Below are 57,671 nucleotides of genomic sequence, written 5' to 3'. Positions count from 1 at the left end.
TATGCAGTCTATCATTTCTCCCTCGATGTTCGATTGAAAATAGTCGATCTCCACGTCAACGTATCTTTTGCGAAGATCAGCCAAGTAATCTTCAAATGTAACGCTTCCGTAAATGGAAGGTTCACGCTTACCCAACAGATTAATATTCGGGCCATTAATAATTTGTATCTTCATCGCGCAATCCTGTTTTTTTATACCTTTGTATCTGAAAGAATGTGCAAAGGTAGAAAAAAGAAATGGAAATCAACGAAAAAAAGCATAAGAAGGAACAACAAGAGCTGATAATCAGGAAGTATCAGCAGTATCTCAAACTCGAAAAGTCCTTATCTCTTAATACGCTGGATGCCTATCTGACGGATCTGGACAAACTGATGAGCTTTCTGACATTGGAAGGGATTTACGTATTGGACGTATGCCTGTCCGATCTTCAACGTTTTGCGGCCGGATTACATGACATCGGCATTCATCCCCGTTCACAAGCCCGCATCTTATCAGGAATCAAATCATTTTTCCGTTTCCTCATCCTCGAAAACTATCTGGAAGCAGATCCCAGTGAACTATTAGAAGGCCCTAAAATAGGTTTCAAACTTCCCGAAGTACTGACTGTGGAGGAAATTGACCGGATTATCTCCGCCGTCGACCGCAGCAAAGCTGAAGGACAGCGAAACAGAGCTATTTTAGAAACACTATACAGCTGCGGACTTCGGGTATCAGAACTTATCACCCTTAAACTATCCGACCTCTATTTTGATGAAGGCTTTATCAAAGTAGAAGGAAAAGGAAGCAAACAACGACTCGTACCGATCTCCCCCCGGGCCATTAATGAAATAAAGCTTTACATCACAGACCGTAACCAGATTGAAGTGAAAAAAGGGCATGAGGATTTCGTTTTCGTCAGTCAGCGGAGAGGCAAAGGTCTTTCCCGAATTATGATCTTTCATATGATAAAAGAATTAGCACAAAAAGCGGGCATTACCAAAAACATCAGTCCGCACACTTTCCGGCACTCCTTTGCCACTCATTTACTGGAAGGTGGAGCCAATTTGAGAGCCATTCAATGTATGCTCGGACATGAATCCATTGCGACAACGGAAATCTATACCCACATCGACCGCAATATGCTTCGTAGTGAGATTATCGAGCATCACCCACGAAATATCAAGTATAGGAAAGAAAAAGAGGAGTTATTTCATTAAATTATGATAAAATCGCCCCCTTATCTATATAATTATATTAAGAATTAATATCTTTGCGTTACTTTTTCTGTGTGAGCAGAAGGAGGTTGGCAAATAGACGATATTTCAATTACAAACATTTAATTTATACCTAAAATGACTAAGAAGTTGTACTTGCCTTTACTCATGGCAATGGTTGTTGCATTATTCTCTTCTTGCAGCAAAAAAATGGGTGAATTGTCAGCTGATTACTTCACTGTTACTCCGCAAGTGCTGGAGGCAGTAGGTGGTAAAGTTCCTGCGACCATCAATGGTAAATTTCCTGAAAAGTATTTCAACAAAAAAGCGGTTGTAGAAGTTACTCCGGTTTTGAAATGGAATGGCGGCGAAGCTAAAGGCCAACCAGCTACTTTCCAAGGTGAAAAAGTGGAAGGTAACGACCAGACTATCTCTTACAAGATGGGCGGTAGCTACACGATGAAAACTTCTTTTGACTATGTTCCTGAAATGGCTAAGTCAGAATTGTATCTGGAATTCAAAGCTACTATCGGAAAGAAAGTGGTGACTATTCCTGCTGTGAAAATAGCTGATGGTGTAATCTCTACTTCTGAATTAGTAAACAATACATTAGGTAACGCTAACCCTGCATTGGGTGAAGACGCTTTCCAACGTATCATCAAAGAAAAACACGATGCCAACATCATGTTCTTGATCCAACAAGCTAACATTCGTTCCAGCGAATTGAAGACTGCTAAAGAATTCAACAAAGAAGTAGCTAACGTTAACGAAGCTGCTAACAAGAAGATCAGCAACATCGAAGTTTCTGCATACGCTTCTCCTGATGGTGGTGTAAGCTTGAATACTACTCTTGCTGAAAACCGTGAAGGCAACACAACTAAGATGTTGAGCAAAGACCTGAAGAAAGCAAAAATCGATGCTCCGATCGATGCTAAATATACTGCACAGGACTGGGAAGGTTTCCAAGAACTGGTTTCTAAATCTAACATCCAAGACAAAGAGTTGATTCTCCGCGTTATTGCAATGTACCAAGATCCTGCTCAAAGAGAAAGCGAAATCAAGAACATCTCTGCTGTATACAAAGAATTGGCTAACACAATTCTTCCTCAATTGCGTCGTTCTCGTTTGACTTTGAACTATGAAATCATCGGTAAGTCTGACGAAGAAATCGCTAAGTTGGCTTCTTCTAATCCTTCTGAACTGAACGTAGAAGAATTGCTGTATGCTGCTACACTGACTAGCGATCCTGCTAAGCAAGAAGTTATCTACACTCAAGCTACCAAACAGTTCCCGAACGATTACCGTGGTTACAACAACTTAGGTAAATTAGCTTACCAGGCTGGTTACATTGACAAAGCAGAATCTTACTTCAAGAAAGCTGCCAGCGTTAATGCTACTCCTGAAGTTAACATGAACTTAGGTTTGATCTCTTTGATGAAGGGTGATAAAACTGCTGCAGAAGCATACTTCGGTAAAGCTGCCGGCACAAAAGAACTTGGCGAATCTATGGGTAACCTGTACATCGCTCAAGGTCAATATGAAAGAGCAGTAAACTCATTCGGTGACTCTAAGACTAACAGTGCTGCTTTGGCTCAAATCCTTGCTAAGGACTACAACAAAGCTAAAAATACATTGGCTAACGTAGAAAGACCTGATGCTTACACTGACTACTTGATGGCAGTTTTAGGTGCTAGAACTAATAATTCTTCTATGGTAACAAGCAGCTTGAAGAGCGCAGTTGCTAAAGATTCTTCATTAGCTAAGAAAGCAGCTACTGACTTGGAATTTGCTAAATTCTTCACAAATGCAGATTTCATGAACATCGTTAAATAAGAAAATTACACTCTATTTTAAATATTAAGAATTGCCTGTCATTATAAATGACGGGCAATTCTTTTTTTTTATCTGTAAAAACCGTACTTTCGCAGAAAAGAAATCAAAGCAATGAAAAAGAGTAGCATTTTAATCCTCATAATCATTTGTCTATGCAGTTGTGGTAAATCTTCAAAGAAAGTTAGCATAACCGGGGAAATCAAAGGTCTGGGCACAGATACGCTTTATCTGTATGGAATGGACGAATCATTCGACCGGATAGATACCATTTTCGCGAAGAACGACAAATTCTCTTATACAGCTTCAATAGACACCATTACTTCTGCCTTTTTACTTATTGACAATCAGACAGAATATCCAATCTTCCTTGACAAAGGAAATCAGATCAAAATAAAAGGAGATATCAATCACCCGGAATATCTGGATATCAATGGTAATATATATAATGAAGAGTTTACAACCTTTCAGAAAGAACTAAATAGCCTGCCTACCGCATCCGAGAAAGATTTAGAGCAAAAAGCAGAAGAATTCATCATGAAGCATCATTCTTCTTTTGTCAGCCTCTACTTGTTGGATAAATACTTTGTTCAGAAAGATTCGCCCGATTTCAACAAAATAAAGAAGCTAATTGAAGTCATGACAGGAATATTGCAAGACAAGCTGTATATCGAACAACTCAATGAAGCCATCTCGCTGTCAGAGAAAACAGAGACAGGCAAATATGCCCCCTTCTTCAGTCTATCTAATATAAAAGGAGAGAAAATTACCCGGTCATCAGAAGATTTCAAGAAAAAGAACCTGTTAATCAACTTTTGGGCTTCATGGGGAGATAGCATTTCCAATCACCAAAGCAATACCGAGTTAAAAGAGATCTATCAGAAATATAAGAAGAACAAACATATAGCCATGCTCGGTATTTCCCTTGATATGGATAAACAAGAATGGCAGGATGCTATAAAACGTGATACGCTCAATTGGGAGCAAGTCTGTGATTTTGGCGGACTAAATTCCGAAGTAGCCAAACAATACGCCATCAAGCAAGTTCCCAGCAACATTCTTCTGTCGGCAGACGGTAAGATTCTCGCGAAAAACCTCAAAGGAGAACAATTGAAGAAGAAAATAGAGGAAGTAGTCACTGCTGCTGAAGAAAAGGAAAAACAAGACAATAAGAAGAAAAAATAACTAGTAATCAAACGTGTTAATTAAAGTATTCGGAGCGGCTGTTCAAGGGATTGATGCAACACTCATCACAATCGAAGTCAACAGCTCGCGCGGCTGTATGTTCTATCTCGTCGGCCTTCCGGATTCTGCGGTCAAAGAAAGCCATCAACGTATTATTTCCGCATTGCTGGTAAATGGCTATAAAATGCCCACTAGCAATATAGTAGTTAATATGGCACCAGCCGACATCCGAAAAGAGGGTTCAGCTTATGACTTGCCTCTTGCCATCGGATTGTTAGGAGCTAACGAAACAATCTCTTCCGAGAAGTTTTCCCGCTATTTGTTAATGGGCGAACTAAGTCTGGACGGAAGTATACAACCTATCAAAGGTGCGCTTCCCATTGCTATCAAAGCGCGCGAAGATGGTTTCGAAGGACTAATCATCCCCCAACAAAACGCACGGGAAGCTGCCGTTGTCAATCAATTAAAAGTATACGGGGTCAGTAATATCAAGGAGGTCATCGAATTCTTCAATAATGAACGCGAATTAGAGTCGACTGTTGTTAATACACGGGAAGAATTCTATCAACAACAGACGAACTGTGACTTGGATTTTGCAGATGTTAAAGGGCAAGAGAATGTAAAAAGGGCACTAGAAGTTGCAGCAGCCGGAGGGCATAACTTAATAATGGTAGGTGCTCCGGGTAGCGGTAAATCGATGATGGCCAAACGCCTTCCTTCCATTCTTCCTCCTCTTTCTCTGGGTGAAAGTTTGGAAACCACCAAGATACATTCAGTTGCCGGACAACTGAAACGCGGTTCATCATTGATTTCCCAACGCCCATTCCGCGACCCTCACCACACAATTTCCCAGGTGGCGATGGTTGGCGGAGGAAGTTTTCCACAACCCGGAGAAATCAGTCTGGCACATAATGGGGTACTTTTCTTAGATGAATTGCCGGAATTCAACCGAGGAGTGCTGGAAGTGTTGCGCCAACCATTGGAAGACCGCCAGATCACTATTTCACGCATCAAAAGTACTATCAGCTATCCGGCCAATCTGATGCTGATTGCATCCATGAACCCATGCCCCTGTGGATATTACAACCATCCGACAAAAGCATGCGTATGCAGCCCCGGACAGGTTCAAAAGTACTTGAATAAGATATCCGGTCCATTATTAGATCGCATCGACATTCAGATAGAGATTGTACCTGTACCCTTTGATAAGATTTCCGATCAAAGGCAGGGAGAATCGAGCAATCTCATCAGGCAACGAGTGATAAAAGCCCGTCAAATGCAGGAAAAACGATACACCGAATATACCGGAATCTATTGCAATGCACAAATGAACAGCAAACTGCTTGCAATGTATGCTCAACCGGATGCCAAAGGACTCGCATTACTGAAAAATGCAATGGAACGGCTCAATTTATCTGCCCGAGCCTACGACCGGATTTTAAAAGTTGCCCGTACAATCGCCGATTTGGAAGGAGCAGAACAAATACTCCCCAATCATTTGGCAGAGGCTATCAGTTATCGAAATCTCGACAGAGAGAACTGGGCTGGATAATAACAATGAATACAAACAGAAGAGAATTATTTCATCATCAGCACTATCTTTTTTCATATATTTGTTTTACATTTGTAACAAATAAATAAATTCTAATATGAGAAAATCGATAATAGCTATTTTAATGACATTTTGTTTGAGTATAATGACTTATGCTCAAACTCCCCGAGACAGAGCCACAGAATTAAAAGAACAAGCACAAAGTAGCCTCAACCAAAAAGATTACATCAAAGCACGTTACTTATTCAAAAAGGCATACGAAGCATTTGCAACCCGCGAAAACTATCCACAGGCAATAGAATGTGGTGTTCAGGCGAATGCTTTATACGTCAGAGAGAACTTTTACAAAGAAGGATTCGAACTTTGTCGTGATATGGACCAACTTATATGGGCCGGAGAGCAAAATCAGAAGAAAGTCTTTTATGACCTTCGCTTCCTCGTGAACAAGGAGCGGTTGCAGATGTACACGGCACTTAAAAATCCAGCTCAGGCAAAAACACAGCTGAATAAACTGGAAGAAACAGCTAACCTTGCCAAGAATGACTCACTGACAGAGGTTTTACTGTATACAAAAGCCAACTATTACTATACATTTAACCAAAACGCACAAGGTGATGCCTGTTTCCGCAAGCTGATTAATCAATATAAGGAAAAGAAAGACTATGCCAAAGTGAATGATTGTTATAAGAACCTTATCGGAATTGCCCGTAAAGCTAATAACGCGCGTTTGATGGAACACACCTATGAAAGTTACATCGTTTGGACAGATTCCGTGAAAGCGCTGACAGCTCAAGACGAATTGAATGTACTGAAAAGAAAATATGATGAAAGCCAACTGACCATACAAGAAAAAGACGACACGCTATCAGCCAAACAATACATCATTATAGGTCTGTGCATTCTTGTAGTCATCCTCGTAGCCGGACTGGTAATACTGGCCGCCATATTACTGAAATTTATCGCCGGCAATCGCAAATTAAAGAAAAGTGTGAAGATTGCCAATGAGCATAACGAACTAAAAACCAAATTCATACAGAACATATCTTCACAGATGGAGCCGACTTTGAATACATTGGCTACTTCTGCGAATGAACTTTTACAGAAAGCCCCTCAAGAAGCGAGCCAGATGCAGAGCCAAGTCGCTGCTCTGAAGAAATTCAGCGATGATATCCAGGAACTGTCTTCATTAGAGAATTCATTAACCGAACTCTATGAATTGGGTGAAATCAACGTAGGTACTTTCTGCGAAAATGTAATGGATAAGGTTAAGGAGCATATAAAAATAGATGTTACTCCTTCAGTTAATGCTCCCAAACTTCAGGTAAAGACAAACAAGGAGCAACTGGAACGTATCCTTCTCTATTTACTGAAAAATGCAGCCTTCTACACCGAACAAGGACGTATCAGCCTTGAGTTCAAGAAACGTGGTGCGCATACTCATCAGTTTATCGTGACGGATACGGGAATCGGTATTCCGGCAGAGCAACAAGAAAATATCTTCAAGCCTTTCACGGAAGTGAAAGACCTCACTACAGGAGATGGGCTAGGCTTACCGATCTGCTCACTAATTGCTGCCAAGATGAACGGAAGCCTGACACTAGATACCGGCTATACCAAAGGAACCCGTTTCATACTGGAACTTCACGTCTAAATTTTGCATAAAACGAATAACTTGTATCATTAGATTACTTTCTAATTTGTTTATTATAGTTACCTCTGACAGGCACTATTCCAAGCTTTTGTTTTGAAGTATACAAAAATATGGACAGGTTCATACATAAACGCATCTCATATTTATAATAAACTTTGGAGTAGTTTATTATAAACGGTATCCAAGTTTATTAAAAACTCCAAAAGCTGATTTCCGGCTTTTTATTTCTATTTTTTACAACAAGAAGGCTGCAAATTTTGTAAAATTTGCAGCCTTCTTGCTTATATCCAGCCCACCATTCTTAGTGTATGCTAGAAATATTCTCTATATTTGTTGTAATATTATATCATTTAAGTTACTAGTTTCATACTCTTTTATCTGCTATCTACAAGGTTTAGATTCTTTTTTCGACTATAAAGATACAACATTTAAAAGCATTTGTCAAGAGATACATCTTATAAAACACCTCCTCCAAGCATTTATAAAAAGTATTGCCCTTCTTCTTTTAATCTTTTACGTAACAAAACAGTATCAATTTTATGAACGTCATTCCTTGTCTGTTTGATGGCATGCACAGCAGCCATTCCAGCAGCTTCCCCCGTCACCAGACAAGGAGGCATTACCCGCAAACTTCCAAAAGCCTCTTCATCAGTAGAGATACAACGACCAGCCACCAATAGATTCTTTAATCCTTTGGGTGTCAGACAACGATAAGGGATTCCATGCGACTCTCCTTTTTTGTAACGTGTCTCCTTATGTCCTGGCTTATGGACATCAATATAGTAACAGTTACGCCCGATCTCATCTTCAAATGTTTTGCGTTCCAGCCAGTCTTGGAAAGTAAATGTATAATCCCCTTCAATCCGACGACTATCCCTGACTCCTAACAGAGAGGCAGTCTTCACCACAAAAGCACTACCAAAAGCTTTAGGCTGCACTTCTTTCAGCGCTTCCAAATATTGTTCTGCGATTTGCCTACCAGTAGCCATTGCTCGCGTAGTAGCCCATGGGTCGGTCGAATCGACATTATCAATATGTCCGGCATTGAACTGTACCACATCCGGACCGATCAAATTACTATTGAAATGTTTGCCTATCAATGGATATTTTCCGGACTTAATCACATCATAAATAGGACTATTCTTGTTACTCGTATGTAATGAAGGGCCTATGAGATTATAGTGATAGCTATCGACATTGGCAAACGAGAAACATAAAGTAGAACTTTGCACTACTCCATCCTCTCCTCCTTTTTTAAAGGAAGCACCTGCCCATGCAGCCACATCACCATCTCCTGTTGCATCAATAAAGACTTTCGCCTTGAATGCGACAAGTCCGGATTTATTTGCCACAATGATAGCGTCTATTGTATCATTTGCTGACATCTCAACGGCTGCAACCCTCGAAAAGAAAAGAACCTGAGCTCCCGAATCAGCGACCATTTGATCATAAACCTGCATCAGATATTCGGGATTTATGTTCACCCAGTTCAACTTCTGTTTTCTCTCATGAGGCACTCCTTTTTTTGATGCCTCGAATATCTTTTCCGCCAATCCCCTATAAATGATTTTCTCACCATCCGAAAACGGACACCATGCCGGAACCATCCCTGCAGTTCCCATACCACCAAGTTGCCCCATTGCCTCAATCAATAAAGTCTTAGCACCTTCCCTAGCTGCAGAAATTGCAGCGGTACATCCACCAGGTCCACCACCGATTACAATAACATCCCATCGATCGTCCACCGCAATCTTAGTATTCTTCAGACGTATTTTAGACTGTGGGGTATCGCCATTCACATTAAGGGCAGGAACTGCAAAAGCAGCACTAAGCAGCCCGGCTTTTTTAAGAAAATCTCTTCTAGACGTCATTACAAATTAATTTATTATAATTACTTTTTCATAAAAGTCTCTGCACGCCCTGGTGTAAACAGCTCCCACAAAGAAGCAACAGTCCATCCGGGCGCAAAAATATCATTATAGTATCCTTTACCATTCTTTCCATAATCCCAACTTGTATGTTGGACAACCTCCGGATAATAACCTACCTTTGCAATACCGCACATATGCCCTTCATAAGGTAATAATTGGCGCATAGAAGTTGAAATTACTTCTGCAAAATCTGAAAAGCGAGACTCGTTATACTCGTTCGACAGCCAACGAAGCACATCGGCAAATTCAAACACAAAGACATCGATATGATTATTTTCTACTGATACATTTCCCCAGCCACGTGTTTTCAAACCAATATCACCCAGCATCTGACCGGGAGCAAAAGGAACATCCCACAAATAATACCATGATAAGGCGAAATAAGCGGCTTGCTTTGTCAGGTCAGCATAATGTTTATGTTCCTCTCCCTTAGTAACCAATGAAAGATAATAAGTAGCAGTTGCAGCATAAAGTGATGCTTCTTTATCTTCACAATTCGCATCAAGGGTAGATGAGAAATAATCTGCTTTAGAAATCAATTCTTTCTCCAGATAACCTGCAGTCCGCTTAGCACTATCCAAATAACGTTTATCCTTGAAATACTTATATCCCATCACCAAAGGCAATGTAGCAGAAGGAGTGCTTCCCCCACTTTTATCTACAATAGTGAAATCGTCACGAAACTTACGTGGAAAACTGCCGTCAGCATTTTGCAATTGCAGAAACATATCCAGCATTTTCTTCAATCGTTGTTCCCATTCCGGATGTTTACGTCCTTTTTCTTTTTCATAAGCCAGGAAATGGAAGATTGCATAAAGCCCTTCTGACTGACGACGGATGCTATGAACAGGATCTTCAGAATTCTTATCAAAATTAACCGATTCCTTGAAAAAGCCTGCCTCTGTGAAACCATTCTTCAGGTAACTATCAAAGATTTTAGTACTATTAGCCTTCAAATCCTCCCGGTTACATTCCCAGCCATATTCCCAAGCATTGAATGCATTCAGAAGAACACGACCGATAAAACCGACCTCTGCCTGCCCATTACTTGTACATGCGTCTGTCCTAAGATGTATGCCCGAATTATACACCAACGGATATTTATCGACAAAACTACTTACAAAGAATTGGCTAAGAGTCTGCTTCATATACTCAATTGAGTAGGGAGTATCAACAGGCTTGGGAGAATATGTATCATAACAATATTCCCAGGTATGGCGCACAAAATCAGAATAGTCTTTGGCTTCACCTTCAACAATTTGCCAGGTCAACAAAATAGTTTCTCCTTTTTTCAGAAGCTGATAAGCAGTCACAGCCGGAGCTAATGTCAATTTACGAATATAACTTTTGGGAGCTTCCCGATAAGGAAAACCGAAAGAAAGAGTAGCAACACCACCTTTATTTTCAAATCCGGTATACCCCAAAGATGTCTTATCCGAAAGAATAATCTCACCTTCTCGATGCGTGGCCAAAGTGCTGTTTACAAACTTATCCAGTCTGTTGACAGTCATAAAACGTTGTGTCTTCTCACAGAAAATTCCCGTAAGAGGTGCACTTAACCTGTCTTCGCTTACAATCCAACTATCTGATGTATGGAATGAAGGAGCCTCTTTGGGTGAACGTAGATTACGTCGATACCAGAACCCCGGCATATAGAACAGGCAGTCATCATGACGGAAGCCGGTTGCCATCTGTTGATTGTAATTAAAATAGACATCTTCCAATGCAGTGATAGATACACTAATACGTAGCCCATCATTACCAGTAACTATATTTTGAGACACAGTCAACGGCATCTTTTCCGAATTCTCCAAATAATAAGTGCCATTATTATTCTGCGATTTCTGAAAAGTCAATGGATAGTGTTTCGCCCCATTTCCAGGTACTTTCAAAGAAATAGATGCAGAAATCGATTCCGGCACATTATTAAAAGCCTCAGCAATAGTGGCACATGCCACAAAAGCCATCCCACAAAGTAAATATTTCAAACTCATATAAAACATGATTGCGAATCAGCCTGTCTGATTCCGTTTGTACTAAATTGTTAAACCAAAGTTAAGGAACATCCTTCACATTGAATAAAAGAAATTGAGCTATAAATAAAAAAATTATCCAAATCAAAAGAAATATCTCCCAAAAGCCTCAATTACTACTCAATACCGGAACAATTACTTTTCCATTAGAGCGGCAGCACACCACAGATAAGGTCCTTGCCCATGATAATCACCCGTGCGGCGTGGACGGTCATAATAATACTGTTTACTGTTCTTCTTATTCGTACCCACGCAAATTTCTCTCACTTGATTTTTATCATTAAGATATGAGACTAAAGCTATCCACGCCTTACGAGCAGCAGGAGCATATTCTTCAGCATTCAACCATCCATTCTTAACTCCCTTGATAAAAGCAAAAGTGAACATAGCCGATCCTGATGTTTCAGTCCAACAGTCAGACTGGTCAATCAACTGATTCCACAAGCCCTCCGGATTCTGATATTTCTTCAGACTTTCCATCATTGTCCGATAGCCCTGCAAAATACGAGGACGGTCTTTGTGATTTTTAGGCAAACACTGAAGTAATTCCGTCATTCCGGCAGCCATCCAGCCATTTCCGCGCCCCCAATAATAAGGTACATCCGGTGCATGATAGAAAAGACCGTTCGGACGTTGCAACTCATCCAGATACATCACCATCTCTTTAGCTGCACGATCAATATATTTTTTATCCTTCGTCACTTTATAAGCACGAGTCTGCACAATTGTAATCATATACATATCATCAATCCACAAACGTGTTTGCCAGGAATATCCTTTTTCAGCCCATTCCTTTTCCTCCGGTTTCGCATTTGCAGGCACTTTCCATTGAGAATCGGCATAAGGCAATCCTAAATACCAATATTTCTTATCCTTCGTCACAAGATATAACTCAAGTGGCAAACTCCCAAACATATTCACATCAACATGATTCATAATAGGTTGCAACGCTTTCTCCTCGGTAAACAGAGGTTCAAACTTATCTTGCAAACGATTGAGAAGTTCTTTATCTTTTGCAAGATAAGCATACCGTAAAGCCCCGTTCCAATAGAAAGTCTCCGGATAACCAATCCATTTTCCGACATGAAGCGCATGTTTCTCTGTCAGAAAACGATAGGCCAATCGCTTACCTATTTCCTCCGGAGTAGAGCCCTCCGGGAAATCTTTCAACATACTCGTTTGAGCAAACAACAACTGAAAAGGAATAAAAAATAATAATATTAATACCTTCTTATACATAAATACCTAATCTTTATTTATTCAACAATATATCTTTCGATTCAACATTATATCCATCTACCCGCAAAAGCATCTTATCCACCCCTTCTTTACAATCCACCTGAAAACGGATTTCTTTAAATTCGCCGGGCATCAAATAAAAATATCCGTCATCAAAATAAGCAGGACGAATGGGCGCATCTGTTTTTGCATTCCTCAAAGTCAATGCTATTGCGGCTGCCAGATATTGTCCTGGATTTTTCACAATAAGTTTACCCTCATAATGATTTGCTTTTTTCGCAAAATTCTTCACAGATACATTCACCGAAGCAACCGGTAAATCAGTCAGAACCTTTCCATCCCATTCCTTTTGATTGAGCCAATAGACATTATCATCCAACAACTTTCCATCATTTGTTGTCAATACCAGCTTTACCCAACTGAAATCAGGAAGACCTTTTATATCCTCTAATTGTGCTACAGGAGTCAGTGCATTAGCTGTCACATGACTTACCTTCTGTTGTGAGGAACGTATCTTTTTTCCTACTTTATCGTAAACCACGACTTCCACTTTCAAATTCCGATATTCTTTCAGCGTAGTATTAATAATATCAACTTTATGTTGACTATTAAGACTCATCTGAATATGAAGAGGACGGCACGCCTTTTGAGTGCCATAATAGGCACCGGCAGTTTCGCCATTTGAACTGTAATTCTGCCAAACCATACTGGGCCATGCAGGATGGCTCATCCACAATAGCACCCCGGAAGCATCATTCCACATCTTACTATTCCATGCTTCAAAAATAGCCCGATGGCTTTCGTAATTAATCAATTGTGCTTTCTTGCAGAAATCATCCAAGTTATCAGAAGGTCCCAATTTACGATCCATCCCTTCCTTATAAAGCTCACTAAAAGTCTTACTACCATATCTATGATTATGCCAGTCATGATAATACCAAACATCACTAATGGGCCATGTATCCTCTTCCGCCATAAACTCACGAACTGTTTCAGCCGTAGGTAGCGAAGGAGTACCCACTTCGGATCGGAATCCTCCTGCTAAAGAACGGTAGTACCAGCCTGCATCAAACTGATAACGCCAAGGCCCGCTTCCTGAACTATTCAATGAACGGGAATTTCCTGTATAATGCCTGCTGCCATCCTCTTTAGCTAAAGTGGCGGCCAACATGTACTCAAGTTCATTAGTCGCAAATCCTTCATTACGTGCACACCATAAAGCAATAGAGGGATGATTGCGGAAACGACGTACTGTTTCGGTCACATTTCTAACGAACAGGCAGTTATCCAGCGGATTGAGGTTAAACCCATCTGTCGAAAGCCAAAAATCATTCATAACCAACATTCCGTACTCATCACAAAGCTCATAAAATACTTCTTCCGTACTCTCACCTGTCCAGTTACGAATCATGTTATAATTCATATTCTTATGCAACTTCAAGGCAGGTTCCAGTCGCTCCCGGGAAACTCGCTTCATACCATCATCCATTCCCCAGTTACCTCCTTTACAAAAAATCCGTTGTCCGTTCACCTTTATAACCATATATTCTTTCATCAGTGAATCTTTTATCAACTCTATTCCTTGTGAAGATATTGGTTTTAATAAATAAGGGACAAACTCTCCATCGTAATTCGTATAGCGAACTTTATTATCTGTTTTCTTACGTTTCACAGTATCAAAAGCGGGTTTTCCATCTTGCAAAGCAGCAGTCGGATTATAGTTCAAACGCACTATAGGAGAGTTATCCTCGTACGCAGACAATTCATACTCCAACTCACGGATACCGATACGCATCTTCTTTACGTCAAGCGTGTCCTTACCTGATGAAATCAGACTTAAAGATGCATCATATAAATACTGTTCTCCATACCCATTCGGCCACCAGAGACGTGGATTCTTCATTTGCAGTTCTTTACACTCATTAGAAGTCAGCTTAATCATCCTCTTTTCATTTGCATTCAAAGAGACCGGATAAACAGCTGACAATCCGCCAATATTAAAATGCAAATTAGCAGTACGAGTCGTTTTAGAAGAATTATAAATCTCCGCCTGAACGATAAAATTGACAGAAGTAGTGTCAGGCAAAGGCAAATCCGTAATCACATGTGTATCAACAATTTCCAATTCATTTCCAAATTTGACTCTGACATCCTGCCAAATACCCATGTTTCGGTCGCGTATGCCGGGAATCCAATCCCAGCCTTCTGAAGAGATAAAAGTAGGACCATCCAGGCACAATGCTCCACCATTGGGACCAATTCCTTCTTTCCTATTTGCCTCGTGAGGAATACCGGGATTGTTAGGCGGAAGAATACGAATGGCCAACAGATTCTTTTTATCATAATCCACCCAAGGAGTTATATCAAAAATACCTCTCTCAAAAGCACCGGTCATCGTTCCTAATAATTGCCTATTGAACCAGATCTCCGCTTTATAATTGATTCCATTCAGAATCAACTTCACTTTCTCTCCCTTTTTATTACGAGGAATATTAAAAGAATTGCGATACCACCAGTCCATCCGGCAAAGCGTATCGGGAATCAATAAATTATTAAGTCCCCAGTAAGGATCAGGGTACACACCCTGGTCCACCAATGTAGTTAATACTGTACCTGGAACTGTTGCCGAATACCATTCGCTTGTATCTAAATCTTGCGCAACTACTGATTTTTCGGCGGCTCTAACTTTATACCCTTCTATCATTTCCCATCCTTTGGATAGTTGATACTCCCAATCGGAAAGCGGACTCAATTCTCCGGGTTCTATCACCTTCTTTTTAAGTTTAGCTGTCTGAAACGAATATTTTGAATGAGGTATCACTTCGGAACTTTGCCTACGTGATAAACCAAAATTCCATTTCAATTTTTGCGAATAGATGCATTCTATAGAAGAACACAGAAAAATAGCAATACAAGCAATATATGTATTCAGCCTTATTCTCATTGTTTTATAATCTACTATTTTATCTTCAGCTTCTTTACATCATCACATACGGCGACTGCTACCCGAGAATCCGCACAACCGTAATAGAGGTATAATTTCCTTTTGTGATATACAAGTCCCTCAATAAATACTGTTCCATCTTTGTACTGTCCGCTCTTCTCAAAAGAAGCCTCGGGAGCAAAGAAAGGCTTATCCAAACGATCCAATACTTTATAAGGATCGTCACCATCCAATAACAGCTGTCCGGCACAATAAGCATTGGCTGGATAGTCAGCATCTCCAGTTTTACCACTATTCTTACCATTATACATAAGAACAATACCATGTTTGGTACGAACAGCCGGAGGACCACATTCTGTCAGCAAACTATCAAAATGCCCTTTACGAGGTTGTATAATTTTCATTAGTTCATTCTTCTCATCCAACACCGGATACCAGTCAATCAAGTTATCAGAAGTAGCAGCATATACCGCATACTCTCCCCAATACATCAAATACTTACCGTCAACTTTATCAATGACCAATTGATTTCCTTTCAATTTTGTTAGAATAGAACCTGACTTGCAGAAAAGATTATTAAATCGACCGTTATATGCCTTATCAAAGGCAAGTCCATGTTTTGTCCAATTCTTCAGATCTCGGGAAGTAGCTACAGCAAGACGCGCTTTTTTTCGATTCCATGCCGTATAAAGCATCACATACAATCCGTCTTCGGTCATAGCCACACGGGGATCTTCGCAGCCCCCCGGCCAATCTTGATCTTTAAAATTATCTTCGGCAGGAAAAAGAACAGGGCTAGCCATCCTCTTCATCTCAATCCCATCCTTACTTTCAGCATAACCAACACGTGAGGTTCTTTTACCTATGCCTTGAGCCGAATTATCTTCTGCGCGGTAAAGTACAACAATTTTTCCGTCTTTTGTAGTAGCAGCCGGATTAAAAGTATCACTTTCTTCCCACTTCACTTGCTGTTTCCGCATCGGACAATAAAATTCTGTCGGCTGCGGTGATATGACAGGATTAACTCCTTCCGGACGATGGAACGGACCAATCACCCAATTATTATCCTGTTCTTCCTGAGTAGTATCTAAAGAAGGTGCATTAGTAAATCCACATGCTGATAATATACCGACTACACCTATGATAAACTTAAGTTTCATCTCACTTCTTTTTTATGATTAAATGATTTCTCTATAATATCAATGATTGATTCTACAATCTACCGAAACAAAGAAAGCAGAATCAATTCATATTCTTACTTTTCTACTTCAATTTATATTCCTGCTTATTTATATTCCAGCCTTTCAGTGCCAACACAGCTCCATCTTTCAACTTTCCTTTTGCGGTTTCAATGGTTACCGTTTTCTTTTCACCCGGCATCAAGGAGAAGAAATTGTCTGTATAGAATGAAGGACGTATCGGACTCATCTTTGAATTCAGGAATTGCAACTGATTAAAGAAAGCAATCTGCCCGGAGGTATTTCTCAAAGTAATATCTACAAAGTAATTGTTATCATCTTCTCTTACTTTATAGGTAAGTTTCACTTTTGCCTGCTTCAGTTTACTCAAATCTTCAAAACCTGAAGCAGCCGGACCGGTCAAAGTCTTGCTTCCTTCATATTTGTCATTGGAGCGCCAATAGAAATTGGAAGAAACATCTTTTCCATTTTCATCTTTCAGAATCAGTTTAATAAAGTGAACTTGAGATATGTTTTCCGGGAAACGAATAGTCAACGCATCATTCACCACTCCATCCGAAGGCAGATTAACCACTGCTGATTCTTCAAATACTTTCTTGCTGTTAATATCGTAAACCTGTGCTATCACTTTATAATTCTTAAATTCACGATAATAATCATTCACTACAGACACTGTATTCTTAAGATAGTCAAACTGTGCATGTAATGGTTCTAAAGAGTTGGCAGTATGATAAAGGGATGCTGTCGGTTCCAGAGACCAGTCCCACATACGGGAAGCCACTTGAGGCATAGAGCAGTTATGATACCAGAACAAAAGTCCCGAACAGAAACGATCACCATAATCCAGCTTATTGTAGTTCCATACTTCCCAGATACTCTTCGAATTAATAGCTCCCAACAATTGTCCTTTCTGTGCAAACTCATCAATCGATGATGATTTTCCGTAGTTATTCACCAAGTCTGTATACATAGTACTCATCAGATGGAAACCATTTCCATCCAGATAATCCCATACTTCCTTATTAATAGGCCAAAGGTCTTTTTCATCCATCATTTCCCGGAGGATTTCCACAGTCGGAAGAGTAGGTGCACCGTATTCCGGATTAAATCCGTCTACACGGCTTCCTCTGGGAGAGGCCGTATTTTCATAATGCTGCATCGGATTTACCTGTTTGTAAGGACTGCCATCATGCACTCCTTCACATTCGGACTGCATCTGGAAGCCACGTGTACCATCCAGTTTATTCAGTAATTCAGGAGTACCGGTAACTTCTGTACTCTCATTAGAAGCAACATAATAAGCCAAAGATGGATGATTACGAATACGTTTTACGGTAGATTCCACGTTACTCATATAGAGAGCCTTATCATGCGGATGACGAGTATCACCGGTCATCCAGAACTCTTGCCATACCAACAGTCCCAATTCATCACACAATTGGAAGAAATAATCAGACTCTGCAATTCCGCCTCCCCACATTCTTAAAAGGTTGACACCGGACTGACGGGAGTAGCGCAATTCAGCATAAGTACGTTCATCTGAAGTTCTCAACATGGCTTCCGGTATCCAGTTGGTACCACGAATAAACAATCGTTTACCGTTCACATAAAAGACACGTGATTTATCCGGAGTTTTTCTATCCGAGACAATTTCACGAATACCGAATCTTGTCTTTACAGAATCACAATCTTTACCGTCAACTGATACTGTCAGTTTCAGATCATATAAGTTTTGTGGTCCTTTATTGACAGGCCACCACAATTTTGGAGAGTTAATAATCAGTTGCGGGAATTCTTCGGGGGAGAAGGTTGCTGTTTTTTCTTCTCCACGCATCAGTCGGAAGGTCTTTTCGAAAGTGATATTTTCACCTACAATTTCACCCTTTACCTTGCAACTGATTACCCGGTTACTGGTCGATGGATTGATAATTTCAACCGATACAGTCTCACGAGCCTGGTCATAATCAGGTTTTCGCAATTCAGATTTAACGAAAGGATGGCGTAATGCTACTCTGCCTGTAGCATAGAGGGAAATATTTTTCCATATACCTGTGTTACGGTCACGGATACCATCCATAAAGGTAAAGTCCCACCCTACCGTCATCAACATGGTAGTATTCAAACCAATGTTACCGTTTCCACCGTTATGGAATTCGCCGGCTGCTCCCCAGGATTTCGGCTTCGCACTTCCGGGAACATCTACCGGATAGACCTTTATAGCCAGTCCGTTTTTTCCTCCGATTTTCACAAAATCCGTAACATCAATATAGTCCTGAATAAACATACCGTTCATTGTGCTCAATAAGTTACCATTCACCCATACTTCTGCCCGGTAGTTGATACCATCCAACTGTAACCAGACAGTCTTTCCCTTGAATGACTGCGGTACTGTAAAATCTGTCCGAAACCAATAGGTGTAAAAGTCACGTCCGGTTTCAGAAATATCCGGTATCAATTTAGATTCAATCTTATTATTGATTCCATAATAAGGCTCCGGGTATTTTTGGTTATACACCAAAGAATTCAAAACTGTTCCGGGAACGATGGCCGGCATCCAATTTGTAGTTGCATAATTGGATAACGAAATCTTTTCTCCGGGATCTGTTGCATCTCCAGCTTTTATCATTTTCCACTGGTAGTCGCCCTGATGACCAATTTCAGAATCAAGCCAGATGCGTTGCGCATTTCCGACATTGTTCTTCCCATTCTGTGCTGTCACTACTGCAGCAAAAAGTAATAATAAAATCGGGAAAAAGGTTTTAGCAATGTTGTGCATATTCGTACGTTACAATTTATTGGTTTATATAATCTTAAAAGTCTAAAAACGGATGAGGACAAAAATAGTGTTTTCTACCTGTCCGGCATGCTAAAAACAAGTCAATAAATGAAATTTGAGTCCCAAACTGCCATATATTGCCTATTTGAAGGTTATCTAGCAACAGACAAAAAGACATTAGTTAATCATTGGTTTATCCATTACAAATAGTTGGCATGTTAGCTATTAATAGCTGAATTCTCGGATATTAATACCTTACACGACAGGTATTAATACCCGAGACCTCAATAATTAACAGTCTGGAGACTCACTAATTCCGGTGCACCGTTCCGTCATTTCGTAAAGACAAATTCTGTCCGTAATCCCCGGTGATCGAATACATTTTCAAACGGCCCCCAATTAGGAAGAACGATATCCGACGTTTCTGTCTTCTCTCCTATCACCTGACAACTTTTCACTTCCGTGTTGGGAGACAAGGTATAAAGAGTCAAATCTAATCGGTCTCTGGTGTCCTTCTCGCTCGGGCGCGGCGTCCATGTGAATCCCGGATGCGTCACAGGATCCGGATGTATCGTTCGGTAAGCATCACCTTTTATGCCGCCTTCCCACAAAGAACGGGTGGTAGGCCACTGAACAACGTAAGGAGCAAGTTCTGCTTTCAAGGCACCTTCCGTCCAGTCAAGCCATGACGGTTCATTGAAGTCACCCGAGAGACAAACAAAAGGAGTGGTAGACGAATTAAAATCCTCCAGCAGTTTGTCCACCATGCCTTGACGGGCTTCTTTATTGACTTTTACTACATAGTCAACATCGTCCGTACCTTCATATCCTTCATATGCGATACCATTCAACTGATAAGGACCGTAAGGATAGAAAGCACCGTGACAGTTCATCACCAGCACAACAATGCCATCACCCAAGTCGATATAAACACCATACTTGTTTGGTGTAATCCCCGAGAAAGGATAACGTGATATAATGCTGCATTTTCCCTGCCTATTGTTGGAGTGAGTATGAACGTAAAGCCCCTGTGCTTGTATATCAGATTCGGAGAGATTACTGCATTCCTGCGCACAAAGCACGTCCACATCAATTCTATTGAAGTAATCCAACACAACGGAAGTCGATTTACCCCATAAGTTTTGTGTAGCAAGTTTCAACGTTTTGGGTGCTACACGTGTTGCCCAAGTAGCAGCAACTTTTCCATTTGCATCAGCAGACATTTCAATATAGTAAGTCTTTCCACTGCCTACATTCAACGCAAGCCCCACTGGTACCGTTACCCGTACGTCCTGTTCTCCAGAAATCGGATGAGTGATATGCAGCGTAGCATTCACTCCAAAGGTTTCGGCGCACATATCCGGAAGCATATAACATACATCCTCTTGGGGTACACACTGATAGGTCTTTCGGGTTGCTACCGGAAGATTCTCATATTCACTGTAATGTTGAGGTTCGATATGAACATAAGGAACAGAAGAAGCGGCATCCGCAAAAGTCACGGAATTCACTGTAATATCCGAAGCTGTATCCGGATCCTTTTGCAAAACGATCTTAGATGCACGCGGAGCAAGAGTAACCTGCACCGATGCAGACGCAGCAGCTACACGAAGTGTACCATCTTTTTCATTGCCTCTACTGACAAGCATCGCCATCGGATCAGCTAACGGCAATTGAGGAGCATACGCTTCTAAATCCCAATAAGTCTTACCGGAAGCCAACTCTGGGAATTTATCAGCTGTGGTACACAAAAACAGGAATCGATAAACGACGCCTTTAATTACAGAAACCTTTATTTCATTTGCTGCATCCCCTATACTTCCTGTTTTGTCAAACAGATAATTATATTGATCGTCAAAACAGAATATTTTCCATTTCATTCCGTCCAAAGACACAGAAGCCCTGGTGGAGGACATCGTTAGCCCTCCCTCCATATTCAGACTGAAACGTATTTCTTTTGTGTCATCCTCCTTCTGCACATCACTTACATATCCTTCAGCACAAGCCGTGAATAAGCTGGAAATCATTAGAAGAATCACAAATAAAGTATTCTTTAGCATTGTCTTACAAATTTAATCATTGAATATATATCCTTTCGAGAATCCGTTCAGTTATTCCCAACCTGCTTTATCACGGATACATCTGTAGGGGATTCCGTAATCCTTCTTCACATCCCAATTATGATAATCGTAGAATGTCTTGTCATCTATAGAGAGAGTTTCCCCTTTATTGATATTCACCCAAGCCACACTTGGCCACGTACCATAACAAGCCAAGTCTTTCACATTGGGAGCAGTTTTATTGGAGTATCCCCCCAATATGCGCAGATTAGTTGCCTCGCCGTCTTTATCAAACCAACAGTAAGTATATACAGCCTCCATTACCCGTGACTTGAGATGCTCTCCTACCCACAAAATATAATCTTTTGCCTCTGCACTGTTCAGTGCCGTCCAGCCCTCGGGACAAAGATTCTTCGCCCCCTCATTACCCGACTTACCTTGCATAGGAGTATTAAACGTGTAGCCTTCAGTTCCACAAAAATAAGCCTTATCCACAGTGTTATGCACAAGATAGGTGGACTGACGACAGTGCACCGGCGAATAGAGCTTCTCTCCCCACGATAGACAGGGAAGCGGAGTGCCCGGATACGGATCGGCAAACCCGATTACCAACAAGTTCTCATCTGAAACGGCTCCGTTAAGATGTGTGATAGCAAACTGACTTGTTTTCGCCGGATGTGCAGTCACCGTGTAAACAATCTCATGACGATAAAGGCCACTACCTGCATCCTTAGTAGATGAAGAAATAGTAAGCCATGCAGGCAAACTTCCGTCATACGCAGCATCCAAGGCTGCTGAGCTATAATCTGTAACAACACGTTTTATAGTATATGGCATTGCAGCATCAGCTGCAATTTTTACATAAGTCCCTTTTATATCTGTACCAGCAATGATAGTAGCTTTGTTATCCATTACAGAGATTCCGTCTTCAATCGTTACCCAATCAATTGAAGTTCCGTCTTTCCATTCTTCTACTGAGATGTCGAAGCCTGTAGAACCGGCTATCTTTTTCGTATTAAGCTGATAGAGATAGTTGGCCTCCACATTGATATCAGCAGTAAGATTCAGATAAAGAGTCGGTCCTTCTGTATTGGTATTAGCAAGTTTAGTGGTAGCCCATACTACTGTTTTTTCATTCTGCTCAAGAGTTGAAGTCAACTGAGTCGGATAAAGATAGAAACTCTTTCCGTCATTAGCTAAATCAGCTGCCGGTATTTCCAGAACATCAGCAGATATATTGCCTGCATTACCACTTACGTCACCTATGAATCCTTGAGTATATCTATTCTTGATATATACCTTATCGATCACTAATCCCGATTCTGTTGGATCATTCAGCAAATCAAATCTGGCTACACGTCTTTTAAGTTTTACATCAACCTGATTGTTGGAAGATTCTACATCGGCAACTGTTACATACTCCTTACCATCTGTTTTAACATTAGACATAACAAATGGAGGATTCAACTTACCACTTTCGGCAACAGTTTTGCTATTTAGTAGTTCATCGATTGTATTTGTTGTACTCATATTAGGGAAGTTGTTCTCATCCTCACTCTCCACAATAATAAACCTCTTTTCTCCTCCAATCGAAGAAGTTAATTCTACGGTATATAACCTTGTATCACCATTTGCACCTACAGAAGCATCCGCATAATTTAAGACATACCTTTGTTCATACTTACCTTCTTTGCTAAATTGATAAAAGGCTATTTTGTCATTAGTGCCACCATTTTCGTTACCAACACCTACTGCCTTGGTAAGGAATGCACCCGGAGTATGCAAGTTAAATGTTATTTTACCTTTGCCAGAAGGCTGGGAATCATCAGGAATCGGGGTTTCATCACTTTTTGAACAACCGACTAAAACCGTTGAGAATAAAACCAAACAGATATAAATATTCTTTAGAATTTTGTAGTTTTTCATATGTAAACAAATTAATTACGCTCCTTATCCCAAAAGAGCTGACTAAACCATTAATAAATTGTTTTATAGTTCTAAAAAACGAGAGGCTGTACCCAATTCCAGATTTGAACACTGCCTCTCATTATTATATTCATCAATCAACAACCCATCAATTCCATTCGATTTGTTGGTCTTCGTCCGGAATCAACGTATTCAAGTCACGTTGCATACTTAATGTACCTTCTACTCTATACTTCATACGGTTACCCGGGCTAAGCGTATAGTCCTCAAATGAGTATCCCATAGACAAAGTGATATAAATATGCTTCAAGTAAGGCTTCACAGGATCGTTCTCTTCGACAATTGTATAATAAGGAGCTTCCTTAAATCTATCATCATCTCCTTCACCCAGCAACACAACTTTAAAGTTATTGCCATCCTCACCCCCGTTATCTGTCCATAATCTCAGTTTCTTCTTCATCTCACTTCCTTCATTCAACGGTTCATCCGTAAACTCCACATACAACTTATACTTTTTACGATCTAAGTAATTCACATCACGAACCCCCATGTAAAGCATAATAGTCTTTTCGTCATACACATAAGCTTTATGAGTAGCTAACATGAAGTTATCCTTCTGATTCTCTAAGAATATCTTCAACAAGCTGCCATCATACGAACCTGAATAATCATTGAACGGAATAATATTCAACAATGCTTTCCGATAGTGCAGACGATTGTTCACCTGATAGTTATAAGACGGATCGTCCTGAATAGTCAATGGTAGAATATATTTATCCGACATATCCAACGGTTTAGCATTGTTCTGCCCTCCCAGAGTGAAATCAATAGGTAACAGCGCTTCAGATTCACCTGCAGGCATTTCTACTGTTTCCGGTATGGAATAGTACTGTTTTCCCAACTCTAGGTAAAAAAGTTCCTTACGACGTTCACCAAAACGTTCATGATTCAACGCCTTCAACGTATCTGTGTCAAGTGCCACATGGATAGTTCTTGCCTGTGTATTCATAGTAGAGCCACTCAACAAAATCGGAAGCTGATAAGTCACCACTCCTCCTGGTTTATAGCGTACATAAGTAGAAGTTACCCCTTCGTTATTAATCTCCGCCTTGAAAGATGCCAACTGCTTAAATTGTTCATCTTCCCACTCATTGTTACATGAAGCGCAACATACCGCTGCCATCATGCCAATCAATAATTTACATATATTATTCATCTTTTCTATCCAAATTTAGTAGGTTTATTCCGGATCTTTCCAGCCCGGATTCTGAATCATCCACATATTCCGTTTCATTATATTGTGATGGATCGGCCAAAACCACATCTTCGTAGTAAACATGGTAGGCAAGGAAGTGACCTCTATCGGTGTATGAAAACCATCCGGATTTTCCGAAGTCAAATAGATATTACAACCATAAATAGGAAGAGCCTCTTCAATTGGAGCATCACACCAACGACGAATATCAAAGAAACGATGACCTTCCGCAAACAGTTCAATCTGACGTTCACGTTTTACTTTAATACGGAACTTCTTTACATCATCATACACCTCATAGTCTGGCAAGCCGGCACGAATGCGAATAGGCTGAATACCCTCCTTCAAAGCTGTTGCCGAACGTGTGATAGTATACATAGTCTCACCATTCCAAGACGGAATTTCATAAGAGCCTTCAACTTCGTTCAATGCTTCCGCATAATTCAACAGAATTTCCGCATATCGAATGTCCGGAGCATACTTTTGCACTACACGACTCACGTCATACGATTTTTCAGAATCAGCTAAATCTTTTGGGTGTACAAACTTCTTAACACCGATACCTGTACTCAAATAGTTAGTACCTGCTTTGTAACCATCTTGGGCATCTCTATAGTAGAAAATAGGAACATTCGTTTCTTCTTTCTCCTCCGCACTTGCATTCAACATATGCCATACACTACCATTGTAGGCTACTGATGCATAGAAACGGGGTTCACGGTTCACATACTGCTTGGAAATACCTTTTCCCAATGGACCTAATTCAGGATAATTAGACAGTTCGGACGTTTCAACCACACCTGCAACACGCGGTTGTTCATTATAACGACTTGGATCGGTATATCCATCCATACCTTTATACATAGAATTCATACCCGGACAATCGCTACCATCTTTCATGTAATAAGCATCACATTGCTTCTGCGTCATGCCATGACAGTTATATCCGCCGCCCTGTGAACGAGGTAACTGATGGATAACCATTACCCTGATATTCTCAGCCCCCTGATTGACACCTCTAGTAAATATAATTTCGTCATTATTGTACGCACCCACTTCTCCATCAAACAAAGAACGGTATGATTCAAACGGATCAATATTTTTCCAGCCATTAGGCCAATCTTCCGTATGGAAAGTTCCGTTATCGTCTGGCGGAGTAATAGTTGTCGGGTAGGCCATATCATTACTTTCTCGTTTATAAGCCACATACAATTTATACCGTTTCAAGTTCATTACATCCTTAGCGGCGGCTGCAGCTCTTGCCCACTTCCGGTTGTCGTATGTATCGGACAGCAACTTACGCCCGCTTTTATCAACCAATGCATCAATCACCTCCGACGGTGCTTGTCCGTTATACAAAGGGCTTGCTGCATACAAAAGCACACGCGAACGAAGTGCCAATGCCGCACCACGTGTAGGACGAACAATATTCTGTACGTCGCGTGTGTCGTCCAACATCGTAGCCGCCTTCACCAATTCCTCAGCAATGTAATCTACACATTCATCATACGTATTTCGAGGATAAGCGATATCATCATACTCTTTCGTATAATCCACTCCTTCATCCGGAACAATGGGCACTGGACCAAACGAACGAATCAACATCCAATAGAAATATGCACGCAGGAAATGAGCCTGTCCTTTCATGTCAGTAATCTCAGCTTCAGTAAGCTCTTTATTTCCATCCACATTATGAATGAAAATGGAAACGTGACGAATCGCTTGATAGGCGGCCTGCCATATATACAAACTATTTCCACTACCTAATCCTTTTTCCGTATAATTTCCACCCTTCCAATCTACATAATTCAAATCTATGTAGTACATATCATCTGCAAAATTGAAACTAGTGTTCTTTTTACTGTTCACTTGTTGCAGATAATCGTGATTCATATAAGCGTATCCCTTTGCCAACCATTCATTGGTATAGTCCTTACTCTGAAACACATTCTCAATGTTAACACGTTCCTCGAAAAGGTAGTCTGAGTCCAAATAATCGGTACATCCGACAACCATGGTACTCACTCCTAATATAAAACCTAAATTTATTATAAGTTTCTTCATATTCTGTTCTTGTTTATAGATTAACTGATACGCCTAACGAAAGCGTCTTGCTTAACGGGTATTTCTTTCCGTCCGCACTTCCCAACTCCGGATCCCAATATTTAAACGGAGAGAATGTCAGCAAGTTGGTTCCGATAAAGAAAACACGTACTTGATTCAAATGAATCTTATTAACCCAAGCTTTCGGGAAGGTATAGCCGATATCCAATGTCTTCAGACGAAGATAAGAACCATCTCTTAACCAATAACTAGATTGTTGATAGTTATTCTCATTATCACCATAAGTCAAACGGGGGAATTCCGCATTCGGATCTTCATTCTCACCAAGAATCCACCGGTTGCTTTCTGCCATTTCCTTCAAGACATTTCCCCAACCGTCACCACCTTGGAACATAAAGACAGTTGTACCTTTGACAAAGAAAGACGACTTACCTGCTCCTTGGAAATGAGCATTGAAATCCAACCCTTTCCACTTGGCCGAAAAACCAAATCCATACACCAAGTTAGGACGAGTGGTAGCACCGATAGCCACCCGGTCATTCGAGTCAATTATACCATCACCATTAATATCTTTATATTTAATGTCACCGGGCATCACCTCACCAAAGGTTTGCTTCGGACTATTTCTGATTTCCTCATAATCTTTGAACAACCCCAAAGCAATAAGTCCTCTTGCCTGATTGACACGATGTCCCTGGTCCAACTTATATTCATAAATGGTGTTCTCTTCATCTTTTTCTATCACCTTATTCTTACTGTAAGTAATATTACCACGTAACGTAAAATTCACTTTACCAAATTTCTGTTTGAATGCAAAATGACCATCAAATCCTTTTGCTTCTACAATACCAACATTTGCTTTCGAAGCATTACCAATTCCCACTTCATAAGGGATATAAGAACGAGTCATATAGATACCGTCGCGACGTTCTTTAAAGTAGTCAATCTCTCCAGTCAGTTTGTCATTAAAGAAAGAAAAGTCAATACCCAAATCTTGTTTAGTAGCAACTTCCCACGAAATAGCTGGAGAAGCCACTGTTGAGTAATATTTTCCATTCCACAATTTCTCTCCAGTTCCAATATCTTCAAAATGGTAAACATTATTATCGGTTGCTATCGAATATAAATAGGGGAAACGTACTCTCTTATTGCCTTCGTACAAAGCATCATTTCCAGTCTTTCCATAAGAATAACGGATTTTCAACATATTCAACCATTTTCCGGCAATCTTTTTCATGAATGGTTCCTCAGCCAAATTCCATGCACCAGAGATAGCCGGGAAGAATCCGAAACGATGGTCTTTGTGGAAATTCTCCGAACCGTTGTATCCGAAATTAAAATCAATAAAATAACGATAATTCCAGTTATAGTTGAAACGCCCGGCTATTCCCTGATTACGATAAGGAATACCGTTCTTCAAGTCTGTACCTATATTTTGAGTAAAAATCTTAGAAGCCTGCGTATACTTCAGTACACCTCCAACATGATGAGTTTTGAAAGCACGACTATAGTGCAGTTCCCATTCAAAGAACTCTCTCTTTTCTCCTTCCGAATTGGAAGATTGCGACATCACTTTTTCGTCTCTGATTTTCGTGAAATTCAATGTTCCATCTGGCTGACGATAACGGTCGGCCTTGTAAGCAGCCGGAGATTTATAACGTTTAATCCAATTGGAGTTATACGTATCATATCCAAATCTACCTACAAAACGCAATCCTTTAGTTACAAAATCCAATTTCTGTTCCAGCGTAAGACTGGTTTGAATATTATTCTTCCAACTTTCATTATATCCGGATTGTGTAGTCATTACCCAAGGATTCATATTATCATCCTTATCTGCCCATCCCGGAATTTTTCCATCCGAATATTCTGCCGGCATCATGATAGAATTATATCCCATCAATACAGTCCACAAATTATCTGTACCACTACCTGTATCATTCTGCTTACGCAAAGAACCGGATACCCCGACCTTCAACAGAGTCGTTTTCGTAATATCAATATCCACATTCATACGGTACGTCCATTTTCTGAAATGTGCGTTTGTATTATAATCCTTAAGGCTTTTGTCAGTCTTATACATACCTTGTTGATCCTGATAACTTCCGGAAACAAAGTAACGCGCTGTTTTACCACCACCACGCATATTCAACGTAGCACGTGAGCTCCAAGCACCGTCACGTAACACCATATCCATCCAGTCTACATCCGGAAAACGGTCTGGATCAAGTTGTGTACGAAACAGTTCCAATTCTGATGGCGAATACAAAGCCTCTTGATTTCTTGTCAAACGAGCTTCATTAGCCATAGAAGCATATGTGTAGCCGTCTACAAATTCTGGTGCCTTTGTAAAAGTGCTATAGAAACCTTCAACCTTTGCATCAATATTAATTTTACCTTCCTTACCACGCTTTGTATTAATCAGGACTACACCATTAGCTCCCTTACTACCATAAATAGCCGTTGCAGAAGCATCCTTCAACACTGTAAATGATTCAATATCTTCCACGCTCACTTCATCAATATCACGTTCGAATCCGTCTACAAGCACCAATGCAGCTGTATTAGCACCAAAAGTGGATATACTACGAATCCAGAACTCGGACACACTACCTGGTCGTCCGGAAGTTTGCATAGCCATTACACCCGGAACAACACCAGCCAATCCATCCACCACAGAAGTGGAAGGAACCGATTTCAACGCATCTACATCCACATTAGTAATGGCACCAGTCACTGCAATTTTCTTTTGTGCTCCCGTACCTGTAATTACGACTTCATCAATAATCGTACTAGCTGCTTCTTTCATTTTTACGTTGATGGTTTTTTGTTCTTTTACCAATACCACCACAGTTTCATAACCTATATATGAGAATACAAGTCTGTCATAAGCAGATGCCTTTATTTTGTATCGACCATTTATATCAGTAATAACACCCAACCCAGGCATATTCTGTATCGCAATATTCACACCAATTAAGGGTTCCTTATTCTCATCGGTCACCACTCCAGTTATCATTGCACTTTCCTGCGCCCAGACGGTTATGGAAAAGAGCAGCAATAACATACATGCAATTAAATTTTTACTCCTCATAAAATATATGTGTTTATCATTTATTATTCTTCCATAGCAATTTTACGTATCACCGCTTGCTCTTTCCCATCGCGATCCATACCTCTTTCGCCTACATAGAAGCATTTTCTCTTTTCATCGTATGCAATCGCCCAAGGATAAGCAAAGCGTGCTTCCGAACGCAGGGCACCGTTTGCAAAGCCAGGATCACTTGAGTCATTTCCACGCCCGGCAAATGTTACCACTCTTCCTGTAGGAGTCAGAATACGAATGCAATGATTGCGTTCATCACAAAAATAAAAATCATACTCATCTTCTTCACCTAAATATTCCGGATTCTTGACAAACACTCCCTGTGTCGGACCATTCATTTGAACCTTACTACCTACTCCATCACGATACCCGCTTCCACTAGCACTTCCTGCCACAATATAGGGAGTTGTAAACTGTCCAGCAGAATTATAGTCCATACGTGAGATATACCCATTTCCTCTTTCATTATATTGACGAAGCAAATAAGCATATTTACCAGTTGGATGAACTACCATACGCAATGTTTCCTTTACCCGCGGGTGCTTGGCTATTTTCGTTGTTGTTTTATCTTCCAGATTATATTCATAAATTTCTTGATCCGGATAAATCGTATAATAAAGTTTACCTGTATTCGGATGAACAAATGCACCAGTAACACCTTTATGTTTTTGACCTAATTTCACTTCCGACTTAAACTCTGATACACGAGTTTTCAACACATGTATATTTCCCTCTTTCTCCAAATCACAAGAAACAATCATGTCCTGATTTTCATCTGTCGTCCAGTTAATAAGTGCAGGTCTATCCGTTGTCTTTGCTAAATGAGGAAGCATAGTCACCGTTTTTTCTTCCAAATCAATCAAACGAATAGCACCAGCCTTATAGCAAGTTAAATATAAATGGTCGAAATTTGAGCGCGGATCAAACGAAAACCATGTAGCCCCTTTTATACATCCGCATGCATCGAACGCACCTTCACCTTGGACAGCATCTTTCTCGTTCTCAAAACGTTGACCAGCTAGTGTAGAAACTAACCACTGTTTCACATAAGTAAACTTCTCTTCAGCTTCAGCAAAAGCCACTTCTTCACCATTGTCATCATACACACTAATTTCCACATCACCTTCAGTAGCCATACGTGGTACTACACAATACAATATATTGTTCTTAACTGAAATGATATTAGCCTCTTTACCACCAACTATCACTTTCAATTTTTTTGGATCATTCCCAAAATTTTCTCCATACAATATAATATTGTTACCAATACCACCCGATTTTGGGGAAAAATCTGTAATTACCACTGGCTTAGTAGGATCGAAAGGAAGATTTTCTTCATTGTCTTCATCCTTACAAGCAGTAAAGCAAAGTACGATCAATGGCAATACCACTGCACATAATCGGATAAACCGAGTTCTCCAATCACTTTTCTTTTTCATACATTAAATTTTAGTTTTACTTAGAAGTCTATATATTATCTATAGTTTCACACATATCAGTTATTAAATACCGGCAGTAAATCTCCCTTTGAAGGCACACATTTTCTAATAGTCGGCCAGCCATCTGCCGACCACACAATACGATCAAGCATGCCCAGACGTCCTCCAACCGCACCATTCTCTTTTACATAACTATGATATATCATCCAATCTGTACCTGCATCGTCCGGAATTATAATGGAATTATGACCAGGACCAAAGAACGTCTCACCGTCACCTTCCAACACCAACTCCCAAGAATTGTCTAGCATATCTTTTCCTTTTCTATCTACATACGGACCAAGAAGCTTCTCCGAACGACCTACTACAACTTTATATCTACTATTTATTCCATCACAACAGTTATTAATAGATGCAAACAAATAATAGTACTTACCTTTTTTATAAATATTGGTACCTTCAAATGCCCTGCCGCAAACCTGTTTCTTCAGTACAAGCTTACCATCAGCATCCCGTTTCACTGAAAGGCCATCATCCGTAAGTTCTGTCACATAGATACCGTTGAAACTTCCGACAAACATATATTTCTTACCATCTTCTTCATAATAGAATTGGTCGATACAATTAGAACCGAAATCATCTGTTATCAGCAACGGTTTAGCATTTAAGAAATCACCAACCGGACTATCTGAGGTAGCAACCGCCGTATAACTGATGCTTCCATCCCCCCATTTTGCCCATGAGAAATAAAGCACATACTTTCCATTGATGTAGCGAATTTCCGGTGCCCAAAATGCACCTCCACCAGGAAGTACATCGGGTTTAGGTTTGGTTGCATTCCTGAAAGCACTTCTTTTAAATTCCCAATTAACCAAATCTTTAGAGAAATAAATAGGAATCCAATAGGAGTTAGTTTGAGTAGCATACAAGTAAAACCCCTCTTCAGTACGAATAACCGTAGGATCGGCTGCACTAGAAAAAGTTATTACCGGATTTGTATAAGTCATACCTATTTTGAAATAACAAATTTCATTATGAAGAGCAACGCTTTCATGAGAAGCCTCCCTTAGCTGTACAGGTAACAAATATTTTACAGCTTCCATACCTTCACGCTTCACTGTAATTCTTCCAGTAGCTTCATTCTCTCCAGCTTTAAAAGATATCCCTTCTCCTAAATCATAGTTAGCCGAAGGAAGAAGACGATAAGAAGTCTTATAATCCTCATTATACTTAGCAACCAGTTCCTCCGCATTAGAAGGCACTGCTAATGTACATGTAAAGTTCCAAGGATTAGTCTTTATTTCTCCGTCTGCCCTACAATTAAAAGTAGCATCCACCGAAACCGGCATTGACATTTTACTAACACTAATTTCCTGTGATGGCATAACCAAACTAACCGTTGGATAATCAAACGATATATGCAAAAGAAAATCGCTTTGACTTTTACGGACCTTGGCAACAGATGAAGTAAGTCTCAATGCAATAACATATTCTACTCCATTTTTTTTAAACTCAGTGAATACTTTATCCGGAGCAAATTTCACCTCTACTTTCTTTGAAGCAATGCCTTGTTCGAGAGTAATCTGTGGCGCACTTATCGAATATAATGAAGAGGGCAACAATTTATAAGCTGTTTCTTCCTCTTTATTATATGCCTCCAGATCTTTTTCATTCCACGCTTCCAACTGTGCAGTAAGAGCGACACTCGCACTGCCCCCCTTCAATTCTACAGAAAAAGGGTACACAACTTGTGTCACATCACTACTGGAAACTTTAATTACATTTAGTCCATTAGGCTGTACTTGTAAATACTGGTTCGAATTGACATCCCCATCTTCACCAGAAACATCCTTAGTATCATCAGAGCCACATGATAAAAAAAGCAAAAGCCCTGCACTAAGAAACATTAGCCCAATTTCTCGAATATTTTTTTTAATTGAATTGTAATTCATTACATATAGATTTAAGTAATACCCTGTGTTTTATACTATAAAAACGTTATCCTTTGAACTATCTTTTTAACTGTATCTAAAAACTAAATTTCGTATTATATAATAATGATCATTATCTTTATAAAAGGTACTAGCGCCCCTATTGTGTGATACAAAAGTAGAGAATCAGGAGTATTTAAGATATTAAATATAGGTCAATAAATGAAAAATTAGTCCCAAACTAATCTAAAGTATTCAAAGATAACACAGAAGAGCATTTATTAGTACTTATCTGAACAATATCTTTCTTTTATTGGATAATTTCTTCTTCAACAATCCACTATTCTAAGATAATAACTATATCCTAAGCTAACAGCAAGCCATTTTTATCTAATTGCCTTCTTTATAACCGGACAAACTAAATCAGCATATCTCATCATACCTAAGTCTGTAAAATGAATACCATCTACAGTAGCCTCTCCATCCTCTCCCAGCATATTCTTTGATGAAATAAGAATGATATTTTTCTCATTTCTTTTCTTTAAATGATTGAATATCTCTTTCAACGTATCATTCTTTCGTCGCACTTCTTTAGCAACTCTTTCATCATAAAATGTATGAGGAAAAATAGGATCCTCTATAAAAATAATTGGTGTATCCGGATGTTTACCACGAATGATACGATAGAATGTTTCCATTCGTTCTTTCATCTTTGCAACAGAAGCATTAGGCACAAAGTCCAAAACGAAAACACTAGCTTCTACTTCAGCTATTACTTTAGCTACTTCCAAATCTAGAAATGCATTTCCACTGAATCCTAAATTGATACATTCACGGTTCAATCTTCTCGATATAATATTGGTATGTGCCATTCCTGGACGTGAAGCACAACCTCCTTGAAGAATGCTGGTTCCATAAAAAACAACAGGATTCTTACGAATTGGATAATCCACTAACGGCTGACTAATAGTAGCCAAAGAATCAACTCCGATAGACAAAGAAATAAGACCATCATACAATGGCAAATAAAGCATGTATTCTCTTTCTTCAGGATGCATATTTTTTATAATGGTGACCTGATTTGTTTTTCCTTTCGGACGGGCACTATTGACAAAACGCCAGTCACCATTCTTCTGAAGACAGTAAAGATCTAAACCTTTTGCACCAGTATCAGTCATATGATTCATGTGGGTATTAAAAAGAGCCACCCATTTAGCTGCTATCGTAGTGGAATTACTACGGAAACGTATTGCCATTCCTGCAGAATTACGGCTCAAATTCCATAATGGAGCACGAGAAATATTCTTTAATGAATCCGGGAACCTTTCATATCGTGCCCCAGCACTCTCTGTCGCCCTTCCTAATAGTGGAAAATTCGAAGCATCGTGGTATACTAATTGAGCATGTATATGAAACACTAAAAAAAGTACAATAAAAATACAAAATTCTCTTTTCATATTCAAGTATTATAATTTCAGACCCTTCAAAAATAAATATATGTTATGTTAAAAGCAACAATACACTATGAATAAAAAAACTCCTAGATCTGTATCCGATCTTTTATTGTTTTATTTATTCAATAATGCATAAGCACACCATATTATCGGTGCCTGTCCATGATAATCACCGGCGATGCGGGGACGATCCATATAATATTGTTTACTGTTTTTCTTTCCGGTTCCAACACAAACCTCAGTAAGATCATTCTTGTCATTAATATAATTACATAAGCCAAGCCATGCACGGCGTGCCACTGGAGCATATTCCTCTTTATTCAACCAGCCGTTATTGACCCCCACAATCATGGCATAAGCAAACATTGCCGAACCAGATGTCTCTGTCCAAAAGTCCGGTTCGGTAATCAGCTGATTCCAAAGACCGTCCTTGTTCACATATTTTTTCAAGTTATCCATCATCAACAAGTAACCTTTCATAATACGTGCACGATTAGGATCCTTTTCCGGTAAGTTATAAAGCAACTCCGTCATACCGACAGCCATCCAACCGTCACCACGTCCCCAATAATAAGGCACATCCGGTGCATGATAGAAAAGACCGTTGGGATGTTGCAATTCGTCCAAATACAGAACCATTTCTTTGGCAGCCCTATTTATGTACTTAGGATCACCAGTAGCTTTATAAGCCTCAGATTGCACAATAGTAATCATATACATATCATCAATCCAAAGACGAGTTTGCCAAGAATATCCCTTTTTATCCCATTTACGCTCCTCTTCATTCGCATTGGCAGGAAGCTCCCATTGAGTGTCAGCATAGGGCAGTCCCAGATCTAAATAACGCTTATCTTTCGTTATATTATAAAATCTTAGAGGTAAGCAACCAAACATATTTTGGTCTACGTGAATCGGTGGAGGTAGAAGTTCTTTTTCCAGATGAAACAATAATTCGAAACGGTTTCTTAACAGCTTTATCAATTCTTTATTATTTGTCAATTCTGCAAAACGAAGAGCTCCATACCATGTACACACCTCTGCATAATGTATTCCTCTATCAAAATACAGTTGATGTTTAGTTTCCATTAAACGTCTGCTCAATTTATTTCCAACCGTCTTTGGATCTGCCTTCACAGGAAAATCTCCAAAATAATTTTGAGCAGAAATCACATTTGAGCTCAAAAAAACAGTCATCAATAAGGCATAAATCAAATAATTCCTTTTCATAATCGTAGTGTTCTATATAATTAATTATTCAATATTAAATTCTCCGAATCATAACCCAGTCACCGGTATCCAACGTGCCGTACTTGTAGATGCAACATCACAAATGGCATCTAAAGAATTTCGCTTTGTAATAGAAAAATTGACAAGTACTTGCCCGGAAGTGATAGTCAATTTTGAACGTGGAATAGCAATTTCAGCAATATATCCATAATCATCTATAAGCCTCTCATTTGTTTCATTGCAAACATAAGTTTTGACCTGGGCATCTAATTGAGCTTCTTTCCATGATGCATCATATATTTCACAATTCTTCAGTCCATTCATTGTTACTTGTATGCAGCAAGCCCCTTTTGACAGCTTATTATTACTCACAGGAGATACGTATAAGGAAGCGTAATCAGAGGCTAACAAGTTTCGATCAAGTACTTCTAACAGGAAATAAATATTATCATCATCATACGAACAACGTAACGTTCCTTGTGCTTGTGACTTACTGCCCACAAAGAGTGCATGATCTGTATTTGCCCACTCTTTATTGTTACCATCTATTGTTACCTTTCTTTTCACGGCATCAATACGATGATTAAGTACAAACTGTGCCATCTGAACCGGTCCTTCTTTCGCTTTAATATTAGTTCCAACCAAAGTATGTGAATCAATAATACAAAATGATCCCCAATAACCACCAGAAAAAGGTTGATAAGCGCTACCGAAATTACGAGCAGTAGCATCTCCTATTTTAAGAGTATATTTACTTGACGATTCATACGAAAGGACGGTTTCTCCCGAAGGGAGCTGTCCCAAATATGGTCCCATACCGGAGAAAACACAATTATTACTATCGACAGGTCCTTCCTGGTCGGCAGCCAAATATTCCCATTTGTCTTTATCTGAATAACAAAGCGAAATATGATATCCTGAATTATTGGTTTCCACAGCAGCAGCTAATCCCTTATTATCATTGAGTCTCACAACAGAAGGCATCTGATGATTATAGCCGACAATTCCGTTTTTCTCCCACCTCATTCGCAATACATAATAAGGAGAAGAACTAAAGTCCGGTTTCCATGTCTTTCCTCCATCAGTAGAAACAACCATTGCCGTACCTGTATCTGTGCCATGTCCTTCCAAGCCAGTACGACTGCTATCTGTAAAGTAACAGTGTAATTCACCTGTAGGCAACTCCAACAAGAAAGGTTCCCAATTAACTCCCTGATAGATCTTGATAGGTTCACTCCAAGTAACACCATTATCCGTACTGCGCTTTAATTCAATTCCTGCATCTTCCGGCAAATCCCGATAACCGGAATTAGCTCTGCAAGATGCAACTGCCAATATATCTCCATTAGAGAGCACCAGCCCATCGCAATTAGCATAGCAATGTATATTCTTATTGCCTTTGCTATCGATAATGTCATAACTGTTAAATATTTCTCCTTTATTGCTCCAAGTTTTCAGATCCTTACTAAGCGCATAAACACAACGCCGACCAATATTATTATTAGCACTACCATTGTGATAGAACAAAATATAGTCACCATTCTTCATCTTTTTTATACGAGGATAGCGAGGATACGAAGATTCCATAGTCACAAGCATCCGATAGTTCATCATCAATGAAGAGCGTTTCGTAACATCTGCGTGGGAATTTATAATAGGTGTCCCCTGATTCAATTCCCCAATAGGTGTGATGCTACAAACCACAGGCTCCTGGGATTCGTCCTCCTTTGGTTTCTCCGTATTCCCGTTACCAGCTAGTAAATTCTCATCATTTTCACCACTGCCCCCGCACGCTATAAATGAGATAGCTATGGAGAAAAATAACATAAAAAAAGTGTTTTTCATAGCTCTAGTATATTTTATTCAACTTGCTATTTTCCCTGTCTCGTCGGTTGCGGACCTAAATATGAGCGCTTCATTCCTCCGAAATCCAAGACAATCTTTTGCAATACAGTTCCGGCATCGCCACATATAATTTTCACTGTGTGTTTACCCGGTTTGTCGATATGCAAAGTGGTTTTGTTGATTCTACAGTTCTTCAACACACTTTCGTACCAGATTTGTGCATACTCAAAAGAAGAAGTAGAAGGATTCATCACAGGACCTTCGTCAATACATACTCCATATTTCGTTTCCACATTCGTTGCTTCATGTCCGGCATACCCACGGTCCTTACTTAATGTAAATGTAGGCAATACGTATGTGTAGACATCAACCGAACCTTGTTCGAATGTATAGAAATCATATTCCAGGCGAGGGGTACTGCGACCTGCTGTCCGCTGCGGGGCGGCTGTCGGGTCACCTAGTTGAATAGCTGTATTTTCTATTCCCAAGTTAGGAATCGTTCTCATTTGAATAGCTTTGTTCTCTACCTTCCGGTGAAAACCGGCAGCGTCAATAGAAACATATCCATTGTGCTCTACAAATAAAGTGTCCATTTCGGCTAATGAAGGAGAAGAAGGGTTGAAGACTGAAATATAAACATTCTCCTTCTCGCCACGATCAGATGCGATTTCCAACGTTCCGAATACTTTCTCACCAGTCGGGACCTTAGCCCAGTCGATTGAGACTTCTATACGATTTTCCGTGGTAGTTTCTCCGGCTTTCTGACTTAACAGAATCCAGTTATCTGAAACCGATGCTTTCCATTTCAGAGGAGTCGCTCCTTTATTGAAAACGTCTACGTAATAGGATTGGCGGAAGTATGTGTTGAAACATGGCAGGGAATGGAAACTCTTCTGCCCTTTCAAAATATCCTCTCCTTCGGCCAATATGCCCAAAGAGGCTGCAGGTGCCAGATTTACCTTCCGCAGAGCCGGGAGTTCAAAGTAGGCTGCGGCAAATCCCTGTTTCATGGTCATTACATGATCCCATTTACCTCCAAGTAATGAGTTATATCCTTTTGTTATTACTTCCAGACTATCATAACAAGCCTTAGTCATTTTTTCCAGTTCTGCGGTAGTTGCCCTCTGTTGAATAGAGTACCAACGGTTTCTCTGTCCGTTGAGAATCATACGGTTCAATAGTTCACATCCTTTCACCGGATAGTATAATGATTGATAATAGCATGCTTTCTTATCTTCTGGCAAAGCTTTCAGGATTTTCTCTACCATATTCCCTATCCGTTGATATTCAGCCAAACGAGTATCCACTTCACGATAATTGGCAAGCGAAAAATCAGTATCTGTATTCCGTTCTCTTCCGTGTTTGTCGGTAGCCCACTGATAACCCCATCCCATAAACTCCGGCTTACGCGCAAAGGCCAATTTATAGAAAGAATTTATCACATCCTGATATTCAACCCGATAGTCATCTCCCAACATGCCACACAACCATTCGGTACGATAGTTTGCCGCTCTTTCAAAACTGAATGAATCAATATCGAAAGCCATCGTCAGGAAATAATCAACAGCAAATTCACATGATTTGATGTCTCCGGCATTGAGCAGCCAGATACGATCAGCTGTCATGTCATAAGCTTTACGGAGTTCTTCATACATTAATGTGGGTGAAGTTGTGTTCATCCAAAGATGATCGTGAGGTTTACCCAGATAAGAAGAATGATAATATACTCCCGAACGTCCGGAACGTTTCTGTTCTTTCGGACTGCTCAAACGTTTCATATATCCATAATTATCATCCGGCCAGATAATAGTCACATCATCCGGAAGTTCCAATCCCTGATCGTATACATCCAGCACTTCCTTATAAGGAGTAAAGGCTTGAGGAATGTCTTCCGCACGCTTACCGATGGCATCTACCAGCATTTGCCTTTGTGCCATCAAAGCTTCCTGAAGCATTTCCTTTCTATCATTCATATTATTGCTTGCATTCATTGCCCGGTCGTGCAATCCACGCAAAGCCAAAGTATATACATTTTCAAACGGAGCACATTCATCTACACGTGATTTCAACACTTTGTTGACTCCATCCTTATTATTGATATAGTCCCATTCACCCATTTTATCACGCTTCCACTCACTTGCCGTGTTAAACAATAACGGTTCACAATGAGAGGATCCCATGACAATAGCAAAGCTATCCGCTACCAGGCGATTTTCAGGAATACGGTGGAATGCCATGGATGCGTCATGCATAGCCGGACAAAGATAATTAGCCTGAAGACGCAACAGCAGTTCACACACCTTTGCATACGTTCTCGGTCCGAAGTTTCCACGTTCTTTTTCAAAATTGCGTTTCGACCAACGATAGAGTCCCCAGTCCTCATCATTGATAAAGACACCTCTGAATTTGACAGATGGTGTTTTAGAGATAAACTTATCGACTTTTACACTTACTTGTTTTTGCTGTTTGATTGGAGCATCCGCCCACCAATACCAGGGAGATACTCCTATTGCCTTTGATATGGAGAGAAGTCCGTAAGCAGTACCACGCCTGTCACTTCCGGCTACGACAATTGCTTTCTTGATGCCCGGAACGGGATTGTTGACCACCTCTATCATATAGCGTTCCCAACTTCCGGCAATGGCAGCTGTATCTATTTTATTTCTCGATGCCAAAGCATCAATCCATCCGCTTTCTCCTATAGTACCGGCAATAATCGCATACCGCGCAGATACTTTTCCGGGCTTGCTTTCATCTATTTTTAACTCTTGTCCCGTCACACGGCGAACATCATCCACAAAAAGAGATGCACTCTTACGTACTACAGTTGCATCTTTTCCATCAAAGCAAATAACTGCATTCGTTGATGAAGAAACAATAGGAAAACTATTTTTTCCGGTTCCTTTGTCGAGTAAAACTTGTGCTTTTGCCGCAATCAGGCTACAACAAAATAAGCCCAGCAATAAAATTTTATTTTTCATATACACATTAGATTGACTATTAATAACGCAAAGTAAGGCAAAAAGCAATTAAACGGATAAAAGAAACCGACCTATAAATAGCAGAATATGTTCAAAAAGGCCGTCAGATATAGTTGGATAAGTATCATTGGATATATATATGACCAATATGGTGGGTATATATGTCCAGCACGGTGAGTATATATATTCAGCATGGTGGATATATATATACACGACATTGTGCATATATACCCATCAAAGCTTTAGTTTGTTCGCTGTCAGCAGCAAACAAAGCGGTAGACAATATTTCTCCTATTGCCCCATTAGTTGTAACTACAGATATCTGTCGAGCACCTTCCACCAATTTTCCATTTCGAGGAGAAACAATATGCCGACGTTCAGGAGAGTCATTACCAGAGGTTGTAAGACACTCATTATGAAGAAGTATATTATTGACTTTCCATCCCGTTCCTACCGGATGATTACCTAAAGCAAGGACGGAACTGTTTCCCATATTTATCAATGCATTTTCTATCACACACTCATTCAATATGCTTTTAATTGTTTCCAAAGCATACCCTTTGAGGAAACCGGATAAGTTGACAGCAACTCCCAGTCGTGAAAAATAGATACTATGATCTTCAGCTGATAAATGGACCGATTGTATCGTGTTCTGATTGTAATTTTCTGAATGGACTGTAATATCAAAACACCCCAGAGTCTTCCCATTATATTCCAGACATAAATCAATCATTGAATAGAGTTCTTCGCTAAGAACGACCGGAGAAACAAAAGCTGTCCGGTTGACATAAGCCAATTCACTGGCCGGATTATAAAAGTTCGCCATCTTTTCCAATCGGCACAATGCATCATAAATATAATTGACCACAAACAACAATTCTCCTTCCGTTTTCTTGCTATACAGGATAATATCCACCCGTGTATGCATGGAAAGAAACCAGGCATAAAGCAGTCCACTGCCTTCATGGGACAGCTTATACATATGTTGAATAGGGACTTGCATCGTATAGCAGGACAAATTAGGCACGGATTACCCAAATTACACGATTGCTATTTCATTAGAACAACCGTGAAATTCGCGCAATCCGTGCCTGAATAAAAAGTCATAAAGAATTTTGACGTATCTCCCACAATAATATGGAATACGCCTTACTTCAGTTCTTTAATTTTCACGTTCTTGAACCATACTTCGTCTCCGTGATCCTGAAGAAGTATATTTCCTTCCTCCGGATTTCCGAAATTAGGCCAGTTTTTATATTTACTGTATGCTACCAATGCATTCCACATATCATTGTTACGATCATATTCAATCAATTTAACTCCGTTCAACCAATGTTCTACATGGTTACCTTTTACGATAATGGTAGCAGTATTAAACTCTTTCTTGTTGAAAGGTTTATTCTTCGGAGCCGGAATCAAATCATACAACGACCCTAGCTTTCTGTTACCTTTCACACCCAGTTTTGCATCAGGATGTTTGTCATCATCAAGAATCTGGAATTCACAACCGATAGCAGAGCCTGCACCTTTATTCATATCCGGGTTTACGAAATATTTAATTCCGCTATTGGCACCTTCAGTAATCTTAAAATCTACTTTCAGAATAAAGTTCTTGTATTTACGGGTAGTCACAATATCACCGCCATTAGCAGATTCAGCGCCACCACTCTTCATTACTTTCAGAATTCCATCTTCTATCTTCCAGCCTTTTGCAGGGAAAGTAGAAAGCTTAGCTCCTCTCCATCCATCAGTAGTCTTACCATCCCATAATAGAGTCCATCCTTCTTTTGCTTCATTCGGAGAAATCGTGTTGGCAATCAGATTCACTTCCGGTGCAGCTTGCGCTTCCGGTGTCTGATAGCGTTCTACGTCTGTCGTACAAATGCGGATATCTTTCCAACTAACAGTTTTACCTTCATCTGCCGCATTTCCAATGGCATGCACTTGCAAAGCAATGAAGCCCACAGGAGTCATATCATCCCAGATATTAGCACAAGGTACTCCGTTTATCCAAGTACGGATTGAGTTACCCACAGCCTCAATACGAGCTTTATTCCATGCATTATTCTTAAAAGCGGTTTTTGCCGACGGATTCAGCGTCAAAGGATAAAGCCAGTTTCTACGTGCCTCATCATAGATACCACCTGACCAAGCGCGTTTGGAAGGATCGATCTCAAACTGATAACCGTGTACACGACCCTTCTTATAATCTTTCTTGCTTTCACTACGAAGCTGTACTCCGGAATTTAAACCGTCATCTACCTTGAAGTCAAACTCAAGGATAAAATCACCATAATTCTTTGTCGTTGCCAAAAAAGTATTGGGTGTTCCCATTTTAGATACACCGACAATGGCACCATCTACAATTTTATACTCGGCTTTGCCATTCAATTTCTTCCATCCTTTCAGGTTTTTCCCATTGAAAAGAGGTTCCCAATTCTGCGCACCTAAAGAAGCGGCACAGAATAAAAGTAAAGTTAATACGATATTCTTCTTCATAATCATTTATTAGTCTTTCCCACTCCCTTATATTCGAAGAAGGAATGGAAAAGGCTATTTTCTATTTATAATTTATAAAATTCATCCCAACCTTTACGCGGTGGAAGTCCCGCCAGCATTGCATTAGCAAATTCATTATTTGTAATCTGCTTCGTACGAGGATCAAAGAACAACTGTGTATTAAGTCGTTGAGCCATCACACCCAGTGAGAATACCTGACTCAACACTCCATTGATTTCGAACGGCGAGCGTGTCTTTTCAATACCGTTACATGCCAACAAGAAGTTCTCGAAGTGATTGGAAGGACTTTTAGGAACCTTTGGCAACTTGTCTGCCATCTCTTTTGCTTTCTCCTCCGGAATTATAGACAAAGTGCTTCCATGACTACCACCCTTGAAGATCAAATCCTTAGTATAAATGATCTTTCCTGGATTCAACTTAGATTTCGGAGTATCTCCCTGATTAGTTACCGGGATGTTCGGATCTAGTCCCGAAACTCCATAACCGGCAGGAATAGGAGGAAGATTATCCAAACCATCATACCAGGTAATATCTACCGGTGGCATTCCTTTACGCTGCGGGAAACGGAAGAGAATCGTGGAAGAATACGGGAAGAAGTAATCATTATGCCCTTTTGCATATTGCATAGTGACTTCGTATGGCAATCCCAGTTCCAGGAATTCGTGAGCCGTGTCGAGGATATGTGCTCCCCAGTCGCCCAATGCTCCCATACCAAAATCATACCAACAACGCCATTGTCCCAAATGATAATCTTTATTATACTCGTGATAAGGAGTAACTCCGAGCCAAGTGTCCCAATCCAGATCTTTCGGCAGTTGCTGACCGGAAGGAAGTTTATAAATATTAGTGTCCCATTTATGCCAACGACGTGGGTTATTCATGTGGGCAGTGATAGCAGTAACGTCTTTGATAATTCCCGCATCCATCCAGGCTTTAAACTGGAAATAGTTTGCTTCAGAATGTCCCTGATTTCCTACTTGAGTAACCAAGTTCGGACGTTTAAGCGCAGCTTGCATCAACAGTTCCGCTTCATAGAAGGTACGTGCCAGCGGTTTCTCTACATATACGTGCTTTCCGGATGCCAAAGCCAGCATACTGATCGGGAAATGCGAATGGTCGGGAGTAGCAATTGCTACAGCATCAAATTCGTTACCGGCCTTATCAAACATTTGGCGAAAATCCCTAAACTGCTTTGCTTTCGGATATTTAGCCATTATCTTTTGTGTATGTTTGGCACCCATATCTACATCACATAAAGCCACCACTTCCACCATACCTGTCCGTGCAAAGTCTTCAATAATCTGCTCTCCACGGTTACCAATGCCGATATAAGCAATCTTCACTTTGTCACCTCTTCCTTTTTTAGGTGAAGCAGTTTGCGCATGTAATAAATCACCGGTTCCCAATGCCAATCCGGCTGAAGCCATCGACATCGTTTTCAAAAAATCCCTTCGTGTTACCATAAATTATTTATTTTCATTGATATTGATTAAGTTCTTCTTTAAAATTATGCAAGAAAACTATCAACTCCTGCTTTTCTTTTTAAACAGTGCTTGCATTCCATAAAACAAGAGACGCAAAATCCCCCAGAAAGCATAAAGCACAAAAGTAAATATAATTATATAAAAAATAGACGTTATCATCTCCGTAAATGGTGCATGATAAGCAATAATTGCATAAAGATGTAGCAAATTAGATACTACGAAACAAACGAGTAAAGTGATTAACTCTATTTTCTTACGTCGTGCGGTTACAATCGTGTCTTTCATATTGCTTCGGGTGTTTTTACAGATTGATGGTTCAGATAGTCTATTTTATACTCATCAGGGAAATAGAGCGTCCGTTCTTCTTCCAATGCCTGATGACCCAGCAAACAGAGCATACTTGCATAATATCCTTCTTCCGCTATGTTTTTAGGTTGTTTTTGTGTTATGACGGCTTCAACGAAAGCTTCCAACAACAATGACGTACCGTCGCTCTTGGGACGTTCTCCGATAATAAATTCTCCTTTGTTTTCGTTTGCAGTTTCCGGCGCCCAGCTTGTTCCGGCAAAAGGCAGAGAATCAAACACCTTGTTTTCCCAGTCATTCACCATTTGCAGGAAGGCCGGTGCAGGAGCTACACTTTCAAAGTAATATTTTCCCTTTTCCGGTTCTACCGTTCCAAGATTACCCATGATCTGTTCTTCCAGTCCATAGAATTTATTGGAAATAACAGAGTCAAATGTCATCTTTACCCCATCATCAAACACATATACACAGCTCACATTGTCATACACATCTCTGCCGTCTTTCCAATAAGTGATGGCACCGTGTCCCATCACCTTTTCGGGTATCTTACGCAAAGCCCAGCTTCCGATCTGAAGTTGATGGCAAGCGAGTTCCGTCATCAGTCCTTTTGAGAACTCTTTGTAAAGACGCCAATTTATCAGGCGTTCCAAATTGGGTGAAGGAACCGAACGTCTCCAATCCCCATTCCGATTCCAGAAAGTACGGATGGCATTTATTTCACCAAAGGTACCTGCATGAATCATCTCCATTGCTTTAATGTAACGAGGATCGAACAGACGCTGTTGTCCTGTGAAGAAAATCTTTCCCGTGCTACGATGCTTCTGATACATACGGTAACACTCTTCCATCGTGAAACCTATTGACTTTTCACAGAACACATGCTTTCCTGCGTCGAAAGCATCCAATACGATCTTACAATGCGAGCTAAGAGGAGTAGCTACGAGTATAGCATCTATCGACTTATCTTCCAACACTTCCCGGTAGTCACCATACACTTTGGCATTAGGTGCAAGTTTCAATGCGTTCTCAATAGACGGTTTATAAATGTCGCACAATGCTACAATATCGACTTTGGGGTTCTTAGCTAAAAATCCCATTAAAAACCGTCCCCGGGAACCAGGCCCGATAATTGCCAGACGACACTTCTCGTTTGAGGTGTTCATCACCTCCGAAAAAGCAGAAAGCCAAGGGCTTGCTGCAAGAAGAGTGCCAGCCCCGGCTATGCCTAAATTCTTTAGAAAATCCCGCCTGCTAATAGGGGTATGTTTCATGCTTGTGGTATTTAAGATTATAATTGGTTTATTTGAAAATCAGTTATTAAATACAGGTGCTTTTTGTGTTTCGTAAGAAGGAGATCCTCCCTCTACGTAAGGCCAACCTTCTTGGTCCCACTTGATCTGGTCCAACAACAGAATACGTCCATTCTCCGGAGTTGATCTTGAAAATCCATGATACAGAAGCCAGTCTTGTCCGGCATCATCCTGGATAATCTGCGAACCGTGCCCATTGCCTACAAAATGATCATTCGCACCTATCACCAAAGAATAACCATTCTTCAACATCGGTTTACCGGTCTTGTCTTTGTACGGGCCCCATACTTTCTTGGAACGTCCCACTACGACTTTATATGTGCTTTTCACTCCTCTGCAACAACTTCCTATGGAGGCAAACATATAATAATAATCGTCGTGCTTATGGATATAAACAGCTTCAAAAGCAGTTCCCGCTATTCTCTTTTTTTTCGCTCCCGGCATGATCGACAGCCCATCCGCAGTCAGTTCAATAACATATATTCCCCGGAAGCTGCCCCATACCAAATAGTTTCTCCCCTCATACTGCAGAAGACTGGGATCGATCGAGTTCTGTACACCAATCTCATTGCTACGAAACATCTTACCATGATCCGTAAAAGGCCCCTGCGGAGAGTCGGCCGTAGCCACCCCAATGCCGCACGTTTGTTCTCCTCCCCACACTGACATTGCATAATAAAGCACATATTTACCGTTAATATAATTAATGTCAGGTGCCCAAATTCCAGCTTTAGGTTCAAACCTGGGACGAGTTTTATTCGTGAATGCAGTGTTGCAATACGTCCATTCCACCAAATCTTTCGACTTCATGATCGGAACGTTTCTGGTAGATTCGGTAGCATACACATAAAAATAACCATCTGCAGCTTTAATCACCGTAGGGTCGGGCATGGCAATATCTACAACCGGATTCTTATAACTCACCGCAGACTTTGTCTGTGCTCTCCCCTGCGAAAGACAAGCACCTATCATGAATACGAAAACGAACAAATTTACATACTTTTTCATCAAATCATTTCTTTAAAAGCTCCTTTTTACCTTATCTTTATAGCTATAAATTAATATTAACTTACAAAATCTTTGGGTAACACTCCAAATTGCTTCTGGAAACACTTGGCAAAATAAGACGGAGAATTAAACCCTACCATATAGCAAATCTCATTTACCCGGTTTTCTCCCTCTTTCAATAATTGAGCAGCTCTCTTTAAACGCTCCAGACGAAGATATTCATTCGGACTCAAATCCAAGACGCCCTTTATCTTCCGATAGAAATTGGAACGGCTCATATTCAGGCTATCCGCCATATCATCCATGCTAAATTCCGGATTACTATAATTCACTTGGATAACCTCATTCAACTTCTTTATAAAATCTTCGTCAGCTTTTGTCAACGCCATCGTATTGGCAGCCACAAAAGGAGACTGTGCAAAAGCCTTACGTAGTTTCTCTCTATTCTGAATAAGGCTGGAAGCACAAGCCTGCAAATATTCCACAGAGAAAGGTTTCTCCAGATATGCGTCTGCTCCCAATTCCATTCCCTCTATCTTAGACTGGATATTCGTCTTCGCAGTCAACAGTATAACGGGAATATGACTATAATTCAAATCTGACTTTATTCTCTTACATAGTTCAAAACCATCCATCACAGGCATCACAACGTCACTAACCACTAGATTCACATAATTACCATCCAACACTTGTAACGCTTCCTCCCCGTTAGTAGCAGTCAATACAGCATATTCTTTCGATAGCTGACGCACTACAAAGGCAAGCATATCCGGATTATCTTCCACAACCAGCACTGTAGGACGGTTATCTTTCTTTTCCGCCTCTCCAGCAGGAATTTCGCTCATCTTGTCTATTTCTGCTTCCGGTTCCGGTGTTAAAGTGATTGTCATATCCTGAACTATCGGCAAAGTCAGACAGAAGGTATTATTTTCTTCCCCTTCTCCCATAGCCAGGGTTCCTTGATGCAGTTCTGCCAATGAACGGGAAAGAGCTAAGCCGATTCCTGTTCCAGTAGTCACTTTTCCGTCTTCTTTTTCATTAAAACGAACGAAAGGTTTGAAAATTTCCTCTTTCATCTCATTAGGAATAATTACTCCATCATTCTCTGTACGAATAAGGAATGAATTATTATCATCCGCTTCCGACACCTCCAAAAATATATGTACGTAGCTTTCAGCATACTTCACCCCATTGTTCAACAGATTACTGATAATCTTCGTAAACGCCTCCCGGTTCACATGTGCATAAAAATCCTTTTCAGGCACTTGCAAGGTGAATTCCAAACCTTTCTGTTTGGCAAGGGAAGTGAAACGCACATGAGTCTCTTTCAGTACCTCCGTTACATTGCATTTCGCAAAATTCAAGCGGAATCCCTGACTTTCCGTTTTACGGAAGTCAAGTAACTGGTTAGTCAGATTCAACAATCGTTCCGTATTCTGCTTCATTACATTCAGGTCTTCCCGCGTTTCCGCATCGACCTGTTTCTTCAATATAATGTTTTCCAACGGACCTTTAATCAATGTTAGCGGTGTACGTATCTCATGGGCCACATTCGTAAAGAAATCAATCTTTGCATGGTAAACTTCACGTTCCTTCTCCTGCTCGAATTTCTCCATCTGTCGTCGATGTTTGCTATTACTGCGTCTCTTGAAATACACAACAATTTGTAAAGAACAACCGATAATCAGCAAAGCATACGCACAATACGCCCATATAGAAAGATAGAAAGGAGGAAGAATATGTACTTCCAATACCACTTCATCGTCACTCCATACTCCATCACTATTGGCAACTTTCACCCGGAAGGTATAATCACCATATCGAAGATTGGAGTAGGTAACAATAGGGCTTTCACCAACTGTCAACCAGTCTGTATCAAAGCCTTCCAACTTATACATAATCCGACTTGTCTTAGGAGCCTGAAAATCCAGCGCGGCTACACGGAAAGAGAAAGAATTCTGATTAGACTGGAGAACAAGCTGGTCAGAGAAAGTGATACTCTTTTCCAACGGAGAGCCCGGTTCACCAGCATATACTTCCTTTCCAAACAGAAAGAAATCAGTAATTACAATAGACGGGAGAAACTTGTTCTCGGAGAAATTCTTGGGATTAAAGGCTATAAAACCATCGATGCTACCCAAATAAATCGTACCATCCTCAGTTTCAAAGCTTGAACGATAATTAAACTGGTCGCCCAACAAGCCATTGGAGGTGGTATATACCTTCATCATTCCGGTAGTAGGTTGAAAGCAGACCAAACCGTTATTAGTTGTCAACCACAAAAATCCTTCTTTGTCCTCCACAATCTGGTATACAACATCGTTCGGCAGTCCGGCCGACAAATTATAATTGGCAAATGTCTCCGTATCCGGCTGAAAACGACAAAAACCTCCTCCTTGAGTAGTCAACCAGATTTGTCGGTGAGAGTCTTCAAAGATACTTAATACCTTATCATACGGGAGACTCTTCGGGTTATTTTCATCGTGCAAATAATTCTTCCATTTCTTTTCACTCACATTGTAGCAATAGGCTCCATTAGCATAAGTTGCCAACCATAGATTTCCTCCGGAGTCCTCCTTTATGTCATACACAAACCGACCGTTCAGTTCCGGTATCCGGTCGAAATCATCAGACTGTTTATTATATCGGAGCAAGCCGAATAAAGTTCCCAGGTAAATATCACCGGTCGTTGTGCAGCAAATAGAGAAAACACTATTATCTATCAATGAACGGGGAGAATCCGTTTTCTGATAGGTTTTCACGATAGCTCCCGTACGCGTATCTACTACTTTCACTCCTTTTGAAAAGGTTCCTACCCAAAGATGATCTCCAATTAAACATAAACCATGCACATTGGTAAAAGCACTACTGGGCGTAAAGAAGGAGAATGTTTTGGTCTTGGGGTTGAAACGGTTCAGACCACCGTCCTCCGTACCAATCCACAGAATACCTTGATTATCCTGACAGAACTCACGTACTCGTTTCCCACGCAAACCATTATCAGTCCCTTTGGGATAATATTTCTCGAAATACGTATAAAAACGAGGATAGTAATTCACACCGCCAAAATAAGAGCCAATCCAGATACCACCCTCGCGATCCTTACACAATGAATAAATAGCATTGTCGGATAAAGAATAAGGGTCGTTGATCGAACTGCGCAAATGAACATACTTACCCATTCGGAGATTATAAATATAAAGTCCCGATTCTGCGCCAATCCACAATTCGTTGTCAGAAGCTACCAGCAGTTCACGACAAAAAACAGACTCTCCACTTTCATCTTTAGAGAGTAAATCATGCAGTTTGTTAGAGGTCAGGTTCAGCTCTTTCACTCCTCCTTTTAAAGAGCCTATATATAGACAATTATATGCTCCTTTCACCAGACCTATCACGACATCATTCTCATAAGTTTTTTGATCGTCTACAGGTGATACATAAGGATGAAGGGTTTGCAGACGGTCTTTCGAATAGAAAAGTCCATCACCATAGCAGCCAATCCAAAGGGTCCCGCTATTATCGAAAACAAAAGACTGGACATTGGTGGAGATAAAAGAAAAGTTCTTCAATGTGTGGTTCTGAAGTATTCCTTCCTCCAGATCATAACAAAATAGCCCCTGCGACTCTACCGCTACCCAGACACATCCTTTGTTGTCTCCGGAGATTGCAGTTACGGTATGCTCTATTTTCGTGTTTTCTGCGCTCAATTCAGCAAAATGCCGGAAAGAATCTTTTTCCGGATTATAGATATAAAGTCCTACATCCGTACCTACCCAGATATTTCCTTTTGCATCCTCATAAAGAGCTGTGATAAAATTATTACCAATGCTCCGCCGTGTGCGGTCATCGTGTTTGAATTTGCGGAATGACAAACCGTCATATCTATTCAAACCATCTTTCGTGCCGAACCACATAAAGCCCTGCTTATCCTGCAAAATCGCATTGACCGTATTTTGAGATAATCCGTTCTGTACGCTAAGATTTTTGAAATAATAATGTTCGTCCGCCATTTGTGCATGGCAGCCAATCTGATAGCCGATTAAACAGATTAAAAATATGAGAACTTTCTTCATAAATATACGTATTTTCTATCCTTCCGTTTGAGTTACCAAATGTAGGCAAAATCACAGCGGAAAGATAGTAAATATGTCTCAATGAATGAAAGAATAGTCCTATTTTTCTATTCTGATACGCGCGTCAACTGCCACAACGGCCTTTTGTGTTGCTAAGAGCGGATTTATATCCATTTCTTTGATCTCTGTAGCGAAACGTAGTAAAGTGGACAAACGGACAATAATTTCAGCAAATTTATCTTCGTTGACTCCCTTTTGCCCACGTGTTCCCTGAATGATTTTATAAGCACGCAAAGAATGAATCATTGAATAAGCTTCTTCGTAAGAAAGCGGAGCCAAACCGGAAGATACATCTTTCAGCACCTCCACAAAAATACCTCCCAAACCACAAAGTACCACGTGACCGAACTTCTCTTCATATTTTGCGCCAACAAACAGTTCCGTACCTTTCAGCATCGGCTGTACCATAATTGCTCTTGCATCAGGTATCTGCATCATACGATCGAATTCCAGTGCCAGATGTTGCTCACTTTTAATGTTCAGAACGACACCACCGACATCTGATTTGTGCACAGGACCAACAACCTTAGCAACTACCGGAAATCCGCACCGACGGGCAAAAGCTACTATCTCCTCTTTATTATCGGAAACAAATTCATCTACCAACGGAATACCGGCAGCATGCAACAATGCCTGTACATAATTGGGAGCGATATAACCATCCTCCGGAATCGAATCAATAATACGACGAATCCTCGGAACGTCCACTCCGAACAATTCTATTTCAGGAACTGCCGGTTTAGGAGCATTGACGATACGTGAAAGAGCAGTACCCAGGGTCACTTCGTCTGCAAAATTCACATGCCCTTTTGCCAGGAAGGCGGAAACCTCTGCTCCGGCTGTATTAATGGAAGGAAGAATGGGAAAAATCGGTTTCTTGCAAGTCTGCATCTTTTCGTGAAGCACATCATACATTTCAAACATAGTAACCAATCCCGGAGTTCCGAAGATGGCCATCATGGCGTCTATATTGTCAAGCTTTTCCTCGCAGTAGTCAATGCAAAGGCGCAGATGTTCAGGTGTTCCGGTAGCCAGAATATCAATAGGATTTCCGACGGCAGCACCGGGGAATAGTTGGGCTTTTAGTTCCTCGGCTACTTCTCCCTCCAGCTTAGGTACATTCAATCCGCCTTTACTCAACGCATCTGTCAACATCACTCCCGGCCCTCCGGCATGAGTGATAATGGCAAAATTCTTTCCTTTCAATTCGGGTAAAGTAAACACGCAACCTACAGTAGTCAATTCTTCACGAGAGAAGCAACGCACAATCCCTGCTTTACGGAACAACGCCTCCACCGCCGAATCAGAACTGGCAATTGCACCTGTATGGGAAGATGCCGCCCGGCTTCCGCTCTCCGAACTTCCGGCTTTGATTGCCGCAATCTTACATCCTTTTCTAATCAAAGACGAAGCATGGAATAACAACCTGTCCGGATTCTGAATACTTTCAATATAGAGTAGTTTCAGATGAGAATCTTTTTCGGGATCGAAGTTCTCATCCATAAATTGCAATACATCTTCCACGCCGATCTGCTTGGCATTTCCCACCGACCAGACTGAATTGAACTGCAAACCTTTTGTTACGGCACTTTCGAGAATAAACACCGCCGTAGCACCAGAGCTGGAAATCAAGTCCACCCCTTTCGAATTTAAATTAGGGATCGGCTGGCTGAATACACTATGATGCCATGTATTCATCAATCCAATGCAATTAGGACCAATCAGTGAAGCCCCGTATTTATTGACAGTTTCCAAAATACGTTCTTCCAACAGCGCCCCTTCGTGGGTTTCTTCACCAAAACCAGCCGAGAGTATGATAAATGCCCTGGTTTGTTTCTTGCTAGCCAATGTTTCCACCATATCAGGACACATCGAAGCAGGCACAGCCAACACCGCCAGATCTGTGTCCGGCAGATCATTCACATCCGCAAAGGCGGGAACTCCCTGCACTTCCTTTTCCTTCGGATTCACCGCCCGAAGTTCTCCCTGATAACCTCCGTTTATCAAATTCTTTAATATTGCGCCACCCGGCTTATGCACATTATTCGATGCCCCTACTACGACAATGCTTTCAGGACGAAGCAACTGGGTTGTTATCATATCATGCTTTGGTTTTCGTTTAACTTAGGTACAAATATATTCTTTCTTATGAGAAAAAAGAAAGAAAAAGAGGAGAATTGTATGCGGAAACAGACTATCAAAGTGAAAAGAGCAGAAGATCTGGTGAACTATACTTACTTTTTGAGAAACGAAGTAATTATCTTATCATTTACTTCAACTATATTCTGCCCGATGTACAATGAAGAAAAACAATAATGTAGTATATTTGCACACTTACAAACCAACATATATGAAGAAAAACTTACGACTTATCATAGCAATCATATTATCGGGAAGTTGTTTTATATCTTTCTTTACTCAGTGTACCGGTGCATCCAAACAACAGAGTCCAGTAGTACAAGTAAGCATTGAAAAGAATAAGGCGGATACAACGCAGACCGAAATCAAAGAAAACGACAACATTGACGAAGACGCAGGAACTACACACCCTACCGAACGTACATTCATTGATAAAACTACTTCAGAAGACGGAATCGTCATTAGTCACTATACAGAAGACGAAGGTTATACAAATATCTTCGAATATACATGTCCTAATATGGACATGCAACAAGTCTATAACCAGAAAGTGCGCAACATTGAGAAACTTCTACGGAAAAAACTGCCCGAAAACAACTCACATTATAAAATTGAAACTGACAGCGTCGGGCTGTTAGAAGTGACTTATACATACAAAACCAAGAATCATCTGAGAATCGAACTGTTTTATGGAGGAGGTGTTACCTATGTTGAAATGATTCGTCAAGGAAAGGATGTGAAGGTGGTGGAACAGCATTGTGCTGATTAAAAAGGTATTCCATGTCTTGAATAAATGGGTCGTCTAACACAAACATCATTTTTATATTCCACCAACAACAATTATCACAACAGATACAAGTTCAATTACTCAAAGCCTGGATAATAGAAATTATACTTACCAGTCTTTATTCGGTCTAGTATATCATAAAGACTCATAACCATACCAATCTCTGCTCCACGATTTTTTTCCTCGCAATTCGCGTCAGGTCGTCAATCAAGCCGTAGGATGAAGCGCCTGTGCGTCCGTTACGACGGAGTGAAGTGAGGTTACTCTGCCTGTTATACGTGTAGGAGGTGTCATAGTTTGCGCTGGGAGATCCGTTCCACAAATACCCCGCAGCGGTCAACCGTGACATTTCGTCGTAGCTGAAGCGGTATCCATGCACTCCTGTATCGCCTGCGGCTTTCCAACTCATGGCGGATACGTTTCCGTTATAGCAAGCTCTGCTTCCGCCGTATGAGTCGTTGTAATGCAAGGTCTGGTTAAACAGCGTATCGGTAGTCAGTGTCTTCATCCATGAGCGGACATTATAGGTATAGTCTGTTGTAAGAGCAGAGTTGCCATGGCGTTTACTGCTCTTGATTCGACCCAAGTCATCATAGGTGTTTTCAACGAGAGTCACTTCCTCATTCGTATTCAGCTTATGCTTTGTCGTTAAAAGACGTCCTGCGTGGTCATACTCGTACGTACATACTTCCGTTTGTGTGCTCTTTCCTGTGGCGATATGGACATGTTGCCGCTTCAGGGGTTCTCCCGTAAAGCTGTAAGCTACGTATTCTTCCTATCCCGTTGGAATATTTAAATCTGGTTGTCTTCATAAAACAAAAACCCTGATATATATTGTTTTTTTAATCAATATATATCAGGGTAAGGCACAAAGTTTATAACTTACACCCGAACAAAACCTTTTTACTCGTCAGGCAAATAGTTGTTCCTTTCTTCCGGATGATCTTTAAGATAGTCTTTTATAACTTCAGGCAACCATTGGTACGGGGTAAGAGCATCATATAATTCTTCCTGAATGAACTTCTGAAGCTCTTCATGATCGCCTTTCATCAAGACATCATTTAGTAGAACTCGCCGACCATAGTTTCCAATGCAAACTTTTATATCAGGCCTCTTTTCACCATTGATTGGCTTTAGTCTCACTAGCGAACTCACTCTCAGATCATAATTTGATTTAGGGTTAATCGGTTTTGAACGATTAATTACAGATACAAAACGTTCGATAATTCTTCTATCACGCATAATCGTATCATGACTCTCTTGCATAAATACAACATCTTCACAATTTTCGAGAGCATGATTCGTATCTATATCTCCAACGAACCAAAAGTGGACATACTCCACCTCGTTGCTGTCAATCAAGAATTGATTGGTTTTACATGATGTCATAAAAAACAGCAACAAAAACAATAGCCCGCAATAACAATGTTTCTTATGGTTCCGAAGTCCATACAGGTTTCTTTCTTTTCTCATATTCCTTTGTTTTTTGTATATCAATTACATTTGAAGTAACTCCTTTTGTTACTACAGTTCTTCCTTTGTGATTTCTCCTTGTCATTTGTCCCGGACGCGTTTCTCCATTAGCTCGTGCAGTTCTCTGTTCAGGGCCGGTTATCACCCTTCTTTCTTCTTTAGAATCGTATTGCGAATCGTTGCCTCGTACCCTGTTTACTTCATACTCTTGAGCATTTGTTTTATGTTCTAAAGCATGGGCTGCTTCATGGTCGAAATCAGTAGCGGGAGAAGTTACTGTTCCATTTTCATTTTGCAATCCCCAGTCACTTTTCCAATAGATACATCCGGCTCCACGGGCGGCATATGGATTATACGTAACTTCCAATGGAGTTTCCATTACATTCACTTTTATATCAGCATTCTCCACAATTTTCACTGTGGAAGCTCCGCCACCATTACCTACTTTAACACCATTCGCTTTATTATATTGGTACGCTGTAATAACAGACTGTACAAAAGGGTTGGGATGGGCTACATTACCACCACTATATGAATATGATACAGTCTGTCCACTATCATTCTTATACCAGATAACAACGGTCTGTCCACTTGGATCAATATATTTTATAGGATTACTCATGCAATAACTATAGGGACTCCAATTATAGTATTTTTCTGCCATCGGATCCACCGCATTCCACCTTCCAATCGCTACATCATACTGTCTTGCCCCATAATCGTACCAATTCAATCCATTCTTTGTATCAAGCTCTTTACCATTATACTTATAAGGCTGAATACTATTATCTGCTGAAGCAAACGTGCCTCCGAACGGATAGTAATGGTTTACCTCTTCCTTTTGCCCCGTCTGATCTACAACTACGCGATTGTTTCCCTGATGATCCTGCAAGTAGTAGTGATACTTCTTATCGGACAACGTAACATGTCCGGCATCAGTGAGCAACAATTTCTGTACACCATTTTCATAGATCACATTTCCGCAATAATCCGTTGTACTGGTAGTGTTGCCTATCGTGTGCACAGTGCGCAGCTTCGTGCCGTTCACTGCATACGTATAAGTAATGGTACTGCCGTCCTTGAACGTGACTTTACTTGGCGAATTTAAACAATTATATTGAATATCAATAATATTCTTGTTTAAATCTTTGGTCATGTTGCCATTCTTGTCATAGGTGTATTCATTGTCCTGCTTCACAGCATCCTTGAATTCGAACCCGTTGTTATAAGCCGACGCTGTAGCGGCATCATCTACACGTGTCAGCCAGTTGCCATCCAGGGTGAGCGTCAGGTCGTCAATCAAGCCATAGGATGAAGCACCTGTGCGTCCGTTACGACGGAGTGAAGTGAGGTTACTCTGCCTGTTATACGTGTAGGAGGTGTCATAGTTTGCGCTGGGAGATCCGTTCCACAAATACCCCGCAGCAGTCAACCGTGACATTCCGTCGTAGCTGAAGCGGTATCCATGCACTCCTGTGTCGCCTGCGGCTTTCCAGCTCATGCCGGATATGTTGCCGTTGTAGCAAGCTCTGCTTCCGCCGTATGAGTCGTTGTAATGCAAGGTCTGGTTGAACAGCGTATCGGTAGTCAGTGTCTTCATCCATGAGCGGACATTATAAGTATAGTCTGTTGCAAGGGCAGAGTTGCCATGGCGTTTACTGCTCTTGATTCGACCCAAGTCATCATAGGT

General features: G+C 40.5%; 36 protein-coding genes (1 of these 36 running past the window's edge). 7 read left to right on the top strand and 29 right to left on the bottom strand.

Annotation, left to right across the window (positions count from 1 at the left end):
* Positions 1 to 174, bottom strand: partial view of a type II 3-dehydroquinate dehydratase gene (gene aroQ, locus DW173_RS14905; protein ID WP_004311171.1) — the beginning only. 246 nt of this gene lie to the left of the window's left edge; the window shows 174 of its 420 coding nt (coding positions 1-174); the start codon lies at positions 172 to 174; its stop codon lies off the left edge, out of view.
* 62 nt (positions 175 to 236) lie between these two features.
* Between aroQ and xerD the strand changes: the two genes are divergently transcribed.
* The 5 genes from xerD to DW173_RS14880 all read left to right on the top strand — a co-directional run bounded on the left by xerD (position 237) and on the right by DW173_RS14880 (position 7,411).
* Complete coding sequence (xerD, locus tag DW173_RS14900) at positions 237 to 1,196, top strand: site-specific tyrosine recombinase XerD (protein WP_004317151.1); 960 nt, start codon at positions 237 to 239, stop codon at positions 1,194 to 1,196.
* A 135-nt stretch (positions 1,197 to 1,331) separates the two neighbouring features.
* Positions 1,332 to 3,026: a tetratricopeptide repeat protein gene (locus DW173_RS14895; RefSeq protein ID WP_192920613.1), complete on the top strand. Its 1,695-nt coding sequence runs from the start codon at positions 1,332 to 1,334 to the stop codon at positions 3,024 to 3,026.
* A 111-nt stretch (positions 3,027 to 3,137) separates the two neighbouring features.
* On the top strand, positions 3,138 to 4,208 hold the full coding sequence (locus DW173_RS14890) for a TlpA disulfide reductase family protein (RefSeq protein ID WP_117684124.1): 1,071 nt from the start codon (positions 3,138 to 3,140) through the stop codon (positions 4,206 to 4,208).
* Between the two features lie 13 nt (positions 4,209 to 4,221).
* A complete protein-coding gene (locus tag DW173_RS14885) occupies positions 4,222 to 5,760 on the top strand; it encodes a YifB family Mg chelatase-like AAA ATPase (RefSeq protein WP_120144661.1) in 1,539 nt (512 codons plus the stop codon).
* A 124-nt stretch (positions 5,761 to 5,884) separates the two neighbouring features.
* Positions 5,885 to 7,411, top strand: coding sequence for a sensor histidine kinase (locus DW173_RS14880; protein ID WP_369741262.1), 1,527 nt, complete (start codon positions 5,885 to 5,887; stop codon positions 7,409 to 7,411).
* A gap of 479 nt (positions 7,412 to 7,890) precedes the next feature.
* On the opposite strand, the gene DW173_RS14875 is transcribed toward DW173_RS14880, so the two are convergent.
* From DW173_RS14875 to DW173_RS14755, 25 genes are all read right to left on the bottom strand, one after another.
* The gene (locus DW173_RS14875; RefSeq protein ID WP_120144660.1) at positions 7,891 to 9,282 is read right to left on the bottom strand and encodes an FAD-dependent oxidoreductase; all 1,392 of its coding nucleotides are present in this window, start codon (positions 9,280 to 9,282) and stop codon (positions 7,891 to 7,893) included.
* 20 nt (positions 9,283 to 9,302) lie between these two features.
* Positions 9,303 to 11,336: a hypothetical protein gene (locus tag DW173_RS14870; protein ID WP_120144690.1), complete on the bottom strand. Its 2,034-nt coding sequence runs from the start codon at positions 11,334 to 11,336 to the stop codon at positions 9,303 to 9,305.
* Between the two features lie 174 nt (positions 11,337 to 11,510).
* Positions 11,511 to 12,614, bottom strand: coding sequence for a glycoside hydrolase family 105 protein (locus tag DW173_RS14865; RefSeq protein WP_004323027.1), 1,104 nt, complete (start codon positions 12,612 to 12,614; stop codon positions 11,511 to 11,513).
* 13 nt (positions 12,615 to 12,627) lie between these two features.
* Positions 12,628 to 15,558: a glycoside hydrolase family 2 protein gene (locus DW173_RS14860; protein WP_120144659.1), complete on the bottom strand. Its 2,931-nt coding sequence runs from the start codon at positions 15,556 to 15,558 to the stop codon at positions 12,628 to 12,630.
* Between the two features lie 14 nt (positions 15,559 to 15,572).
* Positions 15,573 to 16,718, bottom strand: coding sequence for a glycoside hydrolase family 130 protein (locus DW173_RS14855; protein ID WP_120144658.1), 1,146 nt, complete (start codon positions 16,716 to 16,718; stop codon positions 15,573 to 15,575).
* A 103-nt stretch (positions 16,719 to 16,821) separates the two neighbouring features.
* The gene (locus DW173_RS14850) at positions 16,822 to 19,533 is read right to left on the bottom strand and encodes a glycoside hydrolase family 2 protein (RefSeq protein ID WP_120144657.1); all 2,712 of its coding nucleotides are present in this window, start codon (positions 19,531 to 19,533) and stop codon (positions 16,822 to 16,824) included.
* Positions 19,534 to 19,865: 332 nt separating this feature from the next.
* Complete coding sequence (locus DW173_RS14845; RefSeq protein WP_004296567.1) at positions 19,866 to 21,593, bottom strand: endonuclease/exonuclease/phosphatase family protein; 1,728 nt, start codon at positions 21,591 to 21,593, stop codon at positions 19,866 to 19,868.
* A gap of 51 nt (positions 21,594 to 21,644) precedes the next feature.
* Positions 21,645 to 23,519, bottom strand: a complete 1,875-nt coding sequence (locus DW173_RS14840; RefSeq protein WP_120144656.1) for a hypothetical protein — start codon at positions 23,517 to 23,519, stop codon at positions 21,645 to 21,647.
* Positions 23,520 to 23,667: 148 nt separating this feature from the next.
* A complete protein-coding gene (locus DW173_RS14835) occupies positions 23,668 to 24,735 on the bottom strand; it encodes a DUF4973 domain-containing protein (RefSeq protein ID WP_032811923.1) in 1,068 nt (355 codons plus the stop codon).
* A 24-nt stretch (positions 24,736 to 24,759) separates the two neighbouring features.
* Positions 24,760 to 26,838 (bottom strand): RagB/SusD family nutrient uptake outer membrane protein, encoded by a 2,079-nt coding sequence (locus DW173_RS14830; RefSeq protein ID WP_120144655.1) that lies wholly within the window; start codon positions 26,836 to 26,838, stop codon positions 24,760 to 24,762.
* A gap of 13 nt (positions 26,839 to 26,851) precedes the next feature.
* Entirely contained in the window at positions 26,852 to 29,932 is a 3,081-nt protein-coding gene (locus DW173_RS14825; RefSeq protein ID WP_008023301.1) for a SusC/RagA family TonB-linked outer membrane protein, read from the bottom strand.
* A 23-nt stretch (positions 29,933 to 29,955) separates the two neighbouring features.
* Positions 29,956 to 31,383 carry an IPT/TIG domain-containing protein gene (locus DW173_RS14820; RefSeq protein ID WP_008023302.1) on the bottom strand — a complete coding sequence of 476 codons (1,428 nt, stop codon included), beginning with the start codon at positions 31,381 to 31,383 and terminating at the stop codon, positions 29,956 to 29,958.
* Positions 31,384 to 31,439: 56 nt separating this feature from the next.
* A complete protein-coding gene (locus tag DW173_RS14815) occupies positions 31,440 to 33,335 on the bottom strand; it encodes a family 43 glycosylhydrolase (RefSeq protein WP_008023303.1) in 1,896 nt (631 codons plus the stop codon).
* A 365-nt stretch (positions 33,336 to 33,700) separates the two neighbouring features.
* Positions 33,701 to 34,771 (bottom strand): SGNH/GDSL hydrolase family protein, encoded by a 1,071-nt coding sequence (locus DW173_RS14810; RefSeq protein ID WP_117809454.1) that lies wholly within the window; start codon positions 34,769 to 34,771, stop codon positions 33,701 to 33,703.
* A gap of 111 nt (positions 34,772 to 34,882) precedes the next feature.
* The gene (locus DW173_RS14805; RefSeq protein ID WP_004296575.1) at positions 34,883 to 35,995 is read right to left on the bottom strand and encodes a glycoside hydrolase family 105 protein; all 1,113 of its coding nucleotides are present in this window, start codon (positions 35,993 to 35,995) and stop codon (positions 34,883 to 34,885) included.
* A gap of 48 nt (positions 35,996 to 36,043) precedes the next feature.
* Positions 36,044 to 37,840: an exo-alpha-sialidase gene (locus DW173_RS14800; RefSeq protein WP_004296576.1), complete on the bottom strand. Its 1,797-nt coding sequence runs from the start codon at positions 37,838 to 37,840 to the stop codon at positions 36,044 to 36,046.
* Between the two features lie 26 nt (positions 37,841 to 37,866).
* A complete protein-coding gene (locus DW173_RS14795; RefSeq protein ID WP_120144654.1) occupies positions 37,867 to 40,821 on the bottom strand; it encodes a glycosyl hydrolase 115 family protein in 2,955 nt (984 codons plus the stop codon).
* A gap of 187 nt (positions 40,822 to 41,008) precedes the next feature.
* Positions 41,009 to 41,803 carry an FAD:protein FMN transferase gene (locus DW173_RS14790; RefSeq protein WP_087317367.1) on the bottom strand — a complete coding sequence of 265 codons (795 nt, stop codon included), beginning with the start codon at positions 41,801 to 41,803 and terminating at the stop codon, positions 41,009 to 41,011.
* A 167-nt stretch (positions 41,804 to 41,970) separates the two neighbouring features.
* The gene (locus DW173_RS14785; RefSeq protein ID WP_004302557.1) at positions 41,971 to 43,320 is read right to left on the bottom strand and encodes a DUF1080 domain-containing protein; all 1,350 of its coding nucleotides are present in this window, start codon (positions 43,318 to 43,320) and stop codon (positions 41,971 to 41,973) included.
* Between the two features lie 65 nt (positions 43,321 to 43,385).
* Positions 43,386 to 44,804, bottom strand: a complete 1,419-nt coding sequence (locus DW173_RS14780) for a Gfo/Idh/MocA family oxidoreductase (protein WP_004323915.1) — start codon at positions 44,802 to 44,804, stop codon at positions 43,386 to 43,388.
* A 60-nt stretch (positions 44,805 to 44,864) separates the two neighbouring features.
* Entirely contained in the window at positions 44,865 to 45,110 is a 246-nt protein-coding gene (locus DW173_RS24160) for a hypothetical protein (protein WP_008016134.1), read from the bottom strand.
* Positions 45,107 to 46,402: a Gfo/Idh/MocA family oxidoreductase gene (locus tag DW173_RS14770; protein WP_004302560.1), complete on the bottom strand. Its 1,296-nt coding sequence runs from the start codon at positions 46,400 to 46,402 to the stop codon at positions 45,107 to 45,109. Before DW173_RS14770 ends, DW173_RS24160 begins: the two co-directional genes overlap by 4 nt.
* 39 nt (positions 46,403 to 46,441) lie before the next feature.
* The gene (locus DW173_RS14765) at positions 46,442 to 47,449 is read right to left on the bottom strand and encodes a family 43 glycosylhydrolase (protein ID WP_120144653.1); all 1,008 of its coding nucleotides are present in this window, start codon (positions 47,447 to 47,449) and stop codon (positions 46,442 to 46,444) included.
* Positions 47,450 to 47,505: 56 nt separating this feature from the next.
* The gene (locus DW173_RS14760) at positions 47,506 to 51,522 is read right to left on the bottom strand and encodes a two-component regulator propeller domain-containing protein (RefSeq protein ID WP_120144652.1); all 4,017 of its coding nucleotides are present in this window, start codon (positions 51,520 to 51,522) and stop codon (positions 47,506 to 47,508) included.
* A gap of 99 nt (positions 51,523 to 51,621) precedes the next feature.
* The gene (locus DW173_RS14755) at positions 51,622 to 53,682 is read right to left on the bottom strand and encodes an acetate--CoA ligase family protein (RefSeq protein WP_120144651.1); all 2,061 of its coding nucleotides are present in this window, start codon (positions 53,680 to 53,682) and stop codon (positions 51,622 to 51,624) included.
* 48 nt (positions 53,683 to 53,730) lie between these two features.
* Here DW173_RS14755 and DW173_RS23845 point away from each other — a divergent pair, with 48 nt between their 5' ends.
* Entirely contained in the window at positions 53,731 to 53,898 is a 168-nt protein-coding gene (locus DW173_RS23845; RefSeq protein ID WP_158593287.1) for a hypothetical protein, read from the top strand.
* A gap of 34 nt (positions 53,899 to 53,932) precedes the next feature.
* Positions 53,933 to 54,490, top strand: coding sequence for a hypothetical protein (locus tag DW173_RS14745; protein WP_147402054.1), 558 nt, complete (start codon positions 53,933 to 53,935; stop codon positions 54,488 to 54,490).
* Between the two features lie 163 nt (positions 54,491 to 54,653).
* On the opposite strand, the gene DW173_RS14740 is transcribed toward DW173_RS14745, so the two are convergent.
* The 3 genes from DW173_RS14740 to DW173_RS14730 all read right to left on the bottom strand — a co-directional run.
* Positions 54,654 to 55,124 (bottom strand): hypothetical protein, encoded by a 471-nt coding sequence (locus DW173_RS14740; RefSeq protein ID WP_233562181.1) that lies wholly within the window; start codon positions 55,122 to 55,124, stop codon positions 54,654 to 54,656.
* A gap of 287 nt (positions 55,125 to 55,411) precedes the next feature.
* Positions 55,412 to 55,981 carry a hypothetical protein gene (locus tag DW173_RS14735; RefSeq protein ID WP_004314603.1) on the bottom strand — a complete coding sequence of 190 codons (570 nt, stop codon included), beginning with the start codon at positions 55,979 to 55,981 and terminating at the stop codon, positions 55,412 to 55,414.
* The coding region (locus DW173_RS14730) for an RHS repeat-associated core domain-containing protein (protein WP_147402053.1) at positions 55,941 to 57,671 on the bottom strand (1,731 nt) is incomplete at its 5' end. The genes DW173_RS14735 and DW173_RS14730, both read right to left, overlap by 41 nt.

This window comes from Bacteroides sp. AM16-13 (genome assembly GCF_003602705.1).
Lineage (GTDB): Bacteria > Bacteroidota > Bacteroidia > Bacteroidales > Bacteroidaceae > Bacteroides > Bacteroides xylanisolvens.
This window is presented reverse-complemented; position numbering and strand designations above follow the sequence as displayed.

What these genes read in the sequence shown, in the direction of transcription:
- xerD (WP_004317151.1), top strand. Translation starts at nt 237, where the DNA reads ATGGAAATCAACGAAAAAAAGCATAAGAAGGAACAACAAGAGCTGATA.
- DW173_RS14895 (WP_192920613.1), top strand. Translation starts at nt 1,332, where the DNA reads ATGACTAAGAAGTTGTACTTGCCTTTACTCATGGCAATGGTTGTTGCA.
- DW173_RS14890 (WP_117684124.1), top strand. Translation starts at nt 3,138, where the DNA reads ATGAAAAAGAGTAGCATTTTAATCCTCATAATCATTTGTCTATGCAGT.
- DW173_RS14880 (WP_369741262.1), top strand. Translation starts at nt 5,885, where the DNA reads ATGACATTTTGTTTGAGTATAATGACTTATGCTCAAACTCCCCGAGAC.
- DW173_RS14875 (WP_120144660.1), bottom strand. Translation starts at nt 9,282, where the DNA reads ATGACGTCTAGAAGAGATTTTCTTAAAAAAGCCGGGCTGCTTAGTGCT.
- DW173_RS14870 (WP_120144690.1), bottom strand. Translation starts at nt 11,336, where the DNA reads ATGAGTTTGAAATATTTACTTTGTGGGATGGCTTTTGTGGCATGTGCC.
- DW173_RS14865 (WP_004323027.1), bottom strand. Translation starts at nt 12,614, where the DNA reads ATGTATAAGAAGGTATTAATATTATTATTTTTTATTCCTTTTCAGTTG.
- DW173_RS14860 (WP_120144659.1), bottom strand. Translation starts at nt 15,558, where the DNA reads ATGAGAATAAGGCTGAATACATATATTGCTTGTATTGCTATTTTTCTG.
- DW173_RS14855 (WP_120144658.1), bottom strand. Translation starts at nt 16,718, where the DNA reads ATGAAACTTAAGTTTATCATAGGTGTAGTCGGTATATTATCAGCATGT.
- DW173_RS14850 (WP_120144657.1), bottom strand. Translation starts at nt 19,533, where the DNA reads ATGCACAACATTGCTAAAACCTTTTTCCCGATTTTATTATTACTTTTT.
- DW173_RS14845 (WP_004296567.1), bottom strand. Translation starts at nt 21,593, where the DNA reads ATGCTAAAGAATACTTTATTTGTGATTCTTCTAATGATTTCCAGCTTA.
- DW173_RS14840 (WP_120144656.1), bottom strand. Translation starts at nt 23,519, where the DNA reads ATGAAAAACTACAAAATTCTAAAGAATATTTATATCTGTTTGGTTTTA.
- DW173_RS14835 (WP_032811923.1), bottom strand. Translation starts at nt 24,735, where the DNA reads ATGAATAATATATGTAAATTATTGATTGGCATGATGGCAGCGGTATGT.
- DW173_RS14830 (WP_120144655.1), bottom strand. Translation starts at nt 26,838, where the DNA reads ATGAAGAAACTTATAATAAATTTAGGTTTTATATTAGGAGTGAGTACC.
- DW173_RS14825 (WP_008023301.1), bottom strand. Translation starts at nt 29,932, where the DNA reads ATGAGGAGTAAAAATTTAATTGCATGTATGTTATTGCTGCTCTTTTCC.
- DW173_RS14820 (WP_008023302.1), bottom strand. Translation starts at nt 31,383, where the DNA reads ATGAAAAAGAAAAGTGATTGGAGAACTCGGTTTATCCGATTATGTGCA.
- DW173_RS14815 (WP_008023303.1), bottom strand. Translation starts at nt 33,335, where the DNA reads ATGAATTACAATTCAATTAAAAAAAATATTCGAGAAATTGGGCTAATG.
- DW173_RS14810 (WP_117809454.1), bottom strand. Translation starts at nt 34,771, where the DNA reads ATGAAAAGAGAATTTTGTATTTTTATTGTACTTTTTTTAGTGTTTCAT.
- DW173_RS14805 (WP_004296575.1), bottom strand. Translation starts at nt 35,995, where the DNA reads ATGAAAAGGAATTATTTGATTTATGCCTTATTGATGACTGTTTTTTTG.
- DW173_RS14800 (WP_004296576.1), bottom strand. Translation starts at nt 37,840, where the DNA reads ATGAAAAACACTTTTTTTATGTTATTTTTCTCCATAGCTATCTCATTT.
- DW173_RS14795 (WP_120144654.1), bottom strand. Translation starts at nt 40,821, where the DNA reads ATGAAAAATAAAATTTTATTGCTGGGCTTATTTTGTTGTAGCCTGATT.
- DW173_RS14790 (WP_087317367.1), bottom strand. Translation starts at nt 41,803, where the DNA reads ATGTATAAGCTGTCCCATGAAGGCAGTGGACTGCTTTATGCCTGGTTT.
- DW173_RS14785 (WP_004302557.1), bottom strand. Translation starts at nt 43,320, where the DNA reads ATGAAGAAGAATATCGTATTAACTTTACTTTTATTCTGTGCCGCTTCT.
- DW173_RS14780 (WP_004323915.1), bottom strand. Translation starts at nt 44,804, where the DNA reads ATGGTAACACGAAGGGATTTTTTGAAAACGATGTCGATGGCTTCAGCC.
- DW173_RS24160 (WP_008016134.1), bottom strand. Translation starts at nt 45,110, where the DNA reads ATGAAAGACACGATTGTAACCGCACGACGTAAGAAAATAGAGTTAATC.
- DW173_RS14770 (WP_004302560.1), bottom strand. Translation starts at nt 46,402, where the DNA reads ATGAAACATACCCCTATTAGCAGGCGGGATTTTCTAAAGAATTTAGGC.
- DW173_RS14765 (WP_120144653.1), bottom strand. Translation starts at nt 47,449, where the DNA reads ATGAAAAAGTATGTAAATTTGTTCGTTTTCGTATTCATGATAGGTGCT.
- DW173_RS14760 (WP_120144652.1), bottom strand. Translation starts at nt 51,522, where the DNA reads ATGAAGAAAGTTCTCATATTTTTAATCTGTTTAATCGGCTATCAGATT.
- DW173_RS14755 (WP_120144651.1), bottom strand. Translation starts at nt 53,682, where the DNA reads ATGATAACAACCCAGTTGCTTCGTCCTGAAAGCATTGTCGTAGTAGGG.
- DW173_RS23845 (WP_158593287.1), top strand. Translation starts at nt 53,731, where the DNA reads ATGAGAAAAAAGAAAGAAAAAGAGGAGAATTGTATGCGGAAACAGACT.
- DW173_RS14745 (WP_147402054.1), top strand. Translation starts at nt 53,933, where the DNA reads ATGAAGAAAAACTTACGACTTATCATAGCAATCATATTATCGGGAAGT.
- DW173_RS14735 (WP_004314603.1), bottom strand. Translation starts at nt 55,981, where the DNA reads ATGAGAAAAGAAAGAAACCTGTATGGACTTCGGAACCATAAGAAACAT.